This is a genomic window from uncultured Roseobacter sp., from assembly GCF_947496515.1.
Classification (GTDB): Bacteria; Pseudomonadota; Alphaproteobacteria; order Rhodobacterales; family Rhodobacteraceae; genus Roseobacter.
On the sequence record NZ_CANMDB010000010.1, the window covers coordinates 56,657 to 113,520 of the forward strand.

Sequence of the window (56,864 nt, forward strand, 5' to 3'; positions counted from 1 at the left end):
CCTGATACTCACTCACATATTGATTCAGTTCAAAAATGTATTGGTCCACTTCATCAATGTAGCTCTGCAACTCCCAGTCGTCACAACTGTGCCTGCCGGAGTAGCTGTATTCAGATAGGCAGTAAGGTATATTCGGGGCACCGCTATATGGCTCGGTTGGCGGACTTTCATAGAATGATGGGCCAAAGCAAAGTGCGAACCCCTGCGCTGTCCATAGAAAGAAGACTATAAACGGAGTGAAAGCGCGCATCATCGCAACCTCGGGTTCAACGCATCGCGGAGCCAGTCACCCAGCAGGTTGACGCTAAGTGCCAGCGCCAGCAGCGTCACCGCGGGGAAGAGCAAAATCCACCATTCCCCGGAAAACAGAAACCCCTGCCCGATGCGGATCAGCGTCCCGAGGCTGGGCTGTGTCGGGGGCGCGCCGACGCCCAGAAAGCTCAACGTGGCCTCCGCGATAATCGCCAGCGCCAGCGAAATCGTCGCGATCACCAGCACCGGCGACAGCACATTGGGCAGGATGTGCCGCAGCATGATCGCCGCCTTGGTGCGCCCGATCAGCCGCGCGGCCTGCACGTATTCCTTGTTCTTCTCCACCAGCGTGGCCCCGCGCACAACGCGCGCAAACTGAACCCAGTCGCTCAGCCCGATCGCCAGAATCAGCACCCAGATCGCCATCTGATCGCGGTACTCCACCGGTGTGACGCCCTTGGCGATGCCAAAGATCAGCATCGCCACGAGGATGGCCGGAAAGGTCAGCTGCACATCCGCCACGCGCATGATGATCGTCTCGGTCCAGCCGCCCAGATAGCCTGCGATCAGCCCCAGCGTGACCCCCAGCACCATCGCAAAAAGCACCGCCGCCGCCCCTACGAATAACGAAATCCGCATGCCGTAGAGGATGGTCGAGAACACGTCCCGCCCCTGATCATCGGTGCCCAGCCAGAAGGTATCACCCGTGAAGGCATTGGGCTCCATCGGTTTGGAAAACCCGTTCATCAGGTTGAGCGAGCCCGGATCAAACGGGTTGTAAGGCGCGATCAGCGGCGCGAAAACAGCGCTCAGCACCATCAACAAAACCACCGTGGCCGAGACGACAGCCACGGGAGACGTGCGGAACTTATAGGCGAAATCGCTGTCAAATGCGCGGCGCAGACGCGACGGCTCGACCGGGGAAGGGGAAATCTCAGCCATCAGTGCGCCGCCGTTTTATCCGCCCGCAGCCGCGGGTCGATTGCGAAATAGAGCAGATCCACAATGAGGTTGATGCCCACGAACATCACAGAGATCAGCATCAGATACGCGGCCATGACGGGGATATCCACGAACTGGATCGCGTTGATGAAGAGCAGGCCGACACCCGGCCACTGAAACACCGTCTCCGTGATGATGGCGAAGGCGATGATCGACCCCAGCTGCAACCCCGTCACCGTGATCACGGGCACCAATGTGTTCTTGAGCGCATGGCGGAAGTTGACGGCGCGTTCGCGCAGGCCCCGGGCGCGGGCAAAGCGGATATAATCCTGCCGTAGCACCTCCAGCATCTCGGAGCGCACCAGCCGCATGATCAGCGTCATCTGATAGAGCCCCAGGGTGATCGACGGCAGGATGAGCGCCTTGAGCCCGCTTTCCGTCAGAAACCCGGTCGTCCAGCCGCCAATGCGCACCGTCTCGCCCCGTCCGAAACTGGGCAGCCATCCCAGCTCCACCGAGAACAGGTAGATGAGCAGGATCCCGATGAGGAAGGTCGGCAGGGACACCCCGATCAGCGACAGCGACATGATCGCGTTGGCGGCAAACCCGTCCCGCCTGATGGCCGTGAAGACGCCGAGGGCTATGCCGATCCCGATGGCTAGCACCCCCGAAACCGCAGCCAGTTCCAGCGTGGCGGGCGCACGCTCCATCAGGATATCGCTGACCGGCCGCCCCTGGCGGTAGCTGACACCGAAATTGCCCTGAACGGCGCCTTGCAGGAACTTCACGTATTGTACCACGAACGGCTGATCGAGGCCAAGCTGCCCGCGCAGCCGGTCGATGTCTTCCTGCGTGCGCTCCTGCCCCAGCATGTTGTCGATGGGATCACCGACGAAGCGGAACATGGAAAAGGCGACCGCCCCCACCACCAGCAGGACCAGCAGCGACTGCAGCACCCGGCGGATGACGAAAGCCAGCATCTAGTTGACCGTCACCCACCGCAGGACAAAGAAGTTGTCCGGTCGTTGCGTCAGCTCGATATTGGCGCGGGCGCCCCAGACCAGCGGTTGGACGTAAAGCGGCACATAGGCCACTTCCTTTTGCAGGATGGCCGCGTTCTCATCGAGCATCGCTTGCCGTGCGGCGTCGTCAATCTCCGACTGAATCTGCGGCAGCAGCGTGTCGACGCGATCGTTGGAATAGCCCCCGAAGTTCCAGGAGCCGAGCTTGGCCGCCTCGTCCGGTGTGGCGGCAAGAAAACGAATGGGGTGTTCCGCATCAAAGGTCCCCGGGGACCAGCCCAGCAAGTACATATCGTAGTTGTCGGCGCGCAGCTCAGGCCAGTAGTTCTGTACCGGCATCGCATCCAGCGTGGCCTGCAGACCCACCTGCGCCAGCATTCCCGTGATCGCCTGACAGACGGATTCGTCGTTCAGGTAGCGGTCGTTCGGGCACTTGAGGCCAAAGGAAAACCCGTCCGGATAGCCCGCCTCGGCCAGCAGCGCGCGGGCGCGGTCGGGGTCATAGACAGGCCGCTCGGCAAGCCCGGCGCTATAGCCCCGCATCGCGGGGCTGACCAACTGGCTCGCCGGTTCCGCATTGCCCCGCATGATCGTCTGCAGGATGGCGGGCACGTTGACAGCATGGGCCACCGCCTGCCGCACGCGCGCGTCGGCAAAGGGGTTTCCTTCCGTCTCGGCGGAGTATTTCAGCGCCTCTGCCTCATGGGGAAAGCCCAGCATGATCACGCGCGCTTCTATCCCCTGGATGACTTTCACGCCCTCATTCGCGGCCAGCCGGGCGGCATCCTGGATGGGCACCGGGTTGATGAAATCCACGTCGCCCGACAGCAAGGCTGCGACCGCGGTGGCCGGGTTCTGAATGGGCGTCAACTCTGCCCGGGTGATATTGTGTTCCGCCTCCCCCCACCAACCGTCAAAAGGCTCCAGCACCGTGCGCAGCCCGGGCTCCCGCGCGGTAACGCGGAACGGGCCGGTGCCATTGGTGTTGAGCGTGGCGTGGTTGCCGTTCTCGGGATCGGGCCGGGTGGCGGCATTGGCCTCGGCCCAGCCCGCATCCATCATCATCCAGTTGGCGATGCTGTCGGGAAAGATCGGGTTGGGCGCCGTGGTCATGATATCGACCGTGTAATCATCCACGACGACCACATCAGACACCGGCGCAAACCAGCTGCTGGTATCTGCCGCGTCCGAGGACGCGCGCTCATAGGAAAAGAGTACATCCGCCGCGTCAAAACGGCTGCCATCGTGGAACGTCACGCCCTGCCGCAGGGTGAACCGCCAGCCCTCGCCCGCGCCAATCGGCTCCCACGCCGTGGCCAGGGCAGGTTCGATGGACATATCCTTGCCCCGCCGCACGAGCCCTTCGTAAACATTGCCCAGAAAGCCCAGAACGGGCGAAGAGTTCACCGCATGCGGATCCATGGTCTGCGGATCGGTCGTTTCGGCCCAGCGGAATTCTTCGGCAACGACCGAGCCGCTCAGCAGAACGGCGGCAGTGACGGACAGAAAACGAAACATGCAGGATCCTTTCACAATGGCGGAATGCGCGGCCCCATGGGCCACGCATAAGCTGTCAGTCGGGCAGGCATGAGCCTACCCCATCGGATCAGTTGATCTCGAAGTATTTGACCTTGGGCTGATCCTCTGGATCCACCTCGATCCCGACACGCTCGGCCATGCCCCAGTTCAGCACCTGGTGGTGCACGGGGATGTAGAGCTGCTCGTCCTGTACCACCTTCCAGATGTCGGCGATGGCCTGATCGCGCGCTTCCAGATCGGTGTTGGAGGCAAGCGACTTGATCTTGGCGTCCAGATCGTCGTTATCGAACCCGGTGCCGTTCCACGTGCCGATATCGCTTTCCCGACCGTGAACGAGGAAGTTGAAGATATACTCGGAATCGTAAGTCGGCACACCCCAGCCCAGCATGTAGAAGTCGGTCTTGCCATCGGTGATCAGCGGGAAGTGCTGCGCCTTGGGTTTGGCATCGAGGTTTACGGTCACCCCGATCTGCGCGAGCATCCCTACGGCGGCCTGACAGATCGCCTCATCGTTGATGTAGCGGTCGTTCGGGCAGTCGAGCCGGATCGAAAAGCCGTCTTCATAGCCCGCCTCGGCCATGAGCGCCTTGGCCTTGTCGAGATCAGTGGCGGAGGACGCATCCATTTCCTCGGTCCAGCCGTTCACGAAAGGCGGCGCGATCATGCCAGCTGGTTCAGACTGACCGCGCATCACCACCTGCTGGATCGCATCGCGGTTGATCGCCAAGGACATCGCCTGCCGAACGCGCACATCGCCCAGCGGGTTCTTGCCATCGACATTGTCGGCCTCGATATCCTCGGCGCCCTGGTTCATCCCGAAAAAGATCACCCGGTTCTGAGGCGCCTGCTTGACCACCAGACCGTCGGCGTTGTTGACCCGCTCAAGGTCCTGCACCGGCATGTCCTGCAGAAAATCAATCTCACCCGACAGCATCGCGGCCACACGGGTCGCGGCGTTCTGGATGGGCGTATAGACGATCTCGGTCACGTCCAGCGGGAATTGGTCGATGCCCCAGTAGTTCTCGTTCAGGGTCATTACCGTGCGCACGTCCTGCTCGCGGCTCTGCACGATGTAGGGGCCGGTGCCGTTGGTGTTGGTGGTGGCAAAGGTCAGCTCGCCACCCTCGAAATCCTGCACGGCGACCGTGTCATTAGCCTCGGTCCAGTCCTTGTCCATGATGAAAAGGTTGGTCAGGTTCGATGGCAGGATCGGGTTCGGCCCGTCGGTGACGATCTCGATGGTGTAGTCATCCACCGCGCGCACTTCGGTGATGGAACCGATCAGCTCTTTCATGTCAGAGTTCGGCTGCTTGGCCCGCTCAAAGCTGAAGACGACGTCCTCCGCCGTGAACGCAGCGCTGTCGTGAAAGGTCACACCCTCCCGCAGGTTGAAGACCCAGACGTTGGGATCCGTCTCCGATGGTGCCCAGTCGGTGGCCAGCGCCGGCTCAAACGCGCCGGTCACGTCGCGGATGATCAGCGGCTCATAGATCTGGTGGCGGATCGTATGGGTGGGCCCTTCGTTCTGGGAATGCGGATCAAGTGTCAGCGCATCGCCCGCACGGGCCCACCGCAATGTCTCTGCACTGGCCAGAGCCGTGCTCGACAGCAGGAGTGCGACGGACAAAAATGTGGTGGTGCTTCTCATGTGTATTTTCCCCGGTTTGTTTTTATGGTCCCTGTTGTTGGAGACCGGCAAAGATTTGGCAAGCAGATATAGCGGCACCGCGGACGCACGTATTGTTTTTATTGAATAAAAAATGGACTTGCCAAAAAATTATGCAGCACCGGGCAGCAGGATGCGCCGCCCGCCTTCGGCGAATTCCTTCAGGCCCAGCGACCAGACCGTGCCGGGCCAGCGCAGCTCCATCTGCTGCTTGCGCGGACGGTAGACGGCCGTGTAGAGCGTACCGAACCCGGCGGCGAAAGCCGTGGAATAGAGCGGCGGTTTCAGGAAGGCCCCGATGAACTTTTCCTCAGGATCGCGGTGCAGCGTCAGCCGGTGCAACAGGAAGCGCTCGCGCTCCACCGTTGCGGTGAACCGCGCGTGGCTCACCCATTCAACATTTTCCTGATGGTTCGTGGCGACCGCCGCATGGGTGATCACCGTCGGACGGTCGGGCGCCATCATCGCGGTCAGATACTGGCGTTTCTTGTCCAGCACGGTGACATTATAGCTCATATGCGTGGGGATCCGCGCCAGCGCCGCCCCCGCCTGCTCCGCCGTGTCGCAGGTCTGCAGCACGTAGCGCAGAATGAGCGGCACGCCAAAGCCCTCCCCCACGACCCGTCGCCCGCCAAAGGTAAGCGAGATCGCGAGCCCTGCGTCATTGACCCCGTCCACCAGCCCAAAGAGACCATCCGACGTGCCCATGACCGACCGCCCCTGCCAGCGCGTCCGCAGCACCACACTGTCGAACGCATTGGGGTTGTAGTCATAGTTGCGCACCATCACGGGTTCGCGGCCTGTCCAGATCGCTTGGCTGCACCCCGCCAGATAGGGCGGCGGACAATAAAATGACAAAAACCGCGCCGCCAGATCACCGCCCCCCGCCAGTTCGCACATCTCCTCGTAAAGCGGCACGATCTCGGGCATGTGCTGTTTCAGCGCGCGCAGGGATTCCGCATAGGTCGGGCGGATCTCTTCGCCCTCCTTCAGCCACCAGCGTTTGTAGTCGGGCCAGTATTCGGCAAAGAGCCCGGACCATTTCGGCCCGGGCGTCTCTTCACTCACGGCGCGCCATAACATGGGGTGCGCGGTCCTTTCTGGGTCAGAGGATCTTGAACGCCGGATCCGACAGCGCCGTCGCGGTCGGCAATGGCTTGGCCGTCACGGCTTGCTTGATGCCGTGAATCCAGCGCTTGGAGCGCTCTGTCAACTGGAAACCCTTGGTCATGGACCGCCCGCGCGTCACCAGGATGCCGATGTCCGCCCCCTCATAGCGGTAATCGCCGGGCCCGAGGATCCGCAGGAAAAACGCTTCGTTCTCGCTCTCCACCGCGCGCCGGTGATAGTCGAAGCGGTCATAGACCACGCGCCCGTCCTCCAGCATCCGGTAAATCCCCGTCTCGGGGGCGCTGGTGCAGATATCCACACTGTCATCGGTGTGCTTGATCACCATCTGGGACCAGCTGTCGATGTTCTTGGGGTCCGCCCAGCGGGCGTTCAGCTCATCCACATCCAGATTGAATTTCTTGGCCGAGAACTCCAGCAAATGGAACAGGAACAAGGGCGCATCCGCGTGGGCAAAGGCCGCGTGGTTGGTCATGGACGACGCCCCGGTGATCCTCGGGTTGAGCTCCCCCAACCAGATGTCACCGCTCTTCTTGTCAATCAGGAAATCAAGCTCGAAGTAGCCGCGATAGCCTTCCTTGCGTAGCTGCTCGCCGAATTTGAAGGTCAGATCGCGCGCTTCCTGCCGCACCTTGGGCGTGAACGCGGTGGAGAAGATCTCGTTCCCGCACCAGCCGCCGCGGTAGGGCGTCAGCTCCTTGAACCCCACCAGTTCCGTCATCAGCGGGCCGACGATGGTGCCTTCCTTCGTCGCACAGGCCTCGATGGCAGAACCGCGGCAGTCGATCCGCTTCATGATCTTGATCTCGCCCTCGCCGACGATCTCGTGCTCATGGCGGCGGAAATCAGCCTCCGACTTGATGAAGAACGTCGTATGCCCGCTGTCGCCAAAGGCAGACTGCAACACCAGATCATGCCCGATCTTGGCCTTTTCGCAGGTCTTTTTCAGATCCGGGTAATCCTTCACCTCCGCCAGCACATTGGGCACCGATGGCACGCCCGCCTTGTTGCCGATGCGCACGGTCTCGATCTTGTTGTCCATCTTGCTGCGCAGCTTGGCCTTCGGGAACCAGACTGTCGCGCCCAACTCTTTCGACAGCCGCTCGGTGTCATCATCGAACATCAGAAAGACGAACTTGGGCTTGCCGCCGCGCCGCTTGATGAAGTCGATGACCTCCTTGTGCTGCAGCAGATAGTTGTTGATGTCCTCAATGGACTGGAACTCCGCGTGCGGCTGCTCGGACGGGCAGAAGACGTTGGGATGCTTGCCGCCGTAGCAGTCGATATAGCAGATGTACTTGAAGTTCTTCACCCACTCGTCGATGCCCAACAGGTTGAAATTCGTGGCTGAAATGAAGTAGACGGGCTCCTCGTTGCGGTGAAAATACCGGCGGATTTCCGAGATGTTCTTCAGAACCGTTGCGGTCATGGGTCTTGTCCTCTCCGTTGGGATTTATTCAGCCACCTGGGCCAGTTTTTTGGTTATTGGCCGCGCCTTGATCATTTCCTCCAGCGCCGCTTTGGTAAAGACCCGCAGGCCCAGATCGGGCCGGTAGCCGTGGATCTCGCTCACATCCAGCGCCAGCATGAAGGCGAGGATTTCCCGGCTGACGACCTGCCCCGGCACGAGGATCGGAAAGCCTGGCGGATAGGGAATGATGAAGCTGGCCGAGACGACCTCCTCCCCCGCTTCCAGCGCCGCCCCCAGTGATCCGTTGATGTCGAGGTAATCACACTTCTCCTCGTCGTAGGCGAGAAAGAAGGCAGAGCGGATGTCGCCCTCGCTGGTGATGTCGCAGGCGCGAAACGCATCGTGGAACCGGCTGAAATCAGGTAGCGGCGGCAGGTCCTCCACCAGGTTCTGGACCCGTTTGTCGAAGGCGCGCCGCTCCATCCGGCTGGCGTCGTCCATCAGCTCGTCGAGCGATTTGGCGATCTCCACTAGAACCTCGATCAGATAGGCGACCGACGAGCGCGTGGTGCCGATATTGGTCATGAAAAGGACCGTGTTGCGCGAGGTCTTGTTGATCTGGATGCCGTATTTATCCATCAGGATATCGGTCTTGAACGTGTCACCGTCCCAGCCGGTGCCGCCCACCGACAGCGTCACCCGTGTCGCATCCAGTACGAAATCATCCTGCGCCCAGCTGTCCCACATATCGGTCCAGCCCTGCTGGGCATCGTAATAGCTGGTGATGCCCGATTGCCGATGCTGATCAGGGATCATGTCACCCGCAGTCAGCACCTTGAAATACTTGGACAAAAGCGGATGTGTCATGATCGCCCTCCGCATCGACATCGCGGCCTCGATCTGGCGCTGGACAAACTCGAACCCTTCCAGCTCCACCTGCCTGCGCCCCACGTCGAGGCTCGCGATGATCTGGTAGTTGGGCGAGGTCGAGGTATGGGTCATATAGGCCTCGTGAAACGCCTGCTCGACCTCTCCTTTGAAATCCTGATCGTAGACGTGGATCATTGACCCCTGCCGCAGCGATGTCAGTGTCTTGTGGGTGGACTGGGTGGAATAGGCCCGCACGCGCGCGTTGGGCGGTGCGATCAGCCGTGTGTCGAGCAGCTTGTCGTCATCGCAGCCCTCCAGCACCGACTGCTGTGCCTCATACATGCGTTGATGCGTGTCGGTTCGGAACCGGTCGCGCAGCGTGTCAGCCGCGGCCATCGCCGTGCGCTGCCGGTAGGTGGGGTTGAACCGGGCAAAGGCAAACCACGCCTCGTCCCATAGAAAAATCAGATCCGGCTTGATGGCGAGGCACTCTTCCATCACCCGTTCGACGTTATAAACCAGCCCGTCAAAGGTGCAGTTCGTCAACAGCAGCATCCGCACGCGGTCCAGCTTGCCCTGCGCCTTCAGCGCCAGAAGCTGGTGCTTGATCTCGCGCAGCGGCACGGCACCGTACATCGAATATTGATCCAGCGGATAGCTGTCGAGATAACAGACCTGCGCGCCCGCCAGCACCATCCCGTAGTGGTGCGACTTATGGCAGTCGCGGTCCACCAGAACGATATCGCCGGGCCGCACCAATGCCTGCACCACGATCTTGTTGCAGGTCGAGGTGCCATTGGTGGCAAAGAAGGTCTGCTTGGCACCAAAGGCGCGGGCCGCAAGCTCCTGCGCTTCCTTGATGGGGCCGTGCGGCTCCAGCAGACTGTCGAGCCCGCCGGAGGTCGCCGACGTCTCCGCAAGAAAGATATTGGGCCCGTAAAAGGCCCCCATGTCCTGGATCCAATGGGAGCGCGAGATAGATTTGCCGCGGCTGATGGGCATGGCGTGGAACACACCGGTGGGCTGTTTGGAATACTCCACCAGCGCGTTGAAAAACGGTGTCTTGTTGCGCGCCTGCACCCCCCGCAGGATGTTCAGGTGCAGCTCCATGAAGTCTTCCTGGTTGTAAAAGACCCGCCGGCAGATCCCCAGATCCAGCCCCGCGATCTCCTCCACCGACCGCTCCGTCACCAGATAGGCATCAAGCTCCGGGCGGACCTTTGCCACCAGACGGCACAGCTCTGGTCCGTAGTTATCGGCAATATTGTCGATCTCGGTCTGACCGCCCGCGCGCTGCATGAAACGCTCGATGATCTCCGGGTCCATCTTGGATTTCAGCACCACGCCCGGGCGCACCACGATGGCCTGAATATTGTGGTTGAACAGCACCGCAACCAGCGCGTCCTCCACGCTGGGCACCACCAGCGCCTCATAGGCAAAGGGATCCTCCGGCCGCCGCATCCGCTGCACGTTGCTGCGCAGCCAGCGCTCCTGATGCTCGTTCACATTATCGACGATCAGCACTTCGAAATAGGGTTTGGCCAGCGCGCGCGCCTCGGGCGGCAGCATCGCCTCATCGTCCTGCTCATCCTGGTCGATGCTGTCGCGTTCCAGCGGGATGTGCCGCCGCCGGTAGGCCCCTGTGGTCAGCGCGCGGGTGACCCGCCCGACCGCAAAGGCCAGATCTTCCAGCTTGTTATGCTCGAACTGACGGCGCATGTGATCAAAGGCGGTCATGCCCGGAAACGCCCAGTAGGGCTCGATCACGGCCAGCGATTCAAAGAGCGCCTGCACCTCCTGGCGCAGCTTGGCCGTGCGCCCCGGTTTGTCGTTTCGCACCAGCGCACCGGAGGCTTCGCGCAAGGCGCTCCACCGGTCGGAGCGCAGTTGTAACGCCGATGAGTAATCGTTGATCGCATGCATGGGTCGTCCTCCGCTGTGCGGACGACACCTCTCCCGTCCGGACCCCCGCGGCCCCGGGCGGTGATCAGCGATCTATCCGCCCGTTTGTTTTTCGATCCCCCGAAGATTTTCCTTCGGTGGTTGAGGGGTGGGCTCCTTGAACGGAGCCGCGTTGGTATTGGGTGTCACCAGGCGCGCGCCCGCTGTGGTGTCGATGGCCACGCCTTTGAAATCCGCGCCCGCAACATCCGCGACCGCCTGTGGCGCCACATCCACATGCAGCCCCGCGCGCGACCCCTGCTGCGGGATCTCCAGCGGCCCCAGCGTGCTCAGGTAGGCGTCCGTGCCGCTGTTGCGGTCGTAAACAGAGAAATCTACCGACCGGTCGCGGAAGCTCTTCAGCACCTGGCCCAGACCCTTCATGCCGGTCTCGCGCTGGCGCCGCACCATGTTGAGGTCGATCTCGATGGGGAACATATCTTCCTGCCCCGCCGACTGATGCAGCACATGCGCAGAGGGATCCACCACCAGACTGCGCCCGACACCACCCGCGCCCAAGCCATTGACATCAAAGACGTAACACTGGAACTGCGCTGCCGTCGCCCGGGCGATGGCAAGCTCCGCATCGCGGTCGGTCGTGCCTGTCAGCACCGGATGCAGCAAGACCTCCACACCCTGGGCCGTCAGCTCGCGCGTGGTCTCCGGGAACCAGATGTCATAGCAGATCGACAGACCGAACCGCCCGACCTCCGGCACGTCAAAGACGCAAAATTCGGTGCCCGCCCCGATGCCCGCCTCATAGGGGCGGAACGGAAACATCTTGGCATAGCGGCGGATGATCTCGCCTTCGGGGTTGATCACCACGCCGGTGTTCAGGATGACCCCCGTCTCCGGATCGCGCAGGAACATCGAGCCCGGTATCAGCCAGACCCGGTGCTTGCGCGCGGCGGCGCAGAATGTCTCCAGCGCTTCGTTTTGCGGTGGCTGCGCAAACCGGTCGAGCGGGCCATAGGGCGCAAGCTCGGAAAACAGCACCATCTGGGTCCAGGGAAACCGCGCCATCAGCACATCCAGCCGCTGAACCATCCCCTCTACATTCGATTGCAGGGGATTTACGTACATTTGCACACCGGCGATGGCAAAAGGGGTCATATCAAACACACTCCGTCGCAGCCGGTGGACCCACCCGGATCTCGGCTGCTTTTTAATACTCTAGTGACTTACGCCGATTAAGAAAGAGTGGAAACCGCCAAACACCGATTACAGCGCCCGGTGCAGCGTGACGCCGGGGCAGGTGGCTCAGACTTGCCTAAAAGCGCCGCATGCAGCACCATCACGACAGGGCGAAAATATCTCGCTCTCTGAACAGGATAGAGACAGATGCCCGACCCCGGCTCCATGATGCGCTACGCGCCCTTTGCCGGTGTCGCACTGGCCACGCTGATCTTCGCCCTGGCGGCGATGATCTGGTCGACCTGGATGCTCATTCCCTTCGGCCTTTTTGCCGCCCTCACCCTGCTCGGTGTGCACGACGTGCGCCAGCCCGATCACTCGATCCTGCGCAACTATCCCGTGCTGGGCCACATGCGCTTTCTCTTCGAGGGTATCCGCCCCGAGATCCGCCAATACCTCATCGAATCCGATCAGGATGAAGAACCCTTCTCCCGGGACGCGCGCAGCCTCGTCTACCAGCGCGCCAAGGGGCAGGAGGACAAACGCCCCTTCGGCACCCGGATGCGCGTCTATGATGCGGGCTACGCCTGGGTCACCCATTCGGTCGTTCCCAAACACATCGAAGACACCGATTTCCGCGTGAGGATCGGTGGCCCGGATTGCCAACAGCCCTATGACGCCTCGCTCTACAACATCTCCGCCATGAGCTTCGGCTCGCTCTCCGCGAACGCCATCGAGGCGCTGAACACCGGCGCGCGGCTGGGCGGTTTCGCCCATGACACCGGCGAGGGCTCGGTCAGCCGCTATCACCGGGCGGGCGGCGGCGATCTCATCTACCAGGTGGCCTCCGGCTACTTCGGGTGCCGCGCGGCCGATGGCAATTTCGACCCCGACAAATTTCGCGAAACCGCCAGCCTGCCGCAGATCAGGATGATCGAACTCAAGCTCAGCCAGGGTGCCAAGCCCGGCCACGGCGGCATGCTGCCCGCCTCCAAGATCACGCCCGAGATCGCCGAGGCGCGCGGCATTCCCATGGGGCAGGATTGCGTCTCCCCCGCCGCCCATCCGGCCTTTTCCACCCCGATCGAGATGATGCAGTTCATCGGCCAGCTGCGCGATCTGTCGGGCGGCAAGCCGGTGGGCTTCAAGTTGTGCATCGGGCACCGGCGGGAGTTCATGTGCATGGTCAAAGCGATGCTGGAAACCGGCATCGTGCCGGATTTCATCGTGGTGGACGGCACCGAAGGCGGCACCGGTGCTGCACCGGTGGAGTTTTCCAACCACATGGGCATGCCGATGACCGAAGGGCTGACCTTCGTGCACAACACGCTGCGCGGAGCGGGCCTGCGCACCTCGGTGCGCGTGGGTGCCGCGGGCAAGATCGTCTCTGCCTTTGACATCGCCCGCGCGCTGGCGCTCGGCGCCGATTGGTGCAATTCGGCGCGCGGGTTCATGTTCGCCATTGGCTGCATTCAGGCGCAGGCCTGCCACACCAACCATTGCCCCGTTGGCGTCGCGACCCAGGATCCCGTCCGCCAGCGGGCGCTGGACGTGGGCTCCAAGTCCAAGCGCGTCGCCCGGTTTCATGACAACACGCTGAAAGCGCTTGGCGAAATGACAGGGGCCGCCGGTCTGGACCATCCCGGTGACTTCATGCCGCAACACCTCATGGTGCGCTTGGGCGACAAGGAAATGGCCGAAGGCAGCGAGGCCTACCCCTACCTGCCCGAGGGCTTTTTGCTCAACACGCAAGAGGACATCGGCGCGGACTACCGCAAACGCTGGGCCCGCGCCAACGCGCAGAGCTTTGCGCCGCCGCCGGTTTAAAGCACCATGGATGCTGCGCCGGAATACCGCAGTGCCGGGACGACCGGCGCGCTATCTGACCCCGCATGCCCAAGCGCCCGCCCCTCTCGGACAAACAGCGGTTTCGCCGCAAAATGATCCTTTGGGTATGTCTGAGTTTCGTGCTACCGATCCTGCTGGCGGGGGTGATCACACCGCTGCTTCTCTAGCCCCCCGGAGATCGAGGACAGCATCCATGATCGACCCTCATACGCTCCTTATCTTTGCTGCCGCCTGTTTCGCGCTCTGCATTACGCCCGGACCGGATATGATCCTCGTCGCGGCACGCAGTGCCGCACAAGGACGCGGAGCAGGGTTGGTAACCTATCTGGGCGTCGCCGCAGGCGCCATGTTTCACGCGCTGCTACTGGCGCTTGGCCTGTCGAAACTGTTTCTCGCCGTGCCCTATGCCTATGATCTTGTGCGGTATCTGGGGGCCGCCTATTTGCTCTTTCTCGCGTGGCAAACCATCACCACGCAAAGCGACCCCGCCGCACCGAAAGCGCATCGCCGGGCTCTGTGGGTTGTCTTCCGACAGGGGTTCTTCTCCAACGTGCTGAATCCAAAGGTGGCGTTGTTCTTCCTCGCGCTGTTCCCGCAGTTTCTCGATCCCACCTCGGGGTCGGTGGTCACGCAGGTCTTCGTGCTGGCCTGCGTGTTGCAGGTGGTTGGCCTGCTCGTCAACGGCACCGTGGTCTGGCTCGCGGGTGGCGCGCGACAGATGTGGCTGAGCGGGGGTAGCTTCACCCGATGGTCACGCTATTTTCTGGGCGCGGTGTTCGGCGGGCTGGCCGCCCGACTGATCTTCGACAACCAGCGCTGACCGAGCGAAAAAGGGCACCCCTGACGGGATGCCCTTTTGTGGTTCAGAGATATCTCGGCGATCAGGCCGCGGCGCGTTCCGCCACCGCATCGGCAAGCGCTGCCTCAAAGATCGCCATGCCTTCGGCGACGATCTCATCCGACGCAGTCAGCGGCACCATGATGCGCAGAGCGTTACCGTGCATCCCGCAGCTCAGCAGGATCAGCCCGCGTTTCAGCGCGTGAGCGCAGATCGACTTGACCAGCGCCGTATCCGGTGTCGCTGTCTCGAAGTCTGTCACGAACTCCACCGCCAGCATCGCGCCCAGGCCGCGGATGTCCCACATCCGGTAGGGCGACACGCGCGCGCCGATCTCCGCGAACTGTGCCCGGAACCGCGCGCCCAGCTCGGTCGAGCGCGCTAGCAGACCTTCGGTTTCGATCGCGTCGATCGCCGCCAGCGCCGCCGCACAGGCCACCGGGTTACCGCCGTAGGTCCCGCCAAGCGCGCCGGGCGGCAGCGCGTCCATGATCTCCGCCCGCCCGATCACACCGGCCAGCGGGTAGCCGCCCGCCATGGATTTCGCCACGGTGATCAGATCCGGCACCACGCCCGAATGCTCCACCGCGAACCAGGTGCCGGTGCGGCCAAAGCCCGCCTGCACCTCATCGGCAATGAGCAGGATGCCGTGCTCGTCGCAGATCGCCCGCAGCGCCTGCATCATCTCTGTCGGCACGGGCATGTAGCCGCCCTCACCCAGCACAGGCTCGATGATGATTGCAGCAACCCGGTCCGGCTGTGCATCGGTCAGGAACAGGTTCTGCAGCCCGGTCAGCGCATCCTGAACCGTGATTCCGTCACGGGCCGATGGGAACGGCGCGCGGAAGATATCCGCCGGGAAGGGACCCACGTCCTTTTTGTAAGGGTTGATCTTGCCCGTCATCCCGAGCGTCAGCAGCGTGCGCCCGTGATAGCCGCCGGTAAAGGCGATCACACCGGTGCGCCCCGTCGCACCCCGCGCGATCTTGATGGCGTTCTCGACGGCTTCGGCGCCCGTGGTCACCAGCAGCGATTTCTTGTCGTGATCTCCGGGGGCCAGCGCGTTCAGCTTTTCGGCCAGCGCCACGTAAGGCTCATAGGGCACCACCTGAAAAGACGTGTGGGTAAAGCGATCTTCCTGCGCCTTGGCCGCCGCGATGACGCCGGGGTGCCGGTGACCGGTGTTCAGCACCGCGATGCCCCCCGCGAAATCAATGTAGCGCTTGCCTTCCACATCCCACAGCTCCGCGTTCTCCGCGCGGTCGGCAAAGACCGGTGCCGCGGATGCCACGCCATGCGGCACCGCCGCCTCGCGCCGCGCCAGCAGGGCAGCGTTGCTCTGCTCAACGGGGGTGCTTGCCACCACTTTCATCTTGCGCCGCGGCGCTTTCCGCGGCTTTTTCACGGTGGATTTCGGCTGGGGTGTCTTGACGGTCGTCGCCATGGGGCGCACTCCTTTCGCAGAGGGGATATGGTGTTTAATTTACCGAACTCCCCTTTCTCACCGGTGTCAATCGGCATTCTGTCGATTGATCCTTCTTTAAAGGGAAAAATTGACGAATTGCGCTGGTGCCGGCGCACCCGGATCGTTTAAAAAATCAAACAAAAGCAACGCAGACAGGCCAACGAGGGGACGCGCATGAACATCGGTGAAAAATTGCGCAAGGTCCGGCAGGACCGCGGGCTGTCGCAACGCGAGCTGGCGCAGCGCGCGGGGCTGACCAATGGTACCATCTCCATGATCGAGCAAAACAAGACCAGCCCGTCCGTCGCGTCGCTCAAAAGCCTGCTGGATGCCATCGACGTTTCCATGGCGGAGTTCTTTGCCACTCTCGAAGAGACGCGCCAGAGCCGGTTCTTCTACCTCAAGCACGAATTCACCGAACTGGCGCCGCCCGGACCCGACAGCCAGTTGCTGTCCTTGCGGCAGCTGGGCAATGCCCGGTCGCACAGCCTGCAGGTGCTGCACGAACACTATGCGCCGGGCGCCGATACCGGGCCAGAACTGCTCAGCCACCCGGCGGAAGAAGCGGGCATCGTGATCCGGGGCCAGATCGAAGTGACCGTGGATGACGAGGTCAGCGTGCTGAGCGCGGGTGACGGCTACCTCTTTGACAGCCGTCTGCCCCACCGCTTTCGCAACATCGGTGACGAGCCCTGCGAGATTGTCAGCGCCTCCACCCCGCCCAGTTTCTAAGAAAAAACCCCGGCCACTGAACAGTGACCGGGGCTGGGTATCTTTGGCTTCCATCTTATCTTGGCACGGGCAGCGGGCTGGCGAAGCCCGGCTCGTCCGATGGTATCAGGTTTTCACCGCTTTCGCATCAGTCCCGATCATCGCAGTTGTTGTCGCGTCCCTCGCGGGTCAACAAATAGACAAGCACCGCAACCACCGTCAGAATAGAAAGCCCAAAAACGAAAACGTCTCCCGACATTTCTGGCCTCCTTTCTCGTGGCGTCAGGGAGGGAACGCGGGCTGACCGGCAAAAGTTCCGACCTGCGGGCCGGTCAGTAGTCGTGAACCGGCTTGATCCGGTGCGGCACGGGGAAGCGCAGCGTCAGCACATGGACGTCTCCCTCCCGCTCGCTGGTGATCTGGCCGTTCAATTGCCGGGCGAAAGCGTTGATCAACTGGCTGCCCAATCCTGTCCCGTCCACATCGCGCGCAGGCCCCACTGTATTGCGGATAGTAAAGAGCGCGTGCTCTTCCCCCGATGGCTCCAGCCGGATATCGAGCCGGGCCTGCTGACCGGCCTGCGGCTCACCGATGTATTTCATGGCATTGGTGACCGCCTCCGACACCAGAAGCGTCAAGGGGGCTGCATCATCCGTATCCAGGGCCACTGACGCGTAGCTCTGGCTGACCTTCACCGCCGATCCCGCGGGCAGCCCGACCACCAGAAGCTGGCCGATGATCTCCCCCATCAGCTCGCCCGCATCGACCCGGTCCACGCCATCGGTCTGGTACAGGTTCTTGTGAACCGTCGCCAGGCTCAGGATGCGTTCCTGCAGGCGGCGCAGGACGCGGCGCGCCTCTTCTGTGGGCGCCCGGCGGATCTGCATGTTCATGATGGAGGAGATCAGCTGCAGGTTGTTCTTGACCCGGTGGTGCACCTCTTTCAGCAGGATGCTCTTTTGGCGCAGCGAATCCTCCAGCGAAGCCTCATCGCGGATGATGCTCTCGGCCATGCCCATGAAAGCCTGCTGGATATCAATGAATTCACGGGGCGCACCCGGTCCCATGGCCGTGCGCGGCATCGCGCGGTTGTAGGCAAACAGGCGCATCTGCCGACCCAATTTGCGGATATAGCGGATGGCCAGCCGGTTGATCGACCAGAAGGCCACCACCAGGCTCGCCAGCCACATCAACATGGGCAGAAAAATGCTCAGCGTCTCGCGCGGGCTCACACTTGTCAGCACGTCGGACTGCCGCCAGATGCTCATGGCGTAAAACACATCCGGTACGATCGGTACGACCGCATAGACCCGCGCGGCACCGGCCTCATTCTCGTCCTCAAAGACAGCCGTGCTCTGGCCCACCAGCGCTGTCAGGCTTCGGTTCTGCGGCAAATCGGCCTGGGTGACCAATCGCGCGCGCTCGGAACTGAGCACGTCGCCACTGGCATTGAAAGTCACCAGATCGGACGGCGCCAGTGACACGGGCAAGTCCGGGTGCTCGCGAATGGTGGCAAGCGGCACGGACAGCAGCATGAACCCGCCCGACGCATCGCCTGTGGTGACGGGATTTATCATCACCAGCTCTGCCTGCTGGCTGATCGGCCCGGTCCGGCTCAGCACGATTCCCGGCTCGCCTTCCGACAGCACCACATCAAAGTCCGGATAGGCAGCCATGTCAAAAGCCGTGCCAGCGGAGGAGCAGCGCATCATGCCGCCCGGCGCAATGAACCCCACCATCGAATAAACACCGGAATCGCGCTGATACGCGCGCAGAAATGCGCTGCAGGCCGCATCGTCTTCCCCGAACAATGGCACCACGGCACTCAAGGCGTCGGCAGCGCCGAACGCCTTTTGCACAATGCTGCTTTCGCCGTTGGCAAATCGCTCTGTCAGCCCCAACAGCGAAAGCTCGGTGCTCTCCTGGGCCTGATGGGCGATTTCCCGGGTCTGGACAACCGCGATCAGCCCGAAAGGCAGCAATGCCAGCGACAGGAACACCAGGATGCGAAACGCCAGACCGCGGAACACGTCGCCGTCAAGAAAACCACCGGTCATGGCGCCTGTCCGTCCATGGTTCCGCCGTTAAAAAGAGGACGCCTTGCCAGCGGTCAACACGGACATGGTCGCATCATCGGTCATCTCCAGCGCGTCGTCCTCGTCTAGCTCCAACAGCGCGCTCAGCCGGAGACGCGCCCGGTTCGTACGGCTCTTGATGGTGCCCACGGCAACGCCGCACATCTCCGCCGCCTCTTCGTATGAAAAACCCGATGCGCCAACCAGCAGCAGCGCCTCGCGTTGTTCATCACTCAGCTGCGCAAAGGCATCGCGGAAATCCTTCATCTGCAGCCTGCCGTCGTGGGCGGGCTTCTCGGCGAGCGCTTCGGTATGCACCCCGTCGATGTCAGCGACCTCTCGCTTGGCCTTGCGCCGCGAGGAATAATAGGTGTTGCGCAGGATCGTAAAGAGCCAGGCCCGCATGTTCGTGCCGGGCTGAAATTTCTCGATATTGGTCCAGGCTTTCACCAGCGTATCCTGCACCATATCATCGGCAGTGGCGCTGTTGCGGGTCAGGCTGATGGCAAAGGCACGCATCGCGGGCAGATGTTCTACCAGCGCCTCGCGCGGATCCTCCGCGCTCATTCGGACGGCCCTTTGCCTTGTTCCTGCTCTTTCAGGGCAGCCAGCAGATCTTTGAACCGATCCGGCACCGCCTCTTCCAGCGCCTCCTCGTAGACACGCTTGAGGTTCTCGTCTATCACGCTTTCGCGTTTTTGCTGGGCGCCCGATTGAGCCATATTGCTGCCGATCCTCAATAAACGTAAAAATGCCGTAACTTGCTCGGAACCAAACACCGGGCGGGGCGTTTGGTTCCGACAAAAATCAAAAAAAGGATGATGTATCATGTCTGACATCCCCGCCGCACAGGACGTAAGCGATGAACTCGCGACCGCCCTGCCATATCTGCGGCGCTTTGCCCGCGCCATGACGGGCAGCCAGGACAGCGGCGACCGGTTCGCCGCCGCGGCGCTTGAGGCAATTCTGCTGGACCGCTCCGTTCTGGATGGTACGTCGGTGAGAACGGGGCTTTTCAGGGTGCTCTACGGTATCTGGTCGAGTGCTGGGGCCCCCGTGGATGACGGCGAAACCGGCATTGCGGGCCGGGCACAGAAACACCTGTCAAAACTGACCGCCAACAGCCGCGAGGCGCTTTTGCTGCACAGTATCGAAGGGTTCGATTTTGGCCAGATCGCCGAGATCATCGGCATTGATCAGGCGGAGGCCGAGACCCTCGTGCAGATCGCCCGCCGGGAGATGGCAGACGCGGTGTCAGGCCGGGTGATGATCATCGAGGATGAGGCGATCATTGCGATGGACATCGAAAGCATCGTGGCCGACATGGGACATCTCGTTACCGGAATTGCCCGCACCCGCAATGAGGCGAACCGGCTTGGCGCCGCGGAACGGCCCGACCTGATCCTGGCGGACATCCAGCTGGCCGATAATTCATCGGGCATTGACGCGGTCAACGATCTGCTCGGAAAACTCGGCGATACGCCGGTGATCTTCATCACCGCCTTCCCGGAGCGGTTGCTGACAGGCGACAAGCCCGAGCCCGCCTTCCTGATCTCCAAACCCTACACGGAGGATCAGGTGATCTCGGCGGTGAGCCAGGCGATGTTCTTCTCGTCCACCGAAACGCTCAAGGCCTAAACGAAAAAACGCCCCGCACATCTGCGGGGCGTTTTTGCTAAAGTTTGTTGATGATCTTCAACGTCAGCTCTTGGCGATGGAGCGCAACATCCAGGCAGCTTTCTCGTGGAAGGCAGCGCGCTCGGTTGCCATATCCTCTGTCACCGGATCGCTGTGCTCATCCGCAATCTTGATCAGCGTGTGCAAACGATGGGCAACCCGCTCGTGATCCGCGGCGAGGTCTTCACACATCTCACCGGCTGACTGCGGCGTCTCCGTATCTTGCACCACCGAATTGGCGACAATGGATGACAGGGTTGTCGGTGCCAGCTGACCCAGCGACCGGATCCGCTCGGCCAATTCATCGGCGGCCTCGAACAGGTTGTCGTATTGCGTCTCTGTCAGATTGTGCACCGAGAAAAACAACGGGCCTTCGACGTTCCAATGGATCGCGTGGGTCTTGAACAGCAGACGGTACGTATCCGCCAGCGCGTCCTCAAGACCCTGCGCAATGGCTTCCACTTCTTTCACGCCTGTGTTGATTTCGGTGGTCTCTGGTACAACGTTCAATGCGCTGGACATTTTCAATCTCCTCTTGTGTTTCCGTTACAAGAAGAACCAAGTCACCCCCGTGATCGTTCCAAACTTCGTTAATTTAATTGGCGAAGTGATCGCATTCGCGGGGTGGGTAACTGCTACTCCGCCGCCTCGACCGAGGCTTCGGCAATCAACGGGCCCTGGACCGGGGCGGGCTTCTCGGGCGCGGGCGCCACGTCGGGTCGGCGTTTCTCGATCTCGGCGTTCAGCGCCGCCCCGAGCAACACCAGAAAGCTGCTCAGCCACAGCCAGATCAGCATCGCGATGACCGCCCCGATCGAGCCGTAGACCTCATTGTAATTGCCGAAATGCGCCACGTAGTAAGAGAACCCGATGGACATGATGGCCCAGGACGTGCCCGCCATCACAGCCCCGGGTGTCAGCCATCCGATGCGGATTCCTTTGCGGTTGGGGCCAAAACGGTAGAGCATCCCGATCCCGCCAAAAATCACCACAATCGCGACGGTCCAGCGCAGCATATCAATCAGAAAGCTCGCAACGCCTCCCAGCGGAAAGAACGACAGGGCAACCGGCGTCACCACGATGGTCAACAGCGACACAACCCCCACACCCAGCAGCGACACCGTCAGCAGCAGCGCACGCAAGTAGTGCTTGATGCTCGTCCGTCCCTGCTGCGCGTAAACGAGGTTCAGACCGTGCATCATCGCCCCGACACCCGCGCGCGCGGACCACAGCGCGACGCCGAGAGAGACAATCCCTGCCCAGCCCAGCGTGCCCGAACTGGCACTCACGAGAGCAATAATCTGACGGTTGAGGATGTTGTAGACAGCGTCGGGCATCAACCCGCGCACCTGCTCAAGCTGGCTGATCACAACAACAGGATCAGCGATGAGGCTCAGCACCGCGATCAACGCGGCAAGGGCCGGAAAAACCGACAGCATGGAATAAAAAGCAACCCCGGCCGCAATCAGGCCGAGGTTGTTTTTGGCAATCTGCCCGACCGCTGCGAAGGCAGCAGCGCGGCTGACTGCAAAGCTCACGCGTCGGGGCGACGGCATGTCAGATGGCGACCCTCGATGATTTTGGCCCGGCGATCAGCCAGACGATGAAACCGATAACCGGCAGCACCAACACCAACAGCGTCCAGAGCACCTTGCTCCCCGTCGACGCACCCGATCCGATGATCGACACGATGGCCCAGATGTTCAGGACCAGAATGATAAATCCACCAATTCCTGCGTACTCTAACATATTGCTCTCCTTTGGTCACTTCGCCATGCCAACGCCGGCGATGGCCGCTTGGTTCCATATGTGGCGTCAGTTGTCCTCGATCTCGTCCCGCACCTGACTCCAGGCCATCAGCGCAAAGATCACCGTACCACCGATGATGTTCCCGCTCAGAACCGGCAGGAAAAACCCAAAGATCGCCGTGGCCGCGGACAGATCGCCCATCCAGATCAGCACGGCCATCTCGACCGATCCCGCGACGATATGGGTGAAATCCCCCGCCGCGATCAGCCAGGTAAAGCCGGTGATCACGAGGAACTTGGACCCCTCGGCCTGTGGCAGCATCCAGACAATCAGGGCGACGATCACACCGGCGGGGATACCGCGCCAGAACGACTGGCTGGTGCCCATGCCGGTGGCGTGATGCGACAGATCAACGACCGCCCCCATGATCGCGTCGGGAAAGGCCGGGGTAAAGACAATCAGTGCGGCCACCGCAAAGGCGCCGACCACATTCGCCGCCAGCACGATGCCCCACAGCCGCATCATCTTGCCGAACACCCGCCAGCTTTTGGCCTGCATGACCGGCAGCACCGTGGTGATGGTGTTTTCGGTGAAAAGCTGCATCCGGCCAAGGATCACCGCCAGAAAGCCCAGTGAATAGCCCAGGTTCTCGATCAGATAGCTGCTGGGCTGGTCAGGCAGGTAGGTGCGAAAGATCGCCTCGCCCAGCACCGACAGGCTGATCAGCACGCCCGCGGCGATGCCCGACCAGATCAGCGACCGCTCAGGCCGGGCCATCTCCTCCTCGCCCTCGCGGCGAATGACCTCATAGATCAGCTTGGGCGCCAGTCCGATGGCTTCCTGGACCGAGGCTTCGTTCTGAACCGCCTCGTTGTGGTGGGGACCTGTCTGGCTCATCTCTCTCTCCGGCTTTGCGAAACCGTGACCTAGCGCGCGGCAACCGCTTCTCCACCCGCGCTTGGCGCGCAAAAGCCGCGGCGCGCACTTGCCAAGCCGCCGCGCGGGTCGCACAACACGTCTCATGTCCCGGACCGACCGCCTTTCTGATGCCATTGACACCCGCCGCGACGCGCTGACAGCGCTCGCCCGCGATCTCATCCGCATCCCGACGCTGAACCCGCCGGGCGATTGCTACCGCGACATCTGCGACCTGTTGGCCGCGCGGCTGGCTGACCGCGGCTTTGCCACCCAGCTGATCCGGGCGACCGGTGCGCCGGGCGACAGCGACCGCTACCCGCGCTGGAACGTCATCGCCCGGCACGAAGGGACCCGGCCGGGCGACTGCGTGCATTTCAACGGCCACACCGATGTGGTCGAGGTCGGTCAGGGCTGGACACGCGATCCTTTCGCAGCCGAGATCGACGAGGGCCGGATCTACGGTCGCGGCGCCTGCGACATGAAAGGCGGGCTGGCCGCGGCGATCATCGCAGCGGAAACCTTCATCGACACGCATCCCGATTACGCAGGCGCCATCGAAATCTCCGGGACGGCGGATGAGGAATCGGGCGGCTACGGCGGCGTCGCCTACCTCGCGGAACAGGGCTTTTTCGACCCGGCCCGGGTGCAGCACGTCATCATCCCCGAACCCTTGGGCACCCATCAGATCTGTCTGGGCCACCGCGGCGGCTGGTGGGCGGAGATCGAAACCCACGGAGAGATCGCCCACGGCTCCATGCCTTTCCTCGGTGACTGCGCGGTCCGCCACATGGGCGCGGTCCTGCAGGCGTTCGAGACACAGCTTTTCCCGGCCCTGGCCAGCCGCCACACGGAGATGCCCGTCATCCCCGACGGCGCGCGCAACGCCACGCTGAACATCAACAGCATCCACGGCGGCCTGGCGGAGTTCACGCCGGATGACACCTCCCTGCCCGCCCATTGCGTGCCCGACAGCTGCCGCATCACCATCGACCGCCGCTTCCTGATCGAGGAACCGCTGGACGCGGTGCGGGCCGAGATTACCGACCTGCTCGACGATCTGAAAGCCACCCGCCCGGACTTCGACTACACCCTGACGGAGCTCAACACCGTGCTGCCGTCCATGACCGACCACACAGCCCCCGTGGTCCGCACCGTCAGCGAGGCGATCCACCGCGTCACGGGCCGCACGGCGGCCTATGTTGCCTCGCCCGGCAGCTACGATCAGAAACACATCGACCGCATCGGCAAGCTGAAGAACTGCATCGCCTACGGGCCGGGTGATCTGGAACTTGCCCATAAACCGGATGAATACATCGACATTGATGATATGCTGGAAAGCGCAAAGATCATGGGAGCGGCGCTGCAGATCCTGCTGCTCCCCACCGAAGAACAAGGGACACCATGACACATCTTATCCACCGCCTCGCCGCCACGACAGCCCTTGCCCTCTGCGTGGGCACGGCCAGCGCCCAGACCGATCTCACCGTCGCCGTGCAGCTGGAGCCGCCGCATCTGGATCCCACCTCCGCCGCCGCAGGCGCCATCGACACCGTCCTCTACTCCAACGTCTTCGAAGGGCTCACCCGCTTCATGGCCGACGGCTCAGTCGTGCCGGGCCTGGCCGAAGCGTGGGAGATCTCGGACGACGGGCTCACCTACACGTTCACCCTGCGCTCCGGCGTCACCTTCCATGACGGCACCACCATGGACGCCGAGGATGTGAAATTCACCCTCGACCGGATCCTCGCCGAGGACAGCGCCAACGCGCAAAAGGCGCTCTACACCGCCATCAGCGCCTTGGAGGTCACAGACCCGCTCACCGTCCGGCTCACCCTGTCGGAACCCAACGGCAACCTGCTCTTCAACCTCGCCTGGGGCGACGCGGTGATCGTCGCGCCCGAAAGCATCGAGGGCATCAAGCAACAGCCCATCGGCACCGGCGCCTTCAAATTCGTGAACTGGGTCCAGTCCGACCGCATCGAGCTTGCCCGCAACGAGGACTACTGGGGCACGCCCGCAGCCCTTGAGGCGGCAACCTTCAAATTCATCTCCGACCCCACCGCCGCCTTTGCCGCCGTGATGGCGGAGGATGTGGATTACTTCTACGCCTTCCCCGCGCCCGAGAACCTCGTGCAGTTCGAGGCCGATCCCCGCTTTCAGGTGCTCGTGGGCTCGACCGAGGGCGAGACGATCCTCTCCATCAACAACGCACAGGCCCCCTTTGATAATCCGCTGGTGCGGCAGGCCGTGGCCCACGCCATCGACCGGCAGGCGATCATCGACGGCGCGATGTTCGGCTACGGCACCCCCATCGGCACCCATTTCGCACCGCACAACCCCGCCTACAAGGACCTGACCGCGCAGTCGGCCTACGATCCGCAAAAGGCCCGCGACCTGCTGGCCGAAGCCGGCCTGCCCGACGGGTTCGACACCACGCTGCACCTGCCGCCCCCTTCCTACGCCCGCCGCGGCGGCGAGATCATCGCCGCCCAACTGGCCGAGGTCGGCATCACCGCCCGGATCATCAACGTGGAATGGGCGCAATGGTTAGAAAGCGTGTTTCGCGGCAAGGATTTCGGCCTGACCATCGTCAGCCATACCGAACCGATGGACATCGGGATCTACGCCAACCCCGATTACTACTTCCAGTACGACAACGCTGATTTCCAGTCCCTGATCACCAAGCTCAACGCCACCACCGACCCGGAGGCCCGCACCGCCCTCATGGGCGAGGCGCAGCAGATCATCGCGGATGACTACGTGAACGGCTACCTCTTCCAGCTGGCGCAGATCTCGGTTGCCAGTGCAGACCTCCGCGGTCTCTGGGCCAACGCACCCACGCAGGCCACCGACCTTACGGGCGTCAGCTGGGCCAGGTAATCACCATCGGGGGGACCGGTCGGTCGCCGGGGCCAGCGCATCCGCACCGGCCCGCCCCCCGCACGCTCCAGCACTGCACGCCGCTCAGATGACGGCGCCGTCGCCCCTGACCGCGCGCCATGGTAGGGGACAGATGATGCAGGATGCTCATGACACAGCGCAGGTTGCCGCTGGCAACAACGCCGATCTCTGCGCCGCCATCATGACGGCGCACGGTCTGCGTTTCGAGCGCGACGCATCTGCGTTCCTGTGCCTCGACGCCCCGCCGCCCTACTACCCGAACATGATCACGCTCGATCCGGCGATCCCCCTAGCCTACCAGCGCAAGGCGATGGAGGTCGCCAGCGTCAAAGACAGCTTCTCGTCCCTCGACGGCGCCGCATTGGGGCTGCAACTCCTGTTCGAGGCATCGTGGATCTGGTCCGAACCAAAGGCGCACACCATGCCCGCGGGCTGGCACCGGATCAGCACCACGGCCGAACTCTCGGCGTGGCACAGCGCATGGCGCGGCGACGGGGCCGCATCGACACCGGTGATCTTTCCACCGGCCTGCCTGAACAACCCCGACCTCGCCTTCCTCGCGCGCGCATCGGGCACCCGGATCCAAGCTGGCTGCATCGCCAATCTCTCCGAAGATGCCGTGGGCCTGTCCAACGTCTTTTCCGGGGCCCCCGATGACGGTCGTTTGTACCCGGAGGCGCTGGCTGCGGCCTCGACCGTCGGACAGGGTCGCCCGGTCGCAGGCTACGAGTGCGGAGAAGATCTGGACGCGGCGCGCGTGGCAGGTTTTCGCGACATCGGCCATCTTCGCGTCTGGATACGACCACCGGCGTGACCCGACAGCTGGCCGATCAGACCCGGCCTCGACGCCGAAAGTCTCCGGGCCGTCGTCGCCATCACCCAGATCCGCAACGCGCCAGCCTTCCGTCACCCACCCGCTGACCCGTGTCTAAAGCACCGAATCACATCGCGATCAGACACGCCCGGGCCGCCCGGATTTGAGACCGCAAGGCTCACTCCTCCACAAGTGTTACACACGGCACTGCAGCATCTAAACATACGCATGCGTATTGCTTTTGCGGCAAGTGGTTTGAAACAACCGATCTCCCTTATGGCCCGTAAATTCGCGCCGCTTTTTTGGGCATTCGCTTGAGGATCCTCTACTTTTGCGTGTATGGTGCCGGTATTCTGCCGCGCCTCACCTCCGGTTGAGGCATCCTGCAAGACAAGACCTCTCTGGACGAAAGGAGTCTGCCTTGACCGACATCGAACAGCGCGCATCTCAACTTCAGACACGCATCGCCGGTGCCTCTTATCAAGAGCGCATCGCGCTGCAACCACAGCTCGACCGGGTCATCAGCACCCTCAAGGCGCAGGGTCACCCCGTGCCCTCAAAGCTGAAACGTCTGGGCGACAAGCTCCGCGACGAAGCCATGGACGATATGTTCGACAACATGCCCGTCTGACCGGGCGGCGGCGTGGCCGCGCCGAGGGTGGCAAACCACCGCGCGCCCCCGTCACACCGCGTCAACGAACAGATACGTGCGCCATGTTAATCCCGGTCATGCCGACACGGGCACCGACGCAATACCGCTGAAATACCGACGTTATACCGACGCGGCATCCCCCTTGTTTTCAGGCGTTAACCGCCGATTCGCCGTTTAGGCCACCCTCGGGCCACCGACCGTTGCGTCAACACGCCCACCCGGTCCTTGATCGCGTCCCGCACCGGCCCGTCCCGCGGAGCATCGCGCAGGGTGGTGAACCAATGCTCGGGCGGGTTCTTGCCGCGCCGGTTCCCGTCAAAGCGCAGCCCGCGCAGCACCGCCTCCGCCGCCTCCGGCAGCCGCTCCGGGATCGCATGGCCGTTCAGCGTTCCCCAGACCCCGGTCCAAAGCCGTCCAACCGACCACGGGTTATAGCCGCCACCCCCCAGCACCAAAAGCCGCGGCGCCATACCCATCAAAGCGGACACCACGGCCCAATGCGCATTATTGCTGAGCGACAGATGCGCCAGCGGGTCTTCCTCGACCCCATCCGCGCCACACAGCAGCACCACCGCATCGGGACGAAAGGCCGCCACCTGCGGCACGATCAGCGCCTCCTGGATGAAGCCCATCTCACTGTCGTTCAGCCCCCGCGGTACCGGCAGGTTGAGTGCGGCTCCCCCCGCATCATCGGCCAGCACACCGGTCCGCGGCCACAGCCCCTCTTCGTGCACCGAGATCATCAGACAGTCGGGATCACCATGAAATCCGACCGCCACGCCATCACAATGATGCGCGTCAATATCCACATAGGCGATGCGCCGCACCCCGCTCCGCCGCAGGCTCAGCATCGCCAGCACCGGGTCATTGAGATAGCAGAAACCGTTGGCGCGGTCCGGCATGCCGTGGTGCGTTCCGCCCGGCGGGTTGTAGATCACTCCGCCCTCGCGCAGCAGTTCACCGGCAAGCAGCGATCCCCCCGCAGCGGTGGCAGGCCGCCGGTAGATCTCGGGGTACACCGGGTTGGTGACAGAGCCCAGATTGTGCCGCGCAAGATCGACCTCCGTCGCCACCTGTGCCGCCTCAACCCTCTGTAAAGCCGCGAGATAATCGGGCGTATGCCAGACCTCCAGCGCCTTGGGCTTGGCCCGCGGCGCGAGGATGAACTGCGCCCGCGGCAACCATCCCAGCGCCCGGCTCAGATCCATCACCGTGCTCACCCGCGGCACCCGCAGCGGGTGCCAGCGACCATAGCTGGAATGGCGGAAGATCTCCGCGCCGATAAACCGGGGGGTGTCCATGACGCATCAGGTAACCCGGCGCAGAGCCTCAGCAAGCCCACCGCGACAGGGCGGCCGAAACATCGTGCTGCCCGCCGCGACCCGCGCCCCCGGCCCCAGGCCGGGCAGCCACCGCGCCCCCTCGATGGGGGCAAGGGGGCTTCCCCCTCCTCCACCAACCCCTCCGACCGCACGCCCGCTGAAAGGAGATTAACCTCCCCCGCCAAACACGCTACCCTCGCCCGGATGCTGCAGTACACGATCAAACGTCTGGCCTCTCTGGTGCTGAGCCTCGCGGCAGCCTCGCTCATCATCTTCGCGCTGATCGAAGTGGCCCCCGGTGATCCCGCCTCCTTCATGCTGGGCCTCGGTGCACAACCCGAAACCCTCGCCGCCCTGCGCGCAGAGCTGGGTCTCGACGTGCCCAAACTTCAGCGATATCTGAACTGGGTCGGCGGCATGCTGACGGGGGATTTCGGCACCTCCTACACCTACCGCACACCCGTCGCCGGGATGGTCGCGGACCGGATCAGTGTCTCGCTGCCGCTGGCGCTCTATGCGCTGACACTCTCCGTGCTGATCGCCTTTCCCGCGGGGATCTTTGCTGCCGCGCGCCGGGGCCGCACGGGCGATCTGGTCGTGACCGGCGCTACCCAACTGGGCGTAGCGCTGCCCAACTTCTGGTTTGCCATGATGCTGGTGCTGGTCTTCGCGATCCAGGTCCGCTGGTTCCCCGCGGGCGGCTTTGCCGGCTGGGAAAACGGCCTCACGCAAGGACTTAGCTCCCTGACCCTGCCCGCCATCGCCCTCGCCCTGCCCCAGGCCGCGATCCTCACACGGGTCATGCGCTCCTCCCTGCTCGATGTGCTGGGCGAGGACTATATCCGCACCGCCCGCGCCAAGGGGCTCTCCGCCCGGCAGGCCATCTGGCGCCATGGGTTGCGCAACGCCATGATCCCCGTGCTGACGCTCATCGGGCTGCAGTTCTCCTTTCTCTTTGCGGGCACCATCATCATCGAGCAGGTCTTCTACCTGCCGGGTCTCGGGCGGCTCATCTTCCAGTCGATCTCCGCCCGCGATCTCATCGTGGTGGAGAGCGTCGTCATGCTTGTCGTCTTCGCCGTGATCCTCATCAACTTCCTCGTGGATCTCGCCTATGCCGCGGTCGATCCACGGCTGAGATCCCGCCGGTGAGCCGCACGCTGATCCTTGGCGCCACGCTCACGGCACTCTTCGTGGGCATGGCACTTCTGTCCTTTGCCTGGACCCCCTTCGATCCCGGCACGCTCGACATCCCGGCCAAGCTGCAACCACCGGGCGGCGTACACCCTTTTGGCACCGATCACCTTGGCCGCGACATCCTCAGCATGATCATGGTCGGCACGCGCACCTCGCTGGGGGTGGCCCTGCTGGCACTGGCAATCGGCCTGGGGTTCGGGGTGCCGCTTGGGCTGGCCGCCGCGATGCACAAGGGCCGCTGGCTCGACGAGGCGATCATGCGCGGCAACGACATCGTCTTTGCCTTCCCGCTGCTGGTCATGGCGATCCTGATCACAGCCGTCTTTGGCCCCTCCGCCACCAATGCGATCATCGCCTTCGGCATCTTCAACATCCCCGTCTTCGCCCGCGTCACCCGCGGCGCGGCCCTGCCCCTGTGGGAGCGGGAGTTCATCCTGGCCGCCCGTGTCGCAGGCAAATCGCGTGCCCGGATCTCGGTCGAGCATATCCTGCCCAACGTGCTGAACATGCTCATCGTTCAAGGCACCATCCAGTTCGCCCTGGGCATTCAGGTCGAAGCAGCCCTCAGCTTCGTGGGCCTCGGTGTGCAGCCTCCCACCCCCTCGCTCGGGCGCATGCTGGCGGACGCCCAGACACTGGTCACACTCGCGCCGCATCTGGCCATCGTGCCGGGTGTCGCCATCATCGGCATCGTTATGGGGCTGAACCTGCTGGGCGATGGTCTGCGCGACCGGCTCGACCCCCGGCTGCGGGAGATCCACGGATGAGCCTCCTTCAGATTGACGACCTATGTGTTGACATCAACGACACGACCCTGCTCAGGCACGTCAGCCTGACCGTCGCCCCGGGCGAGATCCTCGCCATCACTGGCGAGAGCGGGTCCGGCAAATCCCTCACCGCGCTGGCCATTTTGCAGCTGCTCCCCCCCGGCGCGCGGACTACAGGCCGCATCACCCTCGCAGGGACGCCACTGACTGACCTGCCGGAGCCTGCGCTCTGCGCCATCCGTGGCCGCGACATCGGCATGGTCTTTCAGGAACCCATGACCGCCCTCAACCCCGTGCACACCATCGGGCGGCAAGTGGCCGAGACCATTCGTTTGCATGAGGGCGCGACCGCCGCCGAGGCCGCCAGCCGCGCCCGTGAGGTGTTGACCCGGGTTGGCCTGCCGCCCGACCGCTTCCCGCTCAGCCGGTACCCGCACGAGCTGTCAGGAGGGCAACGCCAGCGCGTTGTCATCGCCATGGCCATCGCCCTGCGTCCCCGGCTGCTGATCGCCGATGAGCCCACGACAGCGCTCGACGTCACCACGCAGGCACAGATCCTGTCCCTGCTCCGGGGCCTCGTGACCGAGATGGACATGGGCCTGATCCTCATCACCCATGACCTCGCCGTTGTCGCGGGACTGGCCCATCGCCTGGCCGTCATGTGCCAGGGCGAGATTGTCGAGACCGGGCCGACGGAGCAGGTCCTGGGCCAGATGCAGCACCCCTATACCCGCGCGCTTTTTGCCGCCTCGACCCACCGGGTCGCGCTGCCGCCGCCACCGCCGCCGGAACCGCTCTTGACCGTAGAAAACCTGCACCTTTCCTACCGGCTGCCGCGCCCCGGACTTTTCCGTCCACCGGATCTGCTCAAGGCCGTCAGGGGCGTGGATTTTACCCTCCTTCGGGGTGAGCGGCTCGGGCTGGTGGGAGAGAGCGGGTGCGGCAAATCCACCCTCACCAGGGCATTGCTGGGGCTGGAACGCCCCGACCGGGGCAGCATCACCTTCGGCGGCCGCCCGGTGTTGTCGGATGGCAAGCCCGACCGCGCCGTCCGCCGCCAGATGCAGGTGGTCTTCCAGGACCCCTTTGGCAGCTTCAACCCGCGCCACCGGGTGGCCCGTCTGATCACCGAGCCCTTGCATCTGCTGGCAGAGCCGCCCACCGGCGCCGACCGCGACCGTGCGATCGCCGAGGCACTCACCGCCGTGGGCCTGCGGCCCGAGGATGCCAACCGCTACATCCACAGCTTTTCGGGCGGTCAGCGCCAACGCATCGCCATTGCCCGCGCGCTCATCATCCGGCCAGAGCTTATCCTCTTTGACGAGGCGGTCTCGGCCCTCGATGTCTCGGTGCGGGCGCGCATTCTCGATCTGATCGCGGGGCTCTGCCGCCGCTACGGCCTGGGGTATCTCTTTGTCTCCCACGACCTCGGCGTCGTCCGCTCCGTCACCGACAGGGTCATGGTCATGCAAGCGGGTCGGATCGTCGAAGAGGGCCCGACCGAGGCAATCTTTACTGAGCCTCAACATCCTTACACCAAACTGTTGATCGCAGCCGCCCCCCGGCTGCCTGAACCGAGGACCGAGCTGACAGATGCGCCCCCCGTCTGATCCACCGCCCGCGGCGTGCTCCGCCACGCATCGGTACTGGCATGGATAAGCTCGCGCTCACCCCGATCACTCAGGCACAGCATAGTGAGGATGCACTGGATCTGGCCATACGTGCCGCGGATTACGTCACGCTGGAGGTTGGTCACATCCCGGATGCGGCTTTCATCCACGGGTTTTTCACCGCCGCCCCTCCGGGACTGGGGCCGCAGGACCTGCAGCATTTCGCGATGATGGAGGAAACGGCCATGGCGGGCATGGTCTGTATCGCCGCGGGCTACGAGTACCCTACCGACTGGTGGATCGGCCTGATGTTGCTGGATCCTGCATTTCGCGGGCGCGGGATTGGCCGGGTTATGCTAGAGTTGATCCGGGGACGAGCCCGCGAGGCCGGCGTCGGTGCGCTCAAGCTTGCGGTGCTGGAGGCCAACACACGTGGCACCAAATTCTGGCTGCGCGAGGGCTTTCTGCCACATCGCTACGCTGCCGCAACACCGGACAGCGACGGTCATAACAGATGGGTGCTCGCCCAAACGCTCTGAGGGGGAGAGAACATGCGACTGACCGGAAAAACAGCCATCGTCACGGGGGGTGCATCGGGCTTTGGCGCGGGCATCGTGCGCAAATTTACCGCCGAGGGCGCGCGCGTCATGATCGCCGACATCAACACCGCCGGTGCCCGCAGCCTCGCGGATCAGATGGGGGATCATGCGCTGGCGGCGGAGGTCAACGTGGCTGACGGCGCCTCCGTCGATGCGATGGCGCGGCTGGCGTTCGACAGCTGGGGCCATGTGGACATTCTGGTGAACAACGCGGGCGTCACGCATCTGCCCGCAGATCTGGAAACAGTGACGGAGGAAGACTTCGACCGGGTGCTCGCCGTCAACGTCAAATCAGTCTATCTGACCGCGCGGGCATTTGTCCCCCATATGAAGGAGCGGGGCGCGGGTGCTGTGCTCAACGTCGCCTCCACCGCCGGGGTCAGCCCGCGCCCACGGCTCAGCTGGTACAACGCCTCCAAAGGCTGGCTGATCACCGCGACCAAGGCGATGGCGGTCGAACTGGCCCCCCACGGCATCCGCGTCAACGCGCTGAACCCCGTGGCCGGAGAGACACCGCTTCTGAAATCCTTCATGGGGGAGGACACGCCGGAGATGCGCGCAAAGTTCCTGTCCACCATCCCGCTGGGCCGGTTTTCCACACCGCAGGACATGGGTAACGCGGCGTGCTTTCTATGCTCGGAGGAGGCGTCGATGATCACCGGCGTCGCCATGGAAGTCGACGGAGGGCGTTGCATATGACGCCCGTGAACCTCGCCGAAAAACTCAGCCGGATCACCACCCATTGGGATCCGCATGTGGTGGCGGACTACAACGACAATGACGTCATGGTCGTTCGGTTCCAGGGCGCGTTTCCGTTTCATCTGCACGAGGATACGGATGATTTCTTTCTGGTGCTGGAGGGGGAGATGACAATGGATCTCGACGGCAGCAGCCATCCCGTCAAAGCGGGCGAGATCTTTGTCGTGCCCAAGGGTGTCACCCATCGCCCGCGGGCGGAGGCGGAGTGTCAGGTGCTGCTGATCGAACCCAAGGGCGTGCCCAACACCGGCGACCCCGCGACCGCCGCTGCAAAACCGAGGATCTGAGGCGCCGCCGCCCCAGCCACAAAAATCCGCGTCGTGCGATCCATGCGAACACCCCATTGAGAGACGCAAGACTTTAAGGCACCCTGCGTGCAATGCGCCTTGCACAGAGCACCCGATATGATCCCCGGCCCCCGCAATCTGATTACCGACATTCCCGGCCTGAAGGTCGGTAACGCGCAGGATGCCTTGCTGAAATCAGGGACGACGGTGCTGACGGCGGATCGACCCTTTACCGCCTCCGTCCATGTGATGGGCGGCGCCCCCGGCACGCGGGAGACGGATCTGCTGGCCCCTGACAAGACAGTTGAGGATATCGATGCGCTGGTGCTGTCCGGCGGCTCGGCCTTCGGGCTCGATGCCTGCGGCGGGGTAGCGGCGGCCCTGCGCGCGGCGGGGCGCGGCTTTCCCGTGGGGCCCGTGCACGTGCCCATCGTGCCCGGGGCCATCCTCTTTGATCTGCTGAACGGCGGCGTAAAGGACTGGGACGACAACCCCTACACCGCCCTTGGACGCGCGGCCTTTAAGGCCGCATGCGCGGACTTCAACCTGGGCAGCCATGGCGCGGGAACCGGCGCGCTGACCGGCACATTGAAAGGCGGGCTGGGTTCCGCCTCGCTGATCCTCCCCGATGGCACCACCGTCGGCGCGCTGGTCGCGGCCAACCCGGTGGGCGCTGTGACGACGCAGGGCAACCGGCATTTCTACGCTGCCCCCTTCGAGATCGACGGCGAGTTCGGCGGGTTGGGTCCTGATCCCTCCACGGGGCTGGGGCGGGACATGAGCAATGCCAAGGCCGAGGCGTTTGCGGCATTGGCCAATACCACCATCGCCATCGTGGCCACGGACGCGCGGCTCAGCAAATCCCAGTGTCACCGCGTTGCCGTGGCCGCCCATGACGGGATCGGGCGCGCCTGCGTCCCGGCACACACGCCCGCCGACGGCGATCTGGTCTTTGCCGTCTCCAGCCGCGACCGCGAGGCGGGCGACACCGCGCTGATCGGCCATGCCGCCGCGCTCTGTCTGACCCGCGCGATTGCCCGCGCGGTCTTCGAAGCCAGCGCGGCACCGGGCGATCTGCTGCCCTGCTGGCGAGATCTGAGCTGATAGGCAACGGTACCTGAGCAGTGTCGCTGCATCCCAAAGAGGCGTAAAGACGCCCACCGAGACGGGCAAAAGACAGACGACTCTGGGCCTCAGATCCGGCCCGGCCCGTGCAGTTCGACGATCTTGCGTTCCTGCTCCAGCGCGCTCATCACAGTTGTAAAAATGCCTTCGGCATCGACGCCTGCGTTGCGGTACATCTCGGCCGGGGCCGCCTGATCAATGAACCTGTCCGGCAGGCAGAGCGTCCGAACCCGGCAGCCGTGATCAAGGAACCCGTGCCCCGCCATCGCCTGCAGCACCATTGCACCGAACCCACCCTGCGCGCCCTGTTCGACCGTGATCAGCGCCTTGTGGGTCAGCGCCAGCCGCGCGATTAAATCCATATCCAGCGGTTTGGCAAAGCGCGCATCGGCGATGGTCGCGTCAATGCCTTCGGCCTCCAAAAGGGTGGCAGCGGTTTCGCACTCGCCGAGCAGCGTGCCCAGTGACAGGATCGCCACATCGCCGGAGCCTTCGCGGATCATCCGGCCTTTGCCGATCTCCAGCACCTTGCCTTGCGCGGGCAGTTCCGCCCCGGTGCCGTTGCCCCGCGGATACCGGAAAGCAATCGGCCCGCTGTCATGCGCGGCGGCAGTGGCGACCATATGTTTCAGCTCCGCCTCATCGGCGGCGGCCATGACCACCATGCCCGGCAGCGCGCCCAGATACCCGATGTCGAAGGCCCCTGCGTGCGTGGCACCATCCGCCCCCACCAGCCCTGCGCGGTCGATGGCAAAACGGACCGGCAGCCCCTGCAGGGCCACATCATGCACGACCTGGTCATAGCCGCGCTGCAGAAAGGTCGAATAGATTGCACAGAAGGGTTTTAGCCCCGCTGCTGCCATCCCGGCGGCAAAGGTCACCCCGTGCTGCTCGGCAATACCCACGTCAAAGACCCGCCCCGGAAAGCGCTTGGCCATCCGGTCCACGCCGGTTCCGCCGGGCATGGCCGCGGTCACCGCGACTACGCGTGGATCGCGGGCTGCTTCTTCGGTGAGCGCGTCACCGAACACGCCCGTGTAAGACGGCGCGTTGGCCTTAGCCTTGGCCTGCACGCCGGTGTCCACGTCGAATTTCGCGACACCGTGGTATTTGTCAGCGGAGCCCTCGGCGGGCGCGTATCCCTTGCCCTTGACCGTACAGCAATGGATCAGAACCGGGCCGGTCGCGCGGGTCTTGGCCGCACGCAACACGCTCAGCAGCTGGCCTACGTCGTGGCCGTCGATGGGTCCGATGTAGTCAAAGCCCAGCTCTTCGAAAAACGTCCCCCGGCTCTCCAGCCCGGTCACCATCTCGCGGGCGCGACGTGCTCCCTCGCGCACCGGTTTGGGGGCCATTTGCTCCATCCCCTCGGCCATGGCCACCAGACCACCGAAGGGCCCGCGTTTGGTCAGGTCCGACAGGCTGGACAGATAGGAGGACATTGCGCCCACGGGCGGGGCGATCGACATCTCGTTGTCGTTGAGGATCACAAAGAGCCTGCGGCCTTCGGCACCCGCGTTGTTCATCGCCTCATAGGCCATGCCCGCGCTGATCGACCCGTCACCGATCACCGCGACAGCATCGCCCGTCGGCTGGCCCATGTCGCGCCCCACCGCAAAGCCGAGCGCTGCGGAAATCGACGTACTGGAATGCGCGGCTCCAAAGGGGTCGTATTCGCTCTCGCTGCGCTTGGTGAAGCCCGAGAGCCCCCCGCCCTGCCGCAGCGTGTGCATCCTGTCGCGCCGCCCGGTCAGGATCTTGTGCGGATAGCACTGGTGGCCCACGTCCCAGATCAGCTTGTCCCGCGGTGTATCAAAGACCGCGTGCAGCGCCACGCTCAGCTCCACCACGCCGAGGGAGGAGCCCAGATGCCCGCCCGTCTGGCTGACAGCGTCTATGACTTCGCTGCGCAGCTCATCCGCAAGCGTCGCAAGCGCGCTGTCGGTCAGCTGCCGCAGATCGGCAGGGCCCGCAATACGGTCCAGTGTCGGTGTGTTCGGGTGGGTCATGGCGCACATCTCCGTTTGTGTGGGGGGAGCGGCGGGCGTTTGCCAAAGCCCTGGTCGCCGCTCGACCCGAAAAAGAAAAGGCGCCGCATTCGGGTGACCCCGAGTGCGACGCCAGGTTCCTGTAGCCAACAGGAAGGGAACCGGGGTTTTTAGGCCCCGCTGCCCGGACCCAGGAAGCCAGGGGTCCGTGCGCGGCTGGGGCGGGGGGCGACGGGTGCCGCCCGACGCCTCATTCGTAGACCGGCGCCTCCGTCGTCGCGAGCTCGGGCCAGTCTGCAATCACGTTCATTCCCTGCAGCGGGCGCTGATAGCCCTTGTGGCAGGTCTTGCACGCAGCCTTCGGGGCATCGGCATAGATCGGGCCGAGCCGTTCCGGCGGATATTCATCTTCCAGCGGGATGAGATACTCCTGGTTCATCTCGATCACCATCTGACGGCCCAGCAGCGCCGTCGCCCACTGAGGCGTGTGCTGTTCGGGGTCGTAGAAGGCGCGGGAGTTGTGGCAGAAGACACAGTTCACCCCGAGCGAGTTGGAGAAGTAGTTCATCAGCGAGTAGGTCATCTCCGTCTTCTGGATGGAGGCGACGTCCTCGTCGTTGGGGATCCCTGGCACACGGCTTTCCAGATCGTGGACATTCACCGGCTCGTAGTCGGTCAGGTACACTTCCAGCGCGTTGGAGGGCAGCGAGGTGAACTGGCTGGCCGTGGTCGCGCGGTTCTGCACCGACGCCCAGCCGCCCGCCGCCTCGTTCACCGGGCTGATACGGAACCAGATCTCCGAGGGTACATTTTCGCCGCGGTGGCAGGTGTAGCAGTTCACGCCCACTTCCTCGACTGCATTGACGTGACCGCTCCAGTTCTCGTTGATGTTCTGCGTCATCTGGATCATCCGGCGCGACACGATCTTGGTGTAGAGATTATCCTCGCCGTAGGTTTCCAGATCGCCTTCGCCGTGACAGTAGACGCAGCCCTGCTCGGGCGAGACCCACTGCGTCATGGCCGTCATGACCCGGTTGAAGTTGTCCTCCGTCAGATCGCCGAGCACCTGCACATTCTCGTAGATGTCACGGGCCAGCGGCTCGTCGCCTTCGGGAATGTAAGGCTCCTCGGTATAGTAATCCTCGATCGTCGGATCCTCTTGCAGCCGGACCAGATTGAACTCGGGCACCGACATGCCCGTGCCGCGTGGACCAGTCTGCAGCGACGCGGTCTGCAGCGGGTTGCCGAAGGTCACCACCATGGCCGCCACAAAAACAGCTGCACCGATCACCCCGATCAGGATTGCCGGACCGAAGATGTTGGTCGGGTTATCCGCGTTCCATTTGTCGAACCACTTGGGCAGCATGATCAGTCCTCCTTCCCGATGAAGGCTTCGTAGGAGCCGTAGTCTTCGTAGCCGTAGGAGCCGTCATACATCGGTGCGAAGTTGTGCTCCTGCGCCCAGATGAACCAGTTGTCGACGACCGTCCCGGTCAGCAGGATCCCGATCCCGCCTGTGATGGGCGTCAGAACCGCGAACCACCAGGCCCAGCGGTGGATACCTTCCATGGTGGCATTAAAGCCCATGGTCCAGCGCCAGAAGAGGGCCGCACGTTCGGTGGCTGTCCCGCGGTCGTAGATCTGTTCCAGCTCCCGGTCGCCGCCGTAGCGGGTCACTGCGAGGATCGTGCCGCCGTGCATGCAGAAGAGCAGCACAGAGCCATAGAGGAACACGATCGAGAGACAGTGGAACGGGTTGTAGTAGAGGTTGCCGTAGCGGATCGAGAACGCCGTGGTCCAGTCAAGGTGCGGGAAGATGCCATAAGGCACTGCTTCGCTCCATGATCCCATCAGAACCGGCCGGAAAAGACCCAGCACCAGGAACAGCCACACCGCAGCGGCAAAGCCCCAGAAGATGTGCTTGCCCATCTTGTGTTGTTGCGCCAGCAGATAGGCCCGCAGCAACCAGGTCAGCACAGACACCAGCAGAAAGAAGCTGGCGATGATGTACCACCCGCCCTCATCCAGCGGCGGGATCGACAGACCATACTCAGGCGACGGCGGCTCAAGCGCGAGCCAGAAGAGCTGCCGGATGAACTGCGGGATCGAATAGCCGACCTGCGCCAGCATGTTGAAGCCAACGATGACGAACCACGCGATGCCTGTCGCAAAGGCCACCAGCGTCGTCCAGCCGACATAGTAGGGTCCGAGTTGCGCGTTTCCGAAGAGGCCGACCAGGGTGTTGAACCGCGGCTTGCCGACGCGTTCCTCCATCATGTTGTTGCCCTGATCATCCATGCCCCATTCGGGGTTCCCCTGGACCTGCACCTGGGTGAAGATGTTCTGGTATTCAGGAAAAGCCATGCTCACATCCCTCCCGTGATCGAGGTGGAGGTCGAGGTGCCGATGGGCTCACCCCAGATCGGCAGTTCCAGCCACCAGTTCCACCATTCGGGCCAACCCGCTGTCCAGACAGGACCGGAGATGATGATGCAGACCGCGGACCATAGCCCTGCGTTAATCGCCAGCAGATAGCCCACACGGTGGATGCCCAGCGTGCCCACCGAATAGCCGATGAAATCGCGAAAGAAGGTGTCTTCGTGATCGGGCGTCTTGGCCTCTTCGCCCTTCTCAGGATTACAGGCCGACAGGATCAGCCCGCCGTGCAGCGCCAGCGCCAGCGTTGTCGTAAAGAACAGCGTGACGGCCAGCATATGCGCCGGGTTGTAGTGGAAGTGCAGATAGGCGTAGCCCGTGTTGCTCACCCAATCGAGGTGGCTGAAGATCCCGTAAGGGAACCCGTGCCCCCAAGCGCCCATCAGCAGCGGGCGAAAGATCACCAGCGTCATATAGGCGACAATCGCCGCGGCGAAACCGAAGGGCACGTGATACCCCATGCCCAGCTTGCGGCAGATTTCAACCTCGCGCAGCGCCCAGCTGATGAACGCCCCGGTCGCGCAGAAGGTGATGATCTGCCACAGACCCCCCTCCAGCAGCGGCGCCATGCCGAGCCCGTAGCTCAGATCCGGCGGTGCGATATTGATCAGCCAGGGATTGAACGTGCCCTGCTGGCTCGCGCCCCAAAAGATCAGAATGGTTCCGAGCAGGGCGAAGAAGATCGTCGTGACACCGAAGAAGCCCACATAAAATGGCCCTACCCAGAAGTCGAACAGATCGCCCCCGATCAGCGTCCCTCCGCGGACGCGATATTTTCTTTCGAAGCTGAGCAACGCCATCTTCATTCTCCGCGTGTGTGCGGCACGCCCGAATTCGGTCGAACGGCTGGTCAGTGCCCGCCCGGGTTCTGCCCGGATGCGGTCTGTCTTCCCAGCCCGATCTGCCACAAAGGCGGGGGCCGTCGTTTAATTCTCTTTGGTTGGTCGCGGGCGGGGGCGCACACAGATCCGCCCGCAACTATCCTCGTGCATCGAGCACCTGCCATCTACGCGCCCCGCAAAGGGCGCGCAGACTTATTCGGCTTCGTACTTGACGGCGGCTCTTTCGAACCAGTTGAAGTTGTCCGTGCTGAGCAGGACGAGGTGAATCATCGCTGCAAGCAGAAACAGAAAAACGCCTTGTGCAACAAACACACGACGCGGATCGAAGATGAGCCAGATCTTGTAGAACTTTGCCATATTTCAATCCCTCCTCAGAACCACGGGAACACAAGGAACGTCGCCAAATGAGCAACCACGGCAACGGCTGAAAACAGCCAGAGCCCGCTCATATAGACGGCATGAAGTTCCTGCGCCTGTTCGTCTGTTAGACCTGTGAAAGACAGGTTATCATCAGCCATAAATATTCCTCCGGAACGTTATGCTGACGCCGCGCACCCCGCGGCCGGGTCCTTTGGGGGTCTCCCCCCTCGGGGTTCTGTCCACCTTGGAAAAGGCGAGCAGTCTTGACCTCGACAGGCGCACGTCAGTCGAGAGATCGGGACACGATCCGGGGCCGACGCCCTGATCTCGTGCAAGGTGGGTCACGCCGAAAAGATCCTCACACCGCAGGTGTGGTGCCATGGTATGAAGATCGTGCCGGATCATGCCGAAAAGATCATCGGCGTGATAATTCCGGCCTGGCTCCAGGCCCGGGCCATGGGGCCCTTTTCGGTAAAACTGCGGCTGCGGATCGCCGACAGCGCCCAGGTCAGCGTCGCCAGTGGCAAGGTCGCCAGAAAAATGATCGCGAAATAGACCATGAATTCCGTGCGCACCGCCTTCTTGCTGGGCGCATGGTGCGGTGCCTCAACGGTGCTCTCAATCATGTCGGATGTCGTGTCAGTCATCTCGGGTCCTCCAGGGTCAGGCCGGCACTCGCCGGATCAAGCGCGCGCACGGTGTCAACCACCACACGCTCCGCGCCTGCGGCCAGCGCCGCTTTCTCTGCCGCATCGCGCAAGGTCTTCGCGGCTGAAATTCGTGTCAGAATGGGGTGGCTCTCGACGATGCGGTCGAGCATCGCCTGCGCATCCCGATCCCAGGGGAAATCGCGGCGCAGCGGCGTGAGCGTTGCATCGGTGGCGTCCATCTCGGTGCCCAGCGGCAGAATGTGAAACAGCGCATCAAAGAGCCCGTTGCAGATTTCCTGAATGAGGTAGGTCGCCCCCGCATAGCCCATGAAAGGCGTGCCCGTATGCCGCCGGATCGCGGCCCCCGGAAAGCTCGCCGGGATGAACGCAGGGCTTGGCCCATGCCCGCCCTTCAGCTCCGCCAGATACATCTTTTCGTTGATCGACCCCATCACGATGAGAGGCCGCTTTTGCCCCATCAGGGCGCGCACTTCCTCATTGTTGGTCTTCTGCCCGGCCACCCGCGCGACCGCAAAGGCGCACGGCAATCCCATATCGTCTTCCAGAAACAGCCGGATCCCCCGCGCGTAGGTCTCATTCGCAACGATGGCGAAACTGGCGGTGGCAAAGAAGTCCTGCGTGACCGAGCGCCACAAGTCCCACACGGGCTTCAGCGTGGAGTGTTTCTCGGTCGTGATAAAAGGTTCGGGGTCGAGGCCCACCAGATTCCCCAGTGCGCGCAGGAATCTGGTCGTGCTCTCGACCCCTATCGGAGCCTGGAGATACGGCTTGGCAAGAAGCTCGCATAATCCACGCCCGAACTCGCGGTACATGCAGATGTTCACATCCGCATTTACCAAATCTCTCATTTCAGCCACATGGGCGCCCAGAGGCATCACCATGTTGACCTCGCAGCCGATCCCCTCGACGAGGCGGCGGATCTCGGCCAGATCCGACGGCATGTTGAAGGTGCCATACATCGGCCCCAGGATATTGACGCGGGGCTTGGCGCCCTCTGCGCGCTTCTTCTCGGGTGGCATCCGACCCTTGGTCATGCCGAACTCGGTAAAGATCCAGGTCATCGCCCGGTCCGCAGCCTCCCACTGATCCTCATCAATGGTCCGCGGCAAGAACCGCTGGATATTCGTGCCCTGTGGCGTCACCCCACCACCGATCATCTCCGCAATGGAGCCCGTCACAACCACCGCAGGCAACGCCGGATCCAGTGTCTCCCAGGCGCGCTTCATGCTCTCTTCGGTGCCAGCGCCCATCTCGCCTTCACCCAGACCCGTCACCACAATCGGCAACTCATGGGGCGGCAAAGCGTCGGTGTAATGCAGCACGGACGTGACTGGCAGGTTCTCGCAGCCGACTGGTCCGTCCACGACCACCTGCAATCCCTTGACAGCACAGAAGGCATAGACCGCCCCCCAGTATCCGCCCGCGCGATCGTGATCTGTCACCAGCATGACCGCGCTCCTTCATCTTGCCGGATAAACTCCGGGTGAGCGCGCAGCGCGAGGGCAGAGCCCTTGGGCGCAAGACATGCGACCGGGGTGCGCACGCAGGTTTCTGGCGAAACCCGCTGCCGCGCACTGCTGCGCAAATATGGTCCATATTTGCGCACTAAATCATCCTGGCGGCGTCTGCCGCGCGCTTTTGCTTGTCGAGCTTTTTCTGATGCTGCGCGCGGAAGTCGGGCCGCAGGTTCGGGGCGCCTTCCCAGACACCCGCGGTATCGCCGGTGCCCACATCCTCAAAGAACGCCTTCATCCGGTCCATCCGGTCCTTGTTCGAGATGGCCGCATTGATCACCTCGGCGAGCGACCCGGCACCGGCAACACCCATCAGGGGCCGCGCCGAAATCAGGTTGGTGAAATAGAGCCCCGGGATGCCCAGTTCCTTGGCCTTCTGCACGACGGGTGTGGTCCCGATGGCCAGATCGGGCTGAACCGCTTCCATGGCCGCGCAGTCGTCTTCCAGCGAGGCGCGGTATTTGACCGTCACACCTTTCGCCTGCAGCCACTCAGCATCCGCCGCTGACCATTCCGACGCAGCACAGGCCGTGCCCACATAAGGCACCTCCGCGCCGCTCTCGATCAGCAGCCGCGCCACCAAAAGCTCGGAACCTTCGTAGCCGGACAGTGTGATCGTTCCCTTGATCGGCGTCGCCGCCAGCGCACCCTTGATCGCGGGTAAGGCCGCATTCTGGGCGGCGGCAATCGCATCCGCGACCACACCATAGGTCTCGCCGATGGCCTTCAGCCACGCCGCCGTCCCGTCATACCCAACAGGCGCAGACCCCACGACAGGCCTGCCTGCCGCCCGGAATGCGCGGACCGTATCAGTGTAGAAAGGATGGATCGCTGCTACGACAGAGCAGTCGAGCGCAGCATAGAGCTCGCGCCACTCGCGGCACGGCAGTACCGGCCCCGCCGCCAACCCCATGGGCGCCAGCATCTGGCCAATCATCATCGGATCCGCCGGGAACATCTCTCCCAGCATTGCAACCGTGGGCCGGGACGACCGGCCACCAACCGGTGCCGCAACCGGACCGGCTTCGGCTTCCGCGCGGGCGTAGCTCAACATGGCACCGGCCAGGATATCCTTGGCCTCCGCATGGGTGGGCACGCCGAAACCGGGCACGTCGATCCCGACGATCCGAACTCCGTTGATCTCTTTGGGCAACAACTGCAGCGGCACGCCGCTGGCCGTCGGCACACAAAGGTTCGTGACCACAATCGCGTCGTAGTGATCGGGGTCCGCCAACTCATGGACGCTTTCCCGGATATCTTCGAAAAGCTTGCCGGTCACCAAGGTCTCGGAGTTGAAGGGCACATAGCCAACGGACCGCCGCGCACCGTAGAAATGGCTCACGAAGGTCAGCCCGTAGACACAGCAGGCCGACCCGGACAGCACCGTCGCCACCCGCTTCATCCGCAGACCAACGCGCAAGGAGCCGAAGGCAGGGCACATGCTCTGGGGCTTGTCGTGCGGTCCCACGGGATAATCCGCGCGGAATTTCTCCAGCAGCTCAGATTTCCCCGCAAGCCGGGCGGCCTTCTCCAGCTCCGCACCGGAATGGCAGCCGGACCCGTCGCCGGGGGTGCCAGACGTCACACGTGTGACATCGCCGTGGGGATGACCTTCGATCACCTCCACCTCGGCGGCATCATCATATGTGACTTCCTGCTTCACGCCTTCGCTGCCCGGTAGATCGGCTGCGGATTTCGCGCCAGTTCCATCAAGCGCTTGGACTGCTCGATGGTCTCCACAGCGGTTTCAAAGATGCTCTGGGACTGGCGCCCCTTCCATTTGCAGCGCTCCAGCGCCATCTGGCTCCTCGTGAAGAGCTCAAGCCTCGTCATAGATCACCTCCAGTGACGGCTTGGGCGCCGCATTCTTGCCGCGCATGTCCATATCTGTCGCAGGCTCCAGCACCACATCGCCTCCGGTCTCGGAGGCATCGAACAGCCCCAGCAACCCGTCCTGATCAAGCGGCGCGGGCCGCACCGGCGGCGCCACTGCGACATTGTCGCCCAGCTCGGCAAAGAGCGCGCCCCACTGGGATTGGGCCGTGCCGACAATCTGGTAGTTGGCGGATTTCTTGCGCAGATCATCATCCTGCGGAATTGCGGCAAGGATGGGAATGTCGACGGCTTCAGCGAAGGCTGCAGCCTCTCCAGTGCCATCGTCCTTGTTGATCACCAGCCCCGCGACACCGACATTGCCGCCCAGCTTGCGGAAGTACTCCACCGCAGAGCAGACATTATTGGCCACATAAAGCGACTGCAGATCGTTGCTGGCGACCAGAATGACCTTTTGCGCCATGTCCCGCGCGATGGGCAGACCGAAGCCACCGCAGACAACATCGCCCAGAAAATCGAGCAGTACGTAGTCGAAATCCCAGTCATGAAAGCCGAGTTTTTCCAGCAGTTCGAAACCGTGGATGATGCCACGACCGCCACAGCCGCGCCCGACTTCGGGGCCACCCAACTCCATGGCAAAGACACCGCCACGCTTGAAGCAGACGTCACCGATGGCAACCTCTTCGCCCGCGAGCTTCTTGCGGGTCGAGGTCTCGATGATCGTCGGGCACGCCTTGCCGCCAAAGAGCAGGGACGTGGTGTCGGACTTGGGATCACAGCCGATCAGCAGGACGCGCTTGCCCTGCTCGGCCATCATGTGGCTGAGGTTCGCCAGCGTGAAGGACTTGCCGATCCCGCCCTTGCCGTAGATTGCAATGATCTGGGTCTTGGATGTGGGCTCCGACTGGGGCACCTCCAGCGTGGGCTCTGCCGCCTCGCTGCGCAGCCGCGCGTCAAAGTCCTTGAGGTTCGGGGCATCGCCCTTTGCTGCGACCTTCTCGTCGATACCGTCTTTCACGCTGCATCCTTCCAGTTGAGGATCATCTTGAGGCACGCCGGATCACCAAAGGCCTGCGCATAGGCCGCGGGCGCATCGGCAAAAGCCGCCTCATGGGTGATCAGCCCGTCGAGGCTGAGCATCCCCGCCTCCACCAGCGCGCGGGTCGCGGCAAGGTCGTCATGCGTCCATTCAGCCGCCACTCGAAAGCGCGCCTCTTTCATGAAAGCCGCCGGAAAATTGAAGCTGATGGGGTCCTTGTAGAACCCGGCGAGCACGATCTCGCCGCCTTTGCCGATGCGGCCCAGCAGATCCGGGATCACACCAACACTCCCCGAGGCATCATAGACGGACATGTAGTCCCGCCGCGCATCCGCGTCGGGCGCGATGACCTCATAGCCCTCGGCACCACCGCGGCGGGCCGGATCCAGCTCCCACACCGTTGGCGCAGGCGCGCCGGCGGCGAGGGTCAGCCGCGCCAGCAACCGGCCCAGCACACCGTGCCCGACAATTAGATCCGGTACGGACTTGTTCAGGCCCGCCATCGTATGCCGCGCCGTTGCGGCCAAGGCCAGCAACGCGCCGGATGCGCCCGACGCGGGATCAATCCGGGTCACCCGATCAGCAGCCGTCACAACACGGGACGCCGCACCCCCAAAGAGACCAAAGGCACCGTCATAACAGTTTGCCCCCGGCACAAAGACATGATCGCCGGGCTTGTATCCGGTGGCAGGCGCGGCCTCCACAACCTCGCCCACAGCCTCATAGCCTGGCACCAGCGGGTAGCCCATCCCCGGGAAAGGCGGCATCTCGCCGGACCAAAAGAGCTTTTCCGTACCGGTAGAAATCCCGGAGTGGTGGATATCAACCACAAGATCCCCGTCGCCCGGCGCGCTCAGGCCCAGCATCTCGACGGCGAGATCGCGCGGGCCTTTCAGAAGGATGGCGGTGGTGTCCACGGGGCTCTCCTCGCGCGGGGATGGCGGGTCGTCCGTGCCCAGACTCACCCCTCACACTTGTCATTCTATGTGTCAGTTTATTCTTACAGTTTTTTCTGTCAACCAGATTAGACAGATTCCAAGCGCTATTCGGGCTTCTGCGCCGTCAGGGTGCGGGTGACATAGCCGCGTGCCGGACGCGGGCTGTGGATTGCTGCGAAACCAGCCGCACGGCACAGGGCCGCAATCTCGTCCGGCGAGCGTGCGCGCCCGGTCTGCATGGCCAATGTGTAGAACGCGAAATACACATCTCCTGCAGCATCCGGCTTGCGACCGCCGCCCATGGGTTCCGAGATGATCAGGCGCCCGCCGGGCGGCAGCGCCTCAAAGACCGCCGCCAGCAAGGCGCCCACGGTCTCATCGGCGTGATCGTAGAGCACGCGGATCAGGCTGATCGCATCGGCACCGCGCGGCAGCGGATCGTCCCGGAAGGATCCGGCCCGGATGCTCACCCGGTCACTGAGCCCCGCCGCATCAAAGCGCGACTGCGCCTCCGGCACGACCTGAGGCAGATCAAAGAGAACCATCTCCACCTCCGGGGCCGCGTGCCCCACGGCCTCCAGAAAGGCACCGGTACCGCCTCCGACATCCAGCAACCGGCGCACACCTTTCAGCGATACCGCCCTCAGAGTGTCCTGCGCGACCAGCCGTTGGCTCTGCGCCATCAGATCGGAGTAGGTGGCCGCCACATCGGGCGCAATCTCACCGCCAGCACCAAAGACATAGGGCCAGAAGGCCGACAATTCCGTCCGCTCCGGTCCGCGCAACAGGGCAACCGGGTCGGCGAGATCGGCGTAAAAGGCCTTGTGGTGACGGATCATTGCTTCCAGCCCCGGCACACCCATGAGCGCAGCTCCTTTGCGGGCCAGTCGGTAGCGCCCCCCACGCCCCCGCGTGAGAAGACCGAGCGCCGCAGCCGCCTGCAACAGCACTTGCATGCGGTCTGGCGCAATCGCGACCGCGCGCCCCAGATCCTCAGCACTTTGGGGCCCTGCGCGCAGACGGCGGAAAACATTCATCTCCACCAGCGCCATCAGCACCTGGCTCTGCACGAACCCCTGCACCAGATCGAAGAGCACCGCGCCATCCTTGCGCGCACGCCCGCGGGTCAGGGGAAAAGCACTGGCCCAGCTCTGAAAGCCCGGTCGCGCGACAAGCCGGTTCAACCAGCCCCCGCGCCAGGCAGGCAGATCACCCGTCGCGTCAGACATTGCTGCGCGTCTGCGCCACGGCTGGTGCCACCGGCGTCAAACGCTCTGCGTAGGCGCGTACCATCTCAGCCAACTGCGCCTCGCCGGGGCACGACGGGATCGAGGCGATCGCACCGCCCAGAATGTCCTTGAGCCGCGAAATCGCCCCCTGCACACCCAGCAGCGATACCGCATTGGGCCGCCCGTGCAGATCATCCTGACCCGCGGGCTTGCCCAGCGTCTCCGCGTCGTAGAGCGCATCGCGCAGATCGTCGGCGACCTGAAAGGCTTCGCCAATGCGGGCGCCAAGCTCGAACCACGGCTCGGCCTCCTGTCCCGCCGCGATGGCTCCCATCTGGGTGGCCGCGATGAACAGCGCGCCGGTCTTGGCCTGATGGTAGGCGGAAAGGTCGATCTCGGCCTCGCTTTCCCAGCCCTGGCCTGCACAAATGCCACCGGGCATACCGGTGCGCTGCGCCAGCGTCATAATCATCTGGGCAACCCGGTCTGGCGCCACGCCCGACTGACGCGCGAGCGTTTCAAATGCCAGCACGATCAGGCTGTCGCCGGTCAGTACCGCCAACGGCTCGGAGTAGGCACGATGCACCGATGGCTTGCCGCGCCGCACATCCGCATCGTCGAAACAAGGCAGGTCGTCGTGCACGAGGCTCGCGCAATGGATCATCTCCAGCGCCGCCGCCGCCGCATCGCTCAAGCCTGGGCGGTCATCGCCGCAGGCCATCGCCACCGACATCAGGATCGTGGGACGGATGCGCGCACCCCCTGGCGCCGTCGCATAATCGAGCGCGGAAGCGAGCCTTGGCGGCACCGCCCCGTGCCCCTGCCCCACGGCAACCGCCGATGAAATCGCCACTTCGATCCGAGACGTCATACCCATAGGTGGCTCCTTGCATCGGCAAAGTGTCACTATTTAAGGACACTAGTGTGTAAATCATACTGGACAGTTTGAGGTGAGGAGTCAACAATCGCCTATGGCCATCGAAACCCCACCTCTTGTCCCGGATCGCTCCCGTGCTGTCGTGATCGGCGCCGGTGTGGCCGGGCTCGCAACCGCGATCCGGCTGGCGGCGGGGGGGATGGCCGTCACGCTGCTGGAACGGCACGGCCACGCGGGCGGCAAGATCCGCACCCTGCCCAGCGAGGCCGGACCCGTTGATGCGGGGCCAACGGTCCTGACGATGCGGCATGTCTTTGAGGATCTCTTTGCCAGCGGCAGCTGGCGGCTCGACGATCACGTCACGCTGGTCCGGCAGGACCTGCTCGCCCGGCATTTCTGGTCGGACGGCAGCCAGCTTGACCTCTTTGCCGATCCCGCGCGCAGCGCCGACGCCATCGCGGATTTCGCAGGGCCGAAAGCGGCGGATGACTTTCGACGCTTCAATCAGCGCACGGCGCGGCTCTTCGCCGCCTTTGACGCGCCCATGATGCAGGCCCCGCGACCCTCACTCTCTCGCCTGACGTGGCATGTGCTGCGCCAACCATCGCTCATCGCGGCAATGGCACCACTCTCCACCCTTGCCCAGATGCTGCGCCGACAGTTCCGGGATCCAAGGCTCGCGCAGCTTTTCGGGCGCTACGCCACCTATGTCGGCGGCGCACCGCATCTGAGCCCCGCGATCCTGAGCCTGATCTGGCAGGCCGAGGCGTCCGGTGTCTGGGTCGTGAAGGGTGGCATGCACAAGCTGGCGGAGGCCATGCACGCACTGGCGGCGCATATGGGCGTCCAAGTGCAATTCGGTGCTCGTGTGGGACGCATCACGACCGAAGCGGGCCGCATCAGCGGGGTTCAGATCGCTGGCGCAGACCACATACCCGCCTCCACCGTCGTCTACGCTGGCGATCCACGCGCGCTTGCCACGGGCAGCATGGGCGCAGATCTGGCCTGCGTCGCGCCGCAGACGGCGCGGCTGCCGCGCTCATTTTCAGCCCGGGTGCACAGCTTTGCGGCCACACCCACGGGCGTGGATCTGGCGCACCACAATGTCTTCTTTGCCGATGACCCGGCATCAGAGTTCACGGACCTGATGGCAGGGCGCATCCCGCGTGATCCCACCCTGTACCTCTGCGCCGAGGACCGCGGTCAGGGAACACCCCCACCAACGCTGGAGCGCTTCGAGATCATTTCGAACGCCCCTGCAACCACATCTCTTACCCCTCCACTGGATTTGGACACATGGCATCATCAGATCATACAGAGGATGGCGGCTATGGGCGTGAGCCTGTCGCCGACACCGACCGCCACGGCGGTGACGACACCGCAACACTTCGCCGAGATGTTTCCCCAGAGCATGGGAGCGCTCTACGGGCAAAGCCCGCACGGAATGACCGCCGCATTGAAGCGCCCGACAGCACAGACCCGAATTCCGGGGCTTTGGCTCGTGGGCGGCGGCACCCATCCCGGGGCGGGCGTGCCGATGGCGACACTCTCCGCCCGGCACGCGGCAGAGGCGATCTTGAGCGACCAAACTTCGACATCCACGTCGGCCCCAACGGCTATGCATGGTGGTATGTCGACGGCCTGAGCGATTGCGGCACCCGCGCTATCTCGGTCATCGGGTTTATCGGGTCTGTCTTTTCACCGTGGTATCGCTGGTCGGGGCGGCGCAATCCGCAGAACCACGTCTGCATCAATGTGGCCACCTACGGGCCCGGTGGGCGGTTCACCATGACCGACCGGGGCGCCTCGGCGCTGCGCCAAACCAACGCACGGTTTGAGGTCGGGCCCTCGATGATGCGGTGGCAGGGCAATGAACTGGTAATTGACGTCAACGAAGTATCCGGACCTCCTGTGATCAGCCGGGTGCGCGGTCAGATCCGCCTGACGCCCTCGGCGATCACCGGTGTGGAACTGCCGCTGACCGCGGACGGTGCGCATGTCTGGAGACCCTTTGCGCCCCGGGCGCGGATCGAGGTCGATATTGACCGACCCGGCTGGCAGTGGGAGGGCGAAGGGTATTTCGATGCGAACTTTGGCACCCGGGCGCTGGAGGAGGATTTCAGCTACTGGACCTGGGGCCGCTTTCCGACACGGAAGGGGGCCACGTGCTTCTACGACGCGACGCGGCTAGACGGCTCCGAACTGGCGGCGGGCTTTCGCTTTGCGGAGGACGGCGCGGCAGAGACGATTGCGCTGCCTCCCAAAACGGCCCTGCGCCGCAGCTTTTGGGCCGTCCGGCGCGAGACCCGCGCCGACACAGGCGCGCGCCCGCGGCAGACGCTCGCAATGCTGGATGCGCCCTTTTATACGCGCGCCGCGGTCGAGACTCAGCTGGATGGCGAGCGGGTGACAGGCGTGCACGAAGCGCTGGATCTGCGGCGTTTTCGCAACCCCTTGCTGAAACCCATGCTGGCGGTCAGGGTACCGCGACGGCGCAACTGGCGCTTTGCCTGAGCGTCAGGACGGCGCGGGCGGCGGGTTGCGCGCAACGCTCGGGTTCAGACGCCAAACCCCTGCATTCAGGGCCGCAGCGATGCTGACCCAGACCAGATAGGGCACAAAGAGCAGCCCCGACACCACATCAATTTGCCACATGGCAACCATGGCCGCAAAGACCGTCGCCCAGAGCACCAGGACCACAGCCATACCGAGGCGGATATTCTTGAGCCCGAAAAATACCGGCGTCCACAGACCGTTAAAGGCGATCTGCACGGCCCACAGACCCATGGCAACGGCGTTATCCTCCAGCAGCGCAATCCGCGCGCCCGCCGTGGCCATGCAGATATAGAGTACAGTCCAGGTAAGCGGAAAGACCCAGTCCGGCGGCGTAAACCACGGCTTGTCCAGATCGCGGTACCACTGGCCCGGCGGGAACAGCCCACCGGTCATGCCAGCGCCCACGCAGGCCACAAGAAAGATGCCGAACAAAATCCAGAACATGGGCCTAGGTTAGGCCAGCCGGGCGCCCGGTCAAGCGCGCCCGCTGATCCTGACGGTGTTGCTCCAACGTGGTCAGAACCGAGATCAGCGCGTCACTGCGCGACCGTACCGACGTGCCGCGTGCCGCCGCATCAACGAGAAAGCCAACTTCCTCCAGCGGCTTGGCGTAAAGCACCGGAGAGCGTGGCATCACCATGCTGGCCCCGCTCAGCAGCATTGATTGGCCCAGCCAGCCGATCTTTTGCAGCTTGGTCGTGCGCGCGCGGGCGCTGATCGAATCGTAGCCCATCGCCGTAAGTTGCCCGCCGATCCCCGCATAAATGAAACGCGCCGCACAGATCCCGGGACGGCACCGCCGCGGCAGCGCGGCGACACCGGCTTCGGAGCGAATGTAGAGCCGGTTCGCCTCCATCACCAATCGTCTGACCATGGCGCGGACCGCCTTGGTGGAGCGTGGATCCGCGAGGAAGGCGTCGGGTGCTAGCCCTGCCTCCTCCAGCCAGTCGAGCGGTAGGTAGATCCGGTTTTCCAGCGCGTCCTCACCCACATCGCGGGCGATGTTGGTCAGCTGCATCGCCACGCCCAGATCACAAGCGCGCGCCAGAGCATCGGCATCGCGCACGCCCATCAGCACGCACATCATCGCCCCCACCGCCGAAGCCACACGCGCGGAATAGCAGCGCACATCGGACAGGGTGCGATAGCGTCGTGCCTCCGCATCCCAGGCCAGCCCCTCCAGCAAGGCATCGGGCAACGCGCGGGGCATCTCGAAATCATCCACGATGGCGGCAAAGGCGCGGTCGGGTGCTGCATCCTTGGGCCGCCCCGCGTAAACCGCATCCAGCCTGTCGCGCAGGCGCAACACGGCCTCGGCCTTTTCGGCCTTCAGATCAACCTCATCGTCTGCCAGCCGGCAAAAGGCATAGAGCGCCAGTGCCGGGGACCGCACCCGCGCGGGCAACAGCCGCGAGGCCGCGTGAAATGACAGCGACCCGTGGCGGATCGCCTCTTCGCAGTGTTCAAGATCGGCCGCTGCGATCATCTGGGCTCTCCTTGGGTCATTCGACACGCTCCGCATCCGGCACCAGGCTGGCCAACACCTCGGCGGTGGAAACAACGCCCGGCACGCCCGCACCCGGATGCGTGCCGGCGCCCACCAGATAGAGCCCCCGCGCCTCCTCCGAGACGTTATGCGGGCGGAACCAGGCGCTTTGCAGGATTCGCGGCTCGATGGAGAACCCCGCGCCCATCGGGCTGAGATAGCGGTCGCGGAACGTCTCGGGCGTAAAGACGACCTCTGTGCTGATCGCATCGCCCAGACCTGGCAGCAGCTGATCCTCCAGCACCTTGAGCATCTTGGCCTTGTAGCGCGGTTCTTCCTCGGCCCAGTTGACACCGTTGTCATGGCCCAAGTGCGGCACCGGACTGAGCACGTAGAAGCTGTCGTCGCCCTCAGGTGCCACCGACGGATCGGTGACGGACGGGCGGTGGACATAGAGGCTCATGTCGTCACAGAGCTTGCCCTTGATAAAGATATCCCGCAGCAACCCCTTATAGCGCGGCCCGTTCAGAATGGTGTGATGCCCCACATCCTGCCACCGGTCGCGCGTGCCCTTCGTGCCGAAATACCAGACAAACAGGCTCATGGAATAGCGGGTGCGTTTGAGCCGCTTGGGGGTCCAACGACGCTTTTTGTGATTGCGCAGCAGCGTGTTGTAGGTGTGGCCCGCGTCGGCGTTGGAGACGACCACATCGGCCCCCATCTCCAACCCGCTGGTCAGGCGCACGCCCGTGACAGCACCGTCGCGAACGACGATCTCGTCCACGTCCGTCTGCATCAGCAAGGTGCCACCCTGGGCCTCGATCACATCTGCCATCGCGCGCGCCATCCCCGCCAGCCCGCCCATGGCGTAATGCACGCCGAATTCCTTCTCCAGATAGGCGACGAGGATGTACATCGACGTCACATGCAGCGGATCGCCGCCGATAAAGAGCGGATGAAAGCTGAGCGCCATGCGCAACCGTTCGTCCTTGACCCGCCGCGCGGCATGGGCATAGACCGACCGGTCCGCACGCAGCCAGGCAAAGGTCGGCAGCACCTTGATCAACTCCCATAGCTGGTGCATCGAACGGCGGCCCAGATCCTCGAACCCGAACCAGTAGCGCTCGGCACTGTCCTGCAGAAACCGGTCAAAGCCGGGCACGTCACGGGGGCTCAGCTTGGCGACCTCAGCGCGCAGCTTGCCAGTGTCCTGCTGTGCGACGAACTTGGTGCCATCGGGCCAGCGGATCTCGTAGAACGGATCGAGCGCCTTGAGCGTCACATCCGTGTCGAAATCCCGCCCGCAATCGGCCCAGAGCTTGCGGTAAAGCTGTGGCACGGTGACGATGGTAGGGCCAAGATCAAAGCGGTGGCCGTCCTGCCAGATGGCTGAGCCACGCCCGCCCGGCACATCGAGCCGGTCAATCACCGTCACGCGGTAGCCCTTGGCCCCCAGCCGCATCGCGGCCGCCAGCCCGCCCAGCCCCGCGCCCACGACAATGGCCCGGTTGCGCCGGCTTTCCCTGGAATCGGTGGAGTGAATGCTGTCGAAGCGTGTCATGATCACTTAACAGTAGTAGTGTCTATCTTAGTTGACAATTGTGTTCTTTCAATTCGCTGCGCCGCATGTCAAACTTGGTTGACAGTTTGAACCGACACAGCGCGCAATGACCCCCAACCCGATCGTGACCTTGAGCTTTTTTCGCTTCTCCGGGCCAGGTGCGCGGATGTGGGCCTTTGCGATGATGGGGCTTGCGCGCGGGGCGATTGCCCGGGTGCCTGACATCGGCTTCTGGAAGCTTTGCGGATCGGGCACGGGCGAAGGCTTCACCCCCCTGCCCAACACCTCCGTTTACGCGATACTTGCAAGCTGGCCCGATGAGGCGACCGCCCGCGCGAGGACAGGCACATCCGCACCCTTTGCGCGCTACCGGCAGCGCGCAGCGGAGGACTGGACCGTCTTTCTCAACACCACCTCTGCGCGCGGCGCATGGTCGGGCCGCAGCCCGTTTCACGCAAATCCAGGGCCACAGCGCGGCCCGCTCGCAGCGCTCACCCGTGCCACGGTCAAACCCCGCGTGGCGCTGCGGTTCTGGCGGCGCGTGCCCGACATCAGCCGCATGATCGGGGCAGACCGCAACGTCGCTTTCAAGATCGGCATCGGCGAAGTGCCGCTGCTGCACCAGATCACATTCTCCATCTGGCCCGACGCGGGCGCCATGGCCGGGTTTGCCCGCACCAATGGCCCCCATGCCGCCGCGATCCGCGCCGTGCGCGACGGCAACTGGTTTTCCGAGGAACTCTACGCGCGCTTTGCCATCCTCGGCGACAGCGGCACCTGGGGCGGCGTCAGCCCGCTCGCCAAACTGGACGTCCCTTCATGAATACAGCCTACCCTTTCTCTGCCATTGTCGGTCAAGCCGCCATGAAACAGGCCATGATCCTCACGGCGGTGGACCCGGGTATCGGCGGTGTGCTCGTCTTCGGCGACCGTGGCACCGGAAAGTCGACGGCAGTGCGCGCGCTGGCAGCCCTGCTGCCCCCCATCCGCGCCGTGGAAAGCTGCCCCGTCAATGCGCCCAAGACCGCGGACTGCCCCGAATGGGCAGAGCTTGGCTCGCGCAAGATCGTCACGCGCCCCACGCCGGTCATTGATCTGCCGCTGGGTGCCACCGAAGACCGCGTCGTTGGCGCGCTTGACATCGAACGGGCCCTGACCCGCGGCGAGAAAGCCTTCGAGCCCGGGCTGCTGGCCCGCGCCAACCGCGGATATCTCTACATTGACGAGGTCAACCTGCTGGAGGACCACATCGTTGATCTGCTGCTCGACGTGGCACAGTCGGGTGAAAACGTGGTGGAACGGGAGGGGCTGTCCATTCGCCATGCGGCGCGCTTCGTGCTCGTCGGCTCCGGCAACCCCGAGGAAGGCGAGCTGCGCCCGCAACTTCTGGACCGTTTCGGGCTGTCGGTGGAGGTTCGGTCCCCGTCGGAGGTAGCCGAGCGGGTCGAAGTAATCAAGCGCCGCGACGCCTTCGAGAGCGATCACGATACCTTTATGGAGCACTACAGCGCCGAGGACGCCACGATCCGAGAGCGGATCCTCAAGGCGCGCAAGCGGCTGGCCAAGATCAGGACGCCCGACGACCTGTTGGAGGATTGCGCCGCACTTTGCATTGCGTTGGGGTCTGACGGGCTCCGCGGGGAGTTGACGCTTTTGCGGACTGCCCGCGCCCTGGCTGCCTATGACGGCAAGCGGGTTCTGACCCGCGATCATCTGCGCGCGATTGCGCCCTCGGCGCTGTCGCACCGGCTGCGCCGCGATCCGCTGGACGAGGCAGGCTCCGGCACGCGGGTCATGCGCGTGGTCGCGGAAGTTCTGGGATGAGCGCCGCGCCCGACAGCTGGGCGCGCGCCGCAATGGGCCTGAGGCTTCTGCGGGCGGCGCCCGGCTATCTGGGCGGTGCGGTGATCCGAATGCGCGCGAGCCCTTTGCGGGACCGTGTCACGGACACGCTGCGCCCGCTGGAGGCCCGGCGGATCTTTCCGGGGATCGACGACACACAGCTTTTTGGTGGCCTGGATCTGTCGGGCACGCTGGCCTCGGGTCAGGTCATGAAGACTGCGGGCCTCTTTGACGCACCGGCCATAGCCGTGCTGGTGATGGCGGAACGGTGCGGCCCGGATCTGGCGGCCCGCATCGCGCAGCAACTGGATCGCGGCATGGGTCACGCGGTGATTGCTCTGGACGAGGGCGCGGAGGCGGATGAGATCACGCCCGCGGCTCTGCGCGACCGGCTGCCGCTGTGGATCGCGCCCGAAGGCCGGATGCCCACAGGGTGGACCGTGCCCGAGGGCGATCTGCATACCGATCCGGCC

General features: G+C 63.7%; 55 protein-coding genes (2 of these 55 running past the window's edge). 20 read left to right on the plus strand and 35 right to left on the minus strand.

Going from position 1 to position 56,864, the window contains the following annotated elements; all coding sequences use genetic code 11:
* The 9 genes from Q1A53_RS16605 to Q1A53_RS16645 all read right to left on the minus strand — a co-directional run.
* Positions 1-253 carry the 5' portion of a hypothetical protein gene (locus Q1A53_RS16605; RefSeq protein WP_299968763.1) on the minus strand. The gene continues 89 nt to the left of window position 1, outside the view, so only the first 253 of its 342 coding nucleotides appear in the window; it begins with the start codon at positions 251-253; its stop codon lies off the left edge, out of view.
* Positions 250-1,194 carry an ABC transporter permease gene (locus Q1A53_RS16610; protein WP_299968764.1) on the minus strand — a complete coding sequence of 315 codons (945 nt, stop codon included), beginning with the start codon at positions 1,192-1,194 and terminating at the stop codon, positions 250-252. The genes Q1A53_RS16605 and Q1A53_RS16610 overlap by 4 nt, the downstream gene beginning before the upstream one ends.
* Complete coding sequence (locus Q1A53_RS16615) at positions 1,194-2,174, minus strand: ABC transporter permease (protein ID WP_299968765.1); 981 nt, start codon at positions 2,172-2,174, stop codon at positions 1,194-1,196. The genes Q1A53_RS16610 and Q1A53_RS16615 overlap by 1 nt, the downstream gene beginning before the upstream one ends.
* Positions 2,175-3,734: an ABC transporter substrate-binding protein gene (locus Q1A53_RS16620; protein ID WP_299968766.1), complete on the minus strand. Its 1,560-nt coding sequence runs from the start codon at positions 3,732-3,734 to the stop codon at positions 2,175-2,177.
* Between the two features lie 88 nt (positions 3,735-3,822).
* Positions 3,823-5,403: an ABC transporter substrate-binding protein gene (locus Q1A53_RS16625; protein ID WP_299968767.1), complete on the minus strand. Its 1,581-nt coding sequence runs from the start codon at positions 5,401-5,403 to the stop codon at positions 3,823-3,825.
* A gap of 129 nt (positions 5,404-5,532) precedes the next feature.
* Positions 5,533-6,504: a C45 family peptidase gene (locus Q1A53_RS16630; RefSeq protein ID WP_299968768.1), complete on the minus strand. Its 972-nt coding sequence runs from the start codon at positions 6,502-6,504 to the stop codon at positions 5,533-5,535.
* Between the two features lie 22 nt (positions 6,505-6,526).
* Positions 6,527-8,002, minus strand: coding sequence for a biotin carboxylase (locus tag Q1A53_RS16635; RefSeq protein WP_299968916.1), 1,476 nt, complete (start codon positions 8,000-8,002; stop codon positions 6,527-6,529).
* Positions 8,003-10,753, minus strand: coding sequence for an aminotransferase class I/II-fold pyridoxal phosphate-dependent enzyme (locus Q1A53_RS16640; protein ID WP_299968769.1), 2,751 nt, complete (start codon positions 10,751-10,753; stop codon positions 8,003-8,005). It abuts the gene before it with no gap.
* A 72-nt stretch (positions 10,754-10,825) separates the two neighbouring features.
* Entirely contained in the window at positions 10,826-11,884 is a 1,059-nt protein-coding gene (locus Q1A53_RS16645) for a carbon-nitrogen hydrolase family protein (RefSeq protein ID WP_299968770.1), read from the minus strand.
* A 246-nt stretch (positions 11,885-12,130) separates the two neighbouring features.
* On the opposite strand from Q1A53_RS16645, the gene Q1A53_RS16650 reads away from it, so the two are divergent.
* Together Q1A53_RS16650 and Q1A53_RS16655 are read left to right on the plus strand one after the other, a co-directional pair.
* Positions 12,131-13,732: an FMN-binding glutamate synthase family protein gene (locus Q1A53_RS16650; protein WP_299968917.1), complete on the plus strand. Its 1,602-nt coding sequence runs from the start codon at positions 12,131-12,133 to the stop codon at positions 13,730-13,732.
* A gap of 214 nt (positions 13,733-13,946) precedes the next feature.
* Complete coding sequence (locus tag Q1A53_RS16655) at positions 13,947-14,573, plus strand: LysE family translocator (RefSeq protein ID WP_299968771.1); 627 nt, start codon at positions 13,947-13,949, stop codon at positions 14,571-14,573.
* 61 nt (positions 14,574-14,634) lie between these two features.
* On the opposite strand, the gene gabT is transcribed toward Q1A53_RS16655, so the two are convergent.
* Positions 14,635-16,035 (minus strand): 4-aminobutyrate--2-oxoglutarate transaminase, encoded by a 1,401-nt coding sequence (gabT, locus tag Q1A53_RS16660; RefSeq protein ID WP_299968772.1) that lies wholly within the window; start codon positions 16,033-16,035, stop codon positions 14,635-14,637.
* Between the two features lie 195 nt (positions 16,036-16,230).
* Between gabT and Q1A53_RS16665 the strand changes: the two genes are divergently transcribed.
* Entirely contained in the window at positions 16,231-16,788 is a 558-nt protein-coding gene (locus Q1A53_RS16665) for a cupin domain-containing protein (RefSeq protein WP_299968773.1), read from the plus strand.
* Positions 16,789-17,099: 311 nt separating this feature from the next.
* On the opposite strand, the gene Q1A53_RS16670 is transcribed toward Q1A53_RS16665, so the two are convergent.
* From Q1A53_RS16670 to Q1A53_RS23425, 3 genes are read right to left on the minus strand one after another with little or no spacing between them, the layout of a single operon-like run.
* Positions 17,100-18,824, minus strand: a complete 1,725-nt coding sequence (locus Q1A53_RS16670; RefSeq protein WP_299968774.1) for a sensor histidine kinase — start codon at positions 18,822-18,824, stop codon at positions 17,100-17,102.
* A 27-nt stretch (positions 18,825-18,851) separates the two neighbouring features.
* Positions 18,852-19,409 carry an RNA polymerase sigma factor gene (locus tag Q1A53_RS16675; protein ID WP_299968775.1) on the minus strand — a complete coding sequence of 186 codons (558 nt, stop codon included), beginning with the start codon at positions 19,407-19,409 and terminating at the stop codon, positions 18,852-18,854.
* Entirely contained in the window at positions 19,406-19,672 is a 267-nt protein-coding gene (locus Q1A53_RS23425; RefSeq protein WP_366872831.1) for a NepR family anti-sigma factor, read from the minus strand. The genes Q1A53_RS16675 and Q1A53_RS23425 overlap by 4 nt, the downstream gene beginning before the upstream one ends.
* Here Q1A53_RS23425 and Q1A53_RS16685 point away from each other — a divergent pair.
* Positions 19,671-20,480: a response regulator gene (locus Q1A53_RS16685; RefSeq protein ID WP_299968776.1), complete on the plus strand. Its 810-nt coding sequence runs from the start codon at positions 19,671-19,673 to the stop codon at positions 20,478-20,480. The two genes, Q1A53_RS23425 and Q1A53_RS16685, sit on opposite strands and share 2 nt — an antisense overlap.
* A 63-nt stretch (positions 20,481-20,543) precedes the next feature.
* Here the strand turns inward: Q1A53_RS16685 and Q1A53_RS16690 are convergent, their stop codons facing one another.
* The 4 genes from Q1A53_RS16690 to Q1A53_RS16705 form a co-directional block, all read right to left on the minus strand.
* On the minus strand, positions 20,544-21,041 hold the full coding sequence (locus Q1A53_RS16690; RefSeq protein WP_299968777.1) for a DNA starvation/stationary phase protection protein: 498 nt from the start codon (positions 21,039-21,041) through the stop codon (positions 20,544-20,546).
* Between the two features lie 113 nt (positions 21,042-21,154).
* The gene (locus Q1A53_RS16695; protein WP_299968778.1) at positions 21,155-22,075 is read right to left on the minus strand and encodes a YihY/virulence factor BrkB family protein; all 921 of its coding nucleotides are present in this window, start codon (positions 22,073-22,075) and stop codon (positions 21,155-21,157) included.
* A 1-nt stretch (position 22,076) separates the two neighbouring features.
* Positions 22,077-22,268 carry a PLDc N-terminal domain-containing protein gene (locus Q1A53_RS16700; protein WP_299968779.1) on the minus strand — a complete coding sequence of 64 codons (192 nt, stop codon included), beginning with the start codon at positions 22,266-22,268 and terminating at the stop codon, positions 22,077-22,079.
* 66 nt (positions 22,269-22,334) lie between these two features.
* Complete coding sequence (locus Q1A53_RS16705; protein ID WP_299968780.1) at positions 22,335-23,165, minus strand: formate/nitrite transporter family protein; 831 nt, start codon at positions 23,163-23,165, stop codon at positions 22,335-22,337.
* A gap of 124 nt (positions 23,166-23,289) precedes the next feature.
* Here Q1A53_RS16705 and Q1A53_RS16710 point away from each other — a divergent pair, with 124 nt between their 5' ends.
* The 4 genes from Q1A53_RS16710 to Q1A53_RS16725 all read left to right on the plus strand — a co-directional run bounded on the left by Q1A53_RS16710 (position 23,290) and on the right by Q1A53_RS16725 (position 27,532).
* Positions 23,290-24,591, plus strand: a complete 1,302-nt coding sequence (locus Q1A53_RS16710) for an acetylornithine deacetylase/succinyl-diaminopimelate desuccinylase family protein (RefSeq protein ID WP_299968781.1) — start codon at positions 23,290-23,292, stop codon at positions 24,589-24,591.
* Positions 24,588-26,066, plus strand: coding sequence for an ABC transporter substrate-binding protein (locus Q1A53_RS16715; RefSeq protein ID WP_299968782.1), 1,479 nt, complete (start codon positions 24,588-24,590; stop codon positions 26,064-26,066). The genes Q1A53_RS16710 and Q1A53_RS16715 overlap by 4 nt, the downstream gene beginning before the upstream one ends.
* 136 nt (positions 26,067-26,202) lie before the next feature.
* Positions 26,203-26,901, plus strand: a complete 699-nt coding sequence (locus tag Q1A53_RS16720) for a hypothetical protein (protein ID WP_299968783.1) — start codon at positions 26,203-26,205, stop codon at positions 26,899-26,901.
* A gap of 421 nt (positions 26,902-27,322) precedes the next feature.
* Positions 27,323-27,532, plus strand: a complete 210-nt coding sequence (locus tag Q1A53_RS16725) for a hypothetical protein (RefSeq protein ID WP_299968784.1) — start codon at positions 27,323-27,325, stop codon at positions 27,530-27,532.
* A 176-nt stretch (positions 27,533-27,708) separates the two neighbouring features.
* Here Q1A53_RS16725 and Q1A53_RS16730 read toward each other — a convergent pair whose 3' ends face one another.
* Positions 27,709-28,854: an acetoin utilization protein AcuC gene (locus tag Q1A53_RS16730; protein ID WP_299968785.1), complete on the minus strand. Its 1,146-nt coding sequence runs from the start codon at positions 28,852-28,854 to the stop codon at positions 27,709-27,711.
* Positions 28,855-29,079: 225 nt separating this feature from the next.
* Between Q1A53_RS16730 and Q1A53_RS16735 the strand changes: the two genes are divergently transcribed.
* From Q1A53_RS16735 to Q1A53_RS16765, 7 genes are all read left to right on the plus strand, one after another.
* Positions 29,080-30,027, plus strand: coding sequence for an ABC transporter permease (locus Q1A53_RS16735; RefSeq protein WP_299968919.1), 948 nt, complete (start codon positions 29,080-29,082; stop codon positions 30,025-30,027).
* Positions 30,024-30,839, plus strand: coding sequence for an ABC transporter permease (locus Q1A53_RS16740; RefSeq protein ID WP_299968786.1), 816 nt, complete (start codon positions 30,024-30,026; stop codon positions 30,837-30,839). Before Q1A53_RS16735 ends, Q1A53_RS16740 begins: the two co-directional genes overlap by 4 nt.
* Complete coding sequence (locus Q1A53_RS16745) at positions 30,836-32,449, plus strand: dipeptide ABC transporter ATP-binding protein (protein ID WP_299968787.1); 1,614 nt, start codon at positions 30,836-30,838, stop codon at positions 32,447-32,449. Before Q1A53_RS16740 ends, Q1A53_RS16745 begins: the two co-directional genes overlap by 4 nt.
* Before the next feature lie 41 nt (positions 32,450-32,490).
* Positions 32,491-32,988, plus strand: coding sequence for a GNAT family N-acetyltransferase (locus Q1A53_RS16750; RefSeq protein ID WP_299968788.1), 498 nt, complete (start codon positions 32,491-32,493; stop codon positions 32,986-32,988).
* Between the two features lie 12 nt (positions 32,989-33,000).
* A complete protein-coding gene (locus tag Q1A53_RS16755) occupies positions 33,001-33,747 on the plus strand; it encodes an SDR family oxidoreductase (RefSeq protein WP_299968789.1) in 747 nt (248 codons plus the stop codon).
* Positions 33,744-34,094, plus strand: coding sequence for a cupin domain-containing protein (locus Q1A53_RS16760; protein ID WP_299968790.1), 351 nt, complete (start codon positions 33,744-33,746; stop codon positions 34,092-34,094). The genes Q1A53_RS16755 and Q1A53_RS16760 overlap by 4 nt, the downstream gene beginning before the upstream one ends.
* A gap of 117 nt (positions 34,095-34,211) precedes the next feature.
* Positions 34,212-35,198, plus strand: coding sequence for a P1 family peptidase (locus Q1A53_RS16765; protein WP_299968791.1), 987 nt, complete (start codon positions 34,212-34,214; stop codon positions 35,196-35,198).
* Between the two features lie 89 nt (positions 35,199-35,287).
* Here the strand turns inward: Q1A53_RS16765 and dxs are convergent, their stop codons facing one another.
* The 14 genes from dxs to Q1A53_RS16835 all read right to left on the minus strand — a co-directional run bounded on the left by dxs (position 35,288) and on the right by Q1A53_RS16835 (position 48,946).
* A complete protein-coding gene (dxs, locus tag Q1A53_RS16770) occupies positions 35,288-37,228 on the minus strand; it encodes a 1-deoxy-D-xylulose-5-phosphate synthase (protein WP_299968792.1) in 1,941 nt (646 codons plus the stop codon).
* Between the two features lie 229 nt (positions 37,229-37,457).
* Positions 37,458-38,573 (minus strand): photosynthetic reaction center cytochrome PufC, encoded by a 1,116-nt coding sequence (gene pufC, locus Q1A53_RS16775; protein WP_299968793.1) that lies wholly within the window; start codon positions 38,571-38,573, stop codon positions 37,458-37,460.
* 2 nt (positions 38,574-38,575) lie between these two features.
* The gene (gene pufM / locus Q1A53_RS16780) at positions 38,576-39,571 is read right to left on the minus strand and encodes a photosynthetic reaction center subunit M (RefSeq protein WP_299968794.1); all 996 of its coding nucleotides are present in this window, start codon (positions 39,569-39,571) and stop codon (positions 38,576-38,578) included.
* Between the two features lie 2 nt (positions 39,572-39,573).
* Positions 39,574-40,443 carry a photosynthetic reaction center subunit L gene (pufL, locus tag Q1A53_RS16785; RefSeq protein WP_299968795.1) on the minus strand — a complete coding sequence of 290 codons (870 nt, stop codon included), beginning with the start codon at positions 40,441-40,443 and terminating at the stop codon, positions 39,574-39,576.
* A gap of 234 nt (positions 40,444-40,677) precedes the next feature.
* Positions 40,678-40,842 carry a light-harvesting antenna LH1, alpha subunit gene (gene pufA / locus Q1A53_RS16790; RefSeq protein ID WP_299968796.1) on the minus strand — a complete coding sequence of 55 codons (165 nt, stop codon included), beginning with the start codon at positions 40,840-40,842 and terminating at the stop codon, positions 40,678-40,680.
* Positions 40,843-40,856: 14 nt separating this feature from the next.
* Positions 40,857-41,003, minus strand: a complete 147-nt coding sequence (locus tag Q1A53_RS16795; RefSeq protein ID WP_299968797.1) for a light-harvesting protein — start codon at positions 41,001-41,003, stop codon at positions 40,857-40,859.
* Between the two features lie 243 nt (positions 41,004-41,246).
* On the minus strand, positions 41,247-41,492 hold the full coding sequence (gene pufQ / locus Q1A53_RS16800) for a cytochrome PufQ (protein ID WP_366872837.1): 246 nt from the start codon (positions 41,490-41,492) through the stop codon (positions 41,247-41,249).
* Positions 41,489-42,964 (minus strand): chlorophyllide a reductase subunit Z, encoded by a 1,476-nt coding sequence (gene bchZ, locus Q1A53_RS16805; RefSeq protein ID WP_299968798.1) that lies wholly within the window; start codon positions 42,962-42,964, stop codon positions 41,489-41,491. Before bchZ ends, pufQ begins: the two co-directional genes overlap by 4 nt.
* A gap of 157 nt (positions 42,965-43,121) precedes the next feature.
* Positions 43,122-44,693 carry a chlorophyllide a reductase subunit Y gene (bchY, locus tag Q1A53_RS16810; RefSeq protein WP_299968799.1) on the minus strand — a complete coding sequence of 524 codons (1,572 nt, stop codon included), beginning with the start codon at positions 44,691-44,693 and terminating at the stop codon, positions 43,122-43,124.
* Positions 44,690-44,863, minus strand: coding sequence for a hypothetical protein (locus tag Q1A53_RS16815; protein WP_299968800.1), 174 nt, complete (start codon positions 44,861-44,863; stop codon positions 44,690-44,692). The genes bchY and Q1A53_RS16815 overlap by 4 nt, the downstream gene beginning before the upstream one ends.
* Complete coding sequence (locus tag Q1A53_RS16820; protein WP_299968801.1) at positions 44,850-45,881, minus strand: chlorophyllide a reductase iron protein subunit X; 1,032 nt, start codon at positions 45,879-45,881, stop codon at positions 44,850-44,852. The genes Q1A53_RS16815 and Q1A53_RS16820 overlap by 14 nt, the downstream gene beginning before the upstream one ends.
* The gene (gene bchC, locus Q1A53_RS16825) at positions 45,878-46,819 is read right to left on the minus strand and encodes a chlorophyll synthesis pathway protein BchC (RefSeq protein WP_299968802.1); all 942 of its coding nucleotides are present in this window, start codon (positions 46,817-46,819) and stop codon (positions 45,878-45,880) included. Before bchC ends, Q1A53_RS16820 begins: the two co-directional genes overlap by 4 nt.
* 125 nt (positions 46,820-46,944) lie before the next feature.
* Positions 46,945-48,069, minus strand: a complete 1,125-nt coding sequence (locus Q1A53_RS16830) for a methyltransferase (protein WP_299968803.1) — start codon at positions 48,067-48,069, stop codon at positions 46,945-46,947.
* Positions 48,062-48,946, minus strand: a complete 885-nt coding sequence (locus Q1A53_RS16835) for a polyprenyl synthetase family protein (protein ID WP_299968804.1) — start codon at positions 48,944-48,946, stop codon at positions 48,062-48,064. The genes Q1A53_RS16830 and Q1A53_RS16835 overlap by 8 nt, the downstream gene beginning before the upstream one ends.
* A gap of 94 nt (positions 48,947-49,040) precedes the next feature.
* On the opposite strand from Q1A53_RS16835, the gene crtD reads away from it, so the two are divergent.
* The gene (crtD, locus tag Q1A53_RS16840; RefSeq protein ID WP_299968805.1) at positions 49,041-50,591 is read left to right on the plus strand and encodes a 1-hydroxycarotenoid 3,4-desaturase CrtD; all 1,551 of its coding nucleotides are present in this window, start codon (positions 49,041-49,043) and stop codon (positions 50,589-50,591) included.
* On the plus strand, positions 50,588-51,460 hold the full coding sequence (gene crtC, locus Q1A53_RS16845) for a carotenoid 1,2-hydratase (protein ID WP_299968921.1): 873 nt from the start codon (positions 50,588-50,590) through the stop codon (positions 51,458-51,460). The genes crtD and crtC overlap by 4 nt, the downstream gene beginning before the upstream one ends.
* A 3-nt stretch (positions 51,461-51,463) precedes the next feature.
* On the opposite strand, the gene Q1A53_RS16850 is transcribed toward crtC, so the two are convergent.
* The 3 genes from Q1A53_RS16850 to Q1A53_RS16860 are packed head-to-tail and all read right to left on the minus strand — an operon-like array spanning position 51,464 to position 54,549.
* The gene (locus Q1A53_RS16850) at positions 51,464-51,946 is read right to left on the minus strand and encodes a TspO/MBR family protein (RefSeq protein ID WP_299968806.1); all 483 of its coding nucleotides are present in this window, start codon (positions 51,944-51,946) and stop codon (positions 51,464-51,466) included.
* 4 nt (positions 51,947-51,950) lie between these two features.
* Complete coding sequence (gene crtB, locus Q1A53_RS16855; protein ID WP_299968807.1) at positions 51,951-52,988, minus strand: 15-cis-phytoene synthase; 1,038 nt, start codon at positions 52,986-52,988, stop codon at positions 51,951-51,953.
* A gap of 16 nt (positions 52,989-53,004) precedes the next feature.
* The gene (locus tag Q1A53_RS16860; RefSeq protein ID WP_299968808.1) at positions 53,005-54,549 is read right to left on the minus strand and encodes a phytoene desaturase; all 1,545 of its coding nucleotides are present in this window, start codon (positions 54,547-54,549) and stop codon (positions 53,005-53,007) included.
* A gap of 106 nt (positions 54,550-54,655) precedes the next feature.
* Here Q1A53_RS16860 and crtA point away from each other — a divergent pair, with 106 nt between their 5' ends.
* The 3 genes in view from crtA to Q1A53_RS16875 are tightly spaced (each overlapping or abutting the next) and all read left to right on the plus strand, a layout consistent with a single transcriptional unit that may run on beyond the window.
* On the plus strand, positions 54,656-55,372 hold the full coding sequence (gene crtA, locus Q1A53_RS16865) for a spheroidene monooxygenase (RefSeq protein ID WP_299968809.1): 717 nt from the start codon (positions 54,656-54,658) through the stop codon (positions 55,370-55,372).
* Complete coding sequence (gene bchI, locus Q1A53_RS16870; protein ID WP_299968810.1) at positions 55,369-56,373, plus strand: magnesium chelatase ATPase subunit I; 1,005 nt, start codon at positions 55,369-55,371, stop codon at positions 56,371-56,373. Before crtA ends, bchI begins: the two co-directional genes overlap by 4 nt.
* On the plus strand, positions 56,370-56,864 hold the start of the coding sequence (locus tag Q1A53_RS16875) for a magnesium chelatase subunit D (RefSeq protein WP_299968811.1). 1,152 nt of this gene lie beyond the right edge of the window; only the first 495 of its 1,647 coding nucleotides appear in the window; it begins with the start codon at positions 56,370-56,372; its stop codon lies beyond the right edge, outside the window. Before bchI ends, Q1A53_RS16875 begins: the two co-directional genes overlap by 4 nt.

Bases quoted from the DNA above. Each gene is read 5' to 3' on its own strand.
- Q1A53_RS16610 (WP_299968764.1), bottom strand. From the start codon at position 1,194: ATGGCTGAGATTTCCCCTTCCCCGGTCGAGCCGTCGCGTCTGCGCCGC.
- Q1A53_RS16615 (WP_299968765.1), bottom strand. From the start codon at position 2,174: ATGCTGGCTTTCGTCATCCGCCGGGTGCTGCAGTCGCTGCTGGTCCTG.
- Q1A53_RS16620 (WP_299968766.1), bottom strand. From the start codon at position 3,734: ATGTTTCGTTTTCTGTCCGTCACTGCCGCCGTTCTGCTGAGCGGCTCG.
- Q1A53_RS16625 (WP_299968767.1), bottom strand. From the start codon at position 5,403: ATGAGAAGCACCACCACATTTTTGTCCGTCGCACTCCTGCTGTCGAGC.
- Q1A53_RS16630 (WP_299968768.1), bottom strand. From the start codon at position 6,504: ATGTTATGGCGCGCCGTGAGTGAAGAGACGCCCGGGCCGAAATGGTCC.
- Q1A53_RS16640 (WP_299968769.1), bottom strand. From the start codon at position 10,753: ATGCATGCGATCAACGATTACTCATCGGCGTTACAACTGCGCTCCGAC.
- Q1A53_RS16645 (WP_299968770.1), bottom strand. From the start codon at position 11,884: ATGACCCCTTTTGCCATCGCCGGTGTGCAAATGTACGTAAATCCCCTG.
- Q1A53_RS16650 (WP_299968917.1), top strand. From the start codon at position 12,131: ATGATGCGCTACGCGCCCTTTGCCGGTGTCGCACTGGCCACGCTGATC.
- Q1A53_RS16655 (WP_299968771.1), top strand. From the start codon at position 13,947: ATGATCGACCCTCATACGCTCCTTATCTTTGCTGCCGCCTGTTTCGCG.
- gabT (WP_299968772.1), bottom strand. From the start codon at position 16,035: ATGGCGACGACCGTCAAGACACCCCAGCCGAAATCCACCGTGAAAAAG.
- Q1A53_RS16665 (WP_299968773.1), top strand. From the start codon at position 16,231: ATGAACATCGGTGAAAAATTGCGCAAGGTCCGGCAGGACCGCGGGCTG.
- Q1A53_RS16670 (WP_299968774.1), bottom strand. From the start codon at position 18,824: ATGACCGGTGGTTTTCTTGACGGCGACGTGTTCCGCGGTCTGGCGTTT.
- Q1A53_RS16675 (WP_299968775.1), bottom strand. From the start codon at position 19,409: ATGAGCGCGGAGGATCCGCGCGAGGCGCTGGTAGAACATCTGCCCGCG.
- Q1A53_RS16685 (WP_299968776.1), top strand. From the start codon at position 19,671: ATGTCTGACATCCCCGCCGCACAGGACGTAAGCGATGAACTCGCGACC.
- Q1A53_RS23425 (WP_366872831.1), bottom strand. From the start codon at position 19,672: ATGATACATCATCCTTTTTTTGATTTTTGTCGGAACCAAACGCCCCGC.
- Q1A53_RS16690 (WP_299968777.1), bottom strand. From the start codon at position 21,041: ATGTCCAGCGCATTGAACGTTGTACCAGAGACCACCGAAATCAACACA.
- Q1A53_RS16695 (WP_299968778.1), bottom strand. From the start codon at position 22,075: ATGCCGTCGCCCCGACGCGTGAGCTTTGCAGTCAGCCGCGCTGCTGCC.
- Q1A53_RS16700 (WP_299968779.1), bottom strand. From the start codon at position 22,268: ATGTTAGAGTACGCAGGAATTGGTGGATTTATCATTCTGGTCCTGAAC.
- Q1A53_RS16705 (WP_299968780.1), bottom strand. From the start codon at position 23,165: ATGAGCCAGACAGGTCCCCACCACAACGAGGCGGTTCAGAACGAAGCC.
- Q1A53_RS16710 (WP_299968781.1), top strand. From the start codon at position 23,290: ATGTCCCGGACCGACCGCCTTTCTGATGCCATTGACACCCGCCGCGAC.
- Q1A53_RS16715 (WP_299968782.1), top strand. From the start codon at position 24,588: ATGACACATCTTATCCACCGCCTCGCCGCCACGACAGCCCTTGCCCTC.
- Q1A53_RS16720 (WP_299968783.1), top strand. From the start codon at position 26,203: ATGCAGGATGCTCATGACACAGCGCAGGTTGCCGCTGGCAACAACGCC.
- Q1A53_RS16730 (WP_299968785.1), bottom strand. From the start codon at position 28,854: ATGGACACCCCCCGGTTTATCGGCGCGGAGATCTTCCGCCATTCCAGC.
- Q1A53_RS16735 (WP_299968919.1), top strand. From the start codon at position 29,080: ATGCTGCAGTACACGATCAAACGTCTGGCCTCTCTGGTGCTGAGCCTC.
- Q1A53_RS16745 (WP_299968787.1), top strand. From the start codon at position 30,836: ATGAGCCTCCTTCAGATTGACGACCTATGTGTTGACATCAACGACACG.
- Q1A53_RS16750 (WP_299968788.1), top strand. From the start codon at position 32,491: ATGGATAAGCTCGCGCTCACCCCGATCACTCAGGCACAGCATAGTGAG.
- Q1A53_RS16755 (WP_299968789.1), top strand. From the start codon at position 33,001: ATGCGACTGACCGGAAAAACAGCCATCGTCACGGGGGGTGCATCGGGC.
- Q1A53_RS16760 (WP_299968790.1), top strand. From the start codon at position 33,744: ATGACGCCCGTGAACCTCGCCGAAAAACTCAGCCGGATCACCACCCAT.
- Q1A53_RS16765 (WP_299968791.1), top strand. From the start codon at position 34,212: ATGATCCCCGGCCCCCGCAATCTGATTACCGACATTCCCGGCCTGAAG.
- dxs (WP_299968792.1), bottom strand. From the start codon at position 37,228: ATGACCCACCCGAACACACCGACACTGGACCGTATTGCGGGCCCTGCC.
- pufC (WP_299968793.1), bottom strand. From the start codon at position 38,573: ATGCTGCCCAAGTGGTTCGACAAATGGAACGCGGATAACCCGACCAAC.
- pufM (WP_299968794.1), bottom strand. From the start codon at position 39,571: ATGGCTTTTCCTGAATACCAGAACATCTTCACCCAGGTGCAGGTCCAG.
- pufL (WP_299968795.1), bottom strand. From the start codon at position 40,443: ATGGCGTTGCTCAGCTTCGAAAGAAAATATCGCGTCCGCGGAGGGACG.
- pufA (WP_299968796.1), bottom strand. From the start codon at position 40,842: ATGGCAAAGTTCTACAAGATCTGGCTCATCTTCGATCCGCGTCGTGTG.
- Q1A53_RS16795 (WP_299968797.1), bottom strand. From the start codon at position 41,003: ATGGCTGATGATAACCTGTCTTTCACAGGTCTAACAGACGAACAGGCG.
- pufQ (WP_366872837.1), bottom strand. From the start codon at position 41,492: ATGACTGACACGACATCCGACATGATTGAGAGCACCGTTGAGGCACCG.
- bchZ (WP_299968798.1), bottom strand. From the start codon at position 42,964: ATGCTGGTGACAGATCACGATCGCGCGGGCGGATACTGGGGGGCGGTC.
- Q1A53_RS16815 (WP_299968800.1), bottom strand. From the start codon at position 44,863: ATGACGAGGCTTGAGCTCTTCACGAGGAGCCAGATGGCGCTGGAGCGC.
- Q1A53_RS16830 (WP_299968803.1), bottom strand. From the start codon at position 48,069: ATGTCTGACGCGACGGGTGATCTGCCTGCCTGGCGCGGGGGCTGGTTG.
- Q1A53_RS16835 (WP_299968804.1), bottom strand. From the start codon at position 48,946: ATGGGTATGACGTCTCGGATCGAAGTGGCGATTTCATCGGCGGTTGCC.
- crtD (WP_299968805.1), top strand. From the start codon at position 49,041: ATGGCCATCGAAACCCCACCTCTTGTCCCGGATCGCTCCCGTGCTGTC.
- Q1A53_RS16850 (WP_299968806.1), bottom strand. From the start codon at position 51,946: ATGTTCTGGATTTTGTTCGGCATCTTTCTTGTGGCCTGCGTGGGCGCT.
- crtB (WP_299968807.1), bottom strand. From the start codon at position 52,988: ATGATCGCAGCGGCCGATCTTGAACACTGCGAAGAGGCGATCCGCCAC.
- Q1A53_RS16860 (WP_299968808.1), bottom strand. From the start codon at position 54,549: ATGACACGCTTCGACAGCATTCACTCCACCGATTCCAGGGAAAGCCGG.
- crtA (WP_299968809.1), top strand. From the start codon at position 54,656: ATGACCCCCAACCCGATCGTGACCTTGAGCTTTTTTCGCTTCTCCGGG.
- bchI (WP_299968810.1), top strand. From the start codon at position 55,369: ATGAATACAGCCTACCCTTTCTCTGCCATTGTCGGTCAAGCCGCCATG.